This window comes from Stenotrophomonas sp. 24(2023), assembly GCF_030913365.1.
Lineage (GTDB): Bacteria > Pseudomonadota > Gammaproteobacteria > Xanthomonadales > Xanthomonadaceae > Stenotrophomonas.
The window spans coordinates 3,393,227-3,449,211 of sequence record NZ_CP133160.1 but is presented as its reverse complement, the minus strand read 5'-3'; the positions used below and the strand labels follow the sequence as shown (position 1 = coordinate 3,449,211).

54 protein-coding genes and 1 tRNA gene (2 of these 55 running past the window's edge) are annotated in these 55,985 nt (G+C 67.0%); 20 read left to right on the top strand and 35 right to left on the bottom strand.

What is annotated here, in order from left to right; genetic code table 11:
- A protein-coding gene (gene uvrB / locus Q9R17_RS15630; protein WP_308155513.1) for an excinuclease ABC subunit UvrB crosses the window boundary here: on the bottom strand, positions 1-387 show its 5' portion. It extends 1,638 nt beyond the left edge of the window; only the first 387 of its 2,025 coding nucleotides appear in the window; it begins with the start codon at positions 385-387; its stop codon lies off the left edge, out of view.
- Between the two features lie 129 nt (positions 388-516).
- Here uvrB and Q9R17_RS15625 point away from each other — a divergent pair, with 129 nt between their 5' ends.
- A complete protein-coding gene (locus Q9R17_RS15625) occupies positions 517-1,074 on the top strand; it encodes a GspH/FimT family protein (RefSeq protein WP_308155512.1) in 558 nt (185 codons plus the stop codon).
- A gap of 68 nt (positions 1,075-1,142) precedes the next feature.
- Here the strand turns inward: Q9R17_RS15625 and Q9R17_RS15620 are convergent.
- The 11 genes from Q9R17_RS15620 to grxD form a co-directional block, all read right to left on the bottom strand.
- Positions 1,143-1,219 (bottom strand) — tRNA-Asn (locus tag Q9R17_RS15620).
- 69 nt (positions 1,220-1,288) lie between these two features.
- Positions 1,289-1,699, bottom strand: coding sequence for a type IV pilin protein (locus tag Q9R17_RS15615; RefSeq protein WP_308155511.1), 411 nt, complete (start codon positions 1,697-1,699; stop codon positions 1,289-1,291).
- 23 nt (positions 1,700-1,722) lie between these two features.
- On the bottom strand, positions 1,723-5,487 hold the full coding sequence (locus Q9R17_RS15610; RefSeq protein ID WP_308155510.1) for a PilC/PilY family type IV pilus protein: 3,765 nt from the start codon (positions 5,485-5,487) through the stop codon (positions 1,723-1,725).
- Positions 5,488-5,501: 14 nt separating this feature from the next.
- On the bottom strand, positions 5,502-6,014 hold the full coding sequence (locus Q9R17_RS15605; protein WP_308155509.1) for a PilX N-terminal domain-containing pilus assembly protein: 513 nt from the start codon (positions 6,012-6,014) through the stop codon (positions 5,502-5,504).
- A gap of 5 nt (positions 6,015-6,019) precedes the next feature.
- Complete coding sequence (locus Q9R17_RS15600) at positions 6,020-7,177, bottom strand: PilW family protein (protein ID WP_308155508.1); 1,158 nt, start codon at positions 7,175-7,177, stop codon at positions 6,020-6,022.
- 7 nt (positions 7,178-7,184) lie between these two features.
- Positions 7,185-7,682, bottom strand: a complete 498-nt coding sequence (pilV, locus tag Q9R17_RS15595) for a type IV pilus modification protein PilV (RefSeq protein ID WP_308155507.1) — start codon at positions 7,680-7,682, stop codon at positions 7,185-7,187.
- Positions 7,679-8,194: a Tfp pilus assembly protein FimT/FimU gene (locus Q9R17_RS15590; protein WP_308155506.1), complete on the bottom strand. Its 516-nt coding sequence runs from the start codon at positions 8,192-8,194 to the stop codon at positions 7,679-7,681. The genes pilV and Q9R17_RS15590 overlap by 4 nt, the downstream gene beginning before the upstream one ends.
- 160 nt (positions 8,195-8,354) lie before the next feature.
- Positions 8,355-9,743 carry a nucleotide 5'-monophosphate nucleosidase PpnN gene (gene ppnN, locus Q9R17_RS15585; RefSeq protein WP_308155505.1) on the bottom strand — a complete coding sequence of 463 codons (1,389 nt, stop codon included), beginning with the start codon at positions 9,741-9,743 and terminating at the stop codon, positions 8,355-8,357.
- Positions 9,744-9,997: 254 nt separating this feature from the next.
- Positions 9,998-13,267 (bottom strand): carboxypeptidase regulatory-like domain-containing protein, encoded by a 3,270-nt coding sequence (locus Q9R17_RS15580; protein ID WP_308155504.1) that lies wholly within the window; start codon positions 13,265-13,267, stop codon positions 9,998-10,000.
- A 231-nt stretch (positions 13,268-13,498) separates the two neighbouring features.
- Complete coding sequence (locus Q9R17_RS15575; protein ID WP_308155503.1) at positions 13,499-14,260, bottom strand: SDR family NAD(P)-dependent oxidoreductase; 762 nt, start codon at positions 14,258-14,260, stop codon at positions 13,499-13,501.
- Entirely contained in the window at positions 14,257-14,577 is a 321-nt protein-coding gene (gene grxD, locus Q9R17_RS15570; protein WP_308155502.1) for a Grx4 family monothiol glutaredoxin, read from the bottom strand. The genes Q9R17_RS15575 and grxD overlap by 4 nt, the downstream gene beginning before the upstream one ends.
- Before the next feature lie 120 nt (positions 14,578-14,697).
- Here grxD and Q9R17_RS15565 point away from each other — a divergent pair, with 120 nt between their 5' ends.
- Positions 14,698-15,276 carry a superoxide dismutase gene (locus Q9R17_RS15565; protein ID WP_308155501.1) on the top strand — a complete coding sequence of 193 codons (579 nt, stop codon included), beginning with the start codon at positions 14,698-14,700 and terminating at the stop codon, positions 15,274-15,276.
- A 130-nt stretch (positions 15,277-15,406) separates the two neighbouring features.
- Here Q9R17_RS15565 and Q9R17_RS15560 read toward each other — a convergent pair whose 3' ends face one another.
- The 3 genes from Q9R17_RS15560 to purE all read right to left on the bottom strand — a co-directional run bounded on the left by Q9R17_RS15560 (position 15,407) and on the right by purE (position 17,510).
- Positions 15,407-15,748: a carboxymuconolactone decarboxylase family protein gene (locus Q9R17_RS15560; protein ID WP_308155500.1), complete on the bottom strand. Its 342-nt coding sequence runs from the start codon at positions 15,746-15,748 to the stop codon at positions 15,407-15,409.
- Positions 15,749-15,864: 116 nt separating this feature from the next.
- Positions 15,865-17,010 (bottom strand): 5-(carboxyamino)imidazole ribonucleotide synthase, encoded by a 1,146-nt coding sequence (locus tag Q9R17_RS15555; protein ID WP_308155499.1) that lies wholly within the window; start codon positions 17,008-17,010, stop codon positions 15,865-15,867.
- The gene (gene purE / locus Q9R17_RS15550) at positions 17,007-17,510 is read right to left on the bottom strand and encodes a 5-(carboxyamino)imidazole ribonucleotide mutase (protein ID WP_308155498.1); all 504 of its coding nucleotides are present in this window, start codon (positions 17,508-17,510) and stop codon (positions 17,007-17,009) included. The genes Q9R17_RS15555 and purE overlap by 4 nt, the downstream gene beginning before the upstream one ends.
- A 58-nt stretch (positions 17,511-17,568) precedes the next feature.
- On the opposite strand from purE, the gene Q9R17_RS15545 reads away from it, so the two are divergent.
- The 4 genes from Q9R17_RS15545 (at position 17,569) to Q9R17_RS15530 (ending at position 20,140) form a co-directional block, all read left to right on the top strand.
- Positions 17,569-17,838, top strand: a complete 270-nt coding sequence (locus Q9R17_RS15545) for a Trm112 family protein (protein ID WP_308155497.1) — start codon at positions 17,569-17,571, stop codon at positions 17,836-17,838.
- Positions 17,835-18,686 carry a carboxylating nicotinate-nucleotide diphosphorylase gene (nadC, locus tag Q9R17_RS15540; RefSeq protein ID WP_308155496.1) on the top strand — a complete coding sequence of 284 codons (852 nt, stop codon included), beginning with the start codon at positions 17,835-17,837 and terminating at the stop codon, positions 18,684-18,686. Before Q9R17_RS15545 ends, nadC begins: the two co-directional genes overlap by 4 nt.
- 81 nt (positions 18,687-18,767) lie before the next feature.
- Positions 18,768-19,721, top strand: a complete 954-nt coding sequence (locus Q9R17_RS15535; protein WP_308155495.1) for a DUF2272 domain-containing protein — start codon at positions 18,768-18,770, stop codon at positions 19,719-19,721.
- Positions 19,722-19,789: 68 nt separating this feature from the next.
- Positions 19,790-20,140, top strand: coding sequence for a DUF3301 domain-containing protein (locus Q9R17_RS15530; RefSeq protein ID WP_308155494.1), 351 nt, complete (start codon positions 19,790-19,792; stop codon positions 20,138-20,140).
- A 501-nt stretch (positions 20,141-20,641) separates the two neighbouring features.
- On the opposite strand, the gene Q9R17_RS15525 is transcribed toward Q9R17_RS15530, so the two are convergent.
- The 7 genes from Q9R17_RS15525 to Q9R17_RS15495 all read right to left on the bottom strand — a co-directional run bounded on the left by Q9R17_RS15525 (position 20,642) and on the right by Q9R17_RS15495 (position 26,702).
- Entirely contained in the window at positions 20,642-21,109 is a 468-nt protein-coding gene (locus Q9R17_RS15525; protein WP_308155493.1) for a ClpXP protease specificity-enhancing factor, read from the bottom strand.
- An 88-nt stretch (positions 21,110-21,197) separates the two neighbouring features.
- Entirely contained in the window at positions 21,198-21,833 is a 636-nt protein-coding gene (locus Q9R17_RS15520) for a glutathione S-transferase N-terminal domain-containing protein (protein WP_308155492.1), read from the bottom strand.
- A gap of 135 nt (positions 21,834-21,968) precedes the next feature.
- On the bottom strand, positions 21,969-22,718 hold the full coding sequence (locus Q9R17_RS15515) for a cytochrome c1 (protein ID WP_308155491.1): 750 nt from the start codon (positions 22,716-22,718) through the stop codon (positions 21,969-21,971).
- Positions 22,711-23,970 carry a cytochrome bc complex cytochrome b subunit gene (locus Q9R17_RS15510; protein ID WP_308155490.1) on the bottom strand — a complete coding sequence of 420 codons (1,260 nt, stop codon included), beginning with the start codon at positions 23,968-23,970 and terminating at the stop codon, positions 22,711-22,713. Before Q9R17_RS15510 ends, Q9R17_RS15515 begins: the two co-directional genes overlap by 8 nt.
- A complete protein-coding gene (gene petA, locus Q9R17_RS15505; RefSeq protein ID WP_308155489.1) occupies positions 23,970-24,590 on the bottom strand; it encodes a ubiquinol-cytochrome c reductase iron-sulfur subunit in 621 nt (206 codons plus the stop codon). Before petA ends, Q9R17_RS15510 begins: the two co-directional genes overlap by 1 nt.
- A gap of 164 nt (positions 24,591-24,754) precedes the next feature.
- Positions 24,755-25,690 (bottom strand): lytic transglycosylase domain-containing protein, encoded by a 936-nt coding sequence (locus Q9R17_RS15500; protein ID WP_308155488.1) that lies wholly within the window; start codon positions 25,688-25,690, stop codon positions 24,755-24,757.
- A gap of 46 nt (positions 25,691-25,736) precedes the next feature.
- Positions 25,737-26,702 (bottom strand): WYL domain-containing protein, encoded by a 966-nt coding sequence (locus Q9R17_RS15495; protein WP_308155487.1) that lies wholly within the window; start codon positions 26,700-26,702, stop codon positions 25,737-25,739.
- Between the two features lie 70 nt (positions 26,703-26,772).
- On the opposite strand from Q9R17_RS15495, the gene Q9R17_RS15490 reads away from it, so the two are divergent.
- Together Q9R17_RS15490 and miaB are read left to right on the top strand one after the other, a co-directional pair.
- Positions 26,773-27,393: a glutathione S-transferase family protein gene (locus Q9R17_RS15490; RefSeq protein WP_308155486.1), complete on the top strand. Its 621-nt coding sequence runs from the start codon at positions 26,773-26,775 to the stop codon at positions 27,391-27,393.
- A 127-nt stretch (positions 27,394-27,520) separates the two neighbouring features.
- On the top strand, positions 27,521-28,942 hold the full coding sequence (gene miaB, locus Q9R17_RS15485; RefSeq protein WP_308155485.1) for a tRNA (N6-isopentenyl adenosine(37)-C2)-methylthiotransferase MiaB: 1,422 nt from the start codon (positions 27,521-27,523) through the stop codon (positions 28,940-28,942).
- Positions 28,943-28,998: 56 nt separating this feature from the next.
- Here the strand turns inward: miaB and Q9R17_RS15480 are convergent, their stop codons facing one another.
- The 3 genes from Q9R17_RS15480 to Q9R17_RS15470 form a co-directional block, all read right to left on the bottom strand.
- The gene (locus Q9R17_RS15480) at positions 28,999-30,111 is read right to left on the bottom strand and encodes an ABC transporter permease (protein ID WP_308155484.1); all 1,113 of its coding nucleotides are present in this window, start codon (positions 30,109-30,111) and stop codon (positions 28,999-29,001) included.
- Complete coding sequence (locus Q9R17_RS15475; RefSeq protein WP_308155483.1) at positions 30,108-30,986, bottom strand: ABC transporter ATP-binding protein; 879 nt, start codon at positions 30,984-30,986, stop codon at positions 30,108-30,110. The genes Q9R17_RS15480 and Q9R17_RS15475 overlap by 4 nt, the downstream gene beginning before the upstream one ends.
- Before the next feature lie 65 nt (positions 30,987-31,051).
- On the bottom strand, positions 31,052-32,008 hold the full coding sequence (locus Q9R17_RS15470) for an HlyD family secretion protein (RefSeq protein ID WP_308155482.1): 957 nt from the start codon (positions 32,006-32,008) through the stop codon (positions 31,052-31,054).
- A 375-nt stretch (positions 32,009-32,383) separates the two neighbouring features.
- On the opposite strand from Q9R17_RS15470, the gene Q9R17_RS15465 reads away from it, so the two are divergent.
- The 6 genes from Q9R17_RS15465 (at position 32,384) to Q9R17_RS15440 (ending at position 37,708) form a co-directional block, all read left to right on the top strand.
- Positions 32,384-33,370, top strand: coding sequence for a PhoH family protein (locus Q9R17_RS15465; RefSeq protein ID WP_308155481.1), 987 nt, complete (start codon positions 32,384-32,386; stop codon positions 33,368-33,370).
- Complete coding sequence (gene ybeY, locus Q9R17_RS15460) at positions 33,367-33,852, top strand: rRNA maturation RNase YbeY (RefSeq protein ID WP_308155480.1); 486 nt, start codon at positions 33,367-33,369, stop codon at positions 33,850-33,852. The genes Q9R17_RS15465 and ybeY overlap by 4 nt, the downstream gene beginning before the upstream one ends.
- Positions 33,853-33,934: 82 nt before the next feature.
- Positions 33,935-34,498 (top strand): hypothetical protein, encoded by a 564-nt coding sequence (locus Q9R17_RS15455; RefSeq protein ID WP_308158359.1) that lies wholly within the window; start codon positions 33,935-33,937, stop codon positions 34,496-34,498.
- A 64-nt stretch (positions 34,499-34,562) separates the two neighbouring features.
- Positions 34,563-35,444, top strand: a complete 882-nt coding sequence (locus Q9R17_RS15450; RefSeq protein ID WP_308155479.1) for a transporter associated domain-containing protein — start codon at positions 34,563-34,565, stop codon at positions 35,442-35,444.
- Complete coding sequence (locus Q9R17_RS15445; RefSeq protein WP_308155478.1) at positions 35,441-36,688, top strand: DUF4105 domain-containing protein; 1,248 nt, start codon at positions 35,441-35,443, stop codon at positions 36,686-36,688. Before Q9R17_RS15450 ends, Q9R17_RS15445 begins: the two co-directional genes overlap by 4 nt.
- A gap of 6 nt (positions 36,689-36,694) precedes the next feature.
- On the top strand, positions 36,695-37,708 hold the full coding sequence (locus tag Q9R17_RS15440) for a magnesium and cobalt transport protein CorA (protein ID WP_308155477.1): 1,014 nt from the start codon (positions 36,695-36,697) through the stop codon (positions 37,706-37,708).
- 167 nt (positions 37,709-37,875) lie between these two features.
- Here the strand turns inward: Q9R17_RS15440 and Q9R17_RS15435 are convergent, their stop codons facing one another.
- The 5 genes from Q9R17_RS15435 to Q9R17_RS15415 form a co-directional block, all read right to left on the bottom strand.
- The gene (locus Q9R17_RS15435; protein WP_308155476.1) at positions 37,876-39,240 is read right to left on the bottom strand and encodes an NAD-dependent succinate-semialdehyde dehydrogenase; all 1,365 of its coding nucleotides are present in this window, start codon (positions 39,238-39,240) and stop codon (positions 37,876-37,878) included.
- 124 nt (positions 39,241-39,364) lie between these two features.
- Positions 39,365-40,210, bottom strand: a complete 846-nt coding sequence (locus tag Q9R17_RS15430; RefSeq protein WP_308155475.1) for an ABC transporter permease subunit — start codon at positions 40,208-40,210, stop codon at positions 39,365-39,367.
- Entirely contained in the window at positions 40,207-41,118 is a 912-nt protein-coding gene (locus Q9R17_RS15425; RefSeq protein ID WP_308155474.1) for an ABC transporter permease subunit, read from the bottom strand. The genes Q9R17_RS15430 and Q9R17_RS15425 overlap by 4 nt, the downstream gene beginning before the upstream one ends.
- Positions 41,115-42,251 carry a polyamine ABC transporter ATP-binding protein gene (gene potA / locus Q9R17_RS15420; protein ID WP_308155473.1) on the bottom strand — a complete coding sequence of 379 codons (1,137 nt, stop codon included), beginning with the start codon at positions 42,249-42,251 and terminating at the stop codon, positions 41,115-41,117. Before potA ends, Q9R17_RS15425 begins: the two co-directional genes overlap by 4 nt.
- A gap of 101 nt (positions 42,252-42,352) precedes the next feature.
- Positions 42,353-43,234 (bottom strand): LysR family transcriptional regulator, encoded by an 882-nt coding sequence (locus Q9R17_RS15415; RefSeq protein ID WP_308155472.1) that lies wholly within the window; start codon positions 43,232-43,234, stop codon positions 42,353-42,355.
- Positions 43,235-43,418: 184 nt separating this feature from the next.
- On the opposite strand from Q9R17_RS15415, the gene Q9R17_RS15410 reads away from it, so the two are divergent.
- On the top strand, positions 43,419-44,348 hold the full coding sequence (locus Q9R17_RS15410) for an alpha/beta hydrolase (protein ID WP_308155471.1): 930 nt from the start codon (positions 43,419-43,421) through the stop codon (positions 44,346-44,348).
- Positions 44,349-44,406: 58 nt separating this feature from the next.
- Here Q9R17_RS15410 and Q9R17_RS15405 read toward each other — a convergent pair whose 3' ends face one another.
- The 3 genes from Q9R17_RS15405 to Q9R17_RS15395 form a co-directional block, all read right to left on the bottom strand.
- Positions 44,407-45,522 (bottom strand): polyamine ABC transporter substrate-binding protein, encoded by a 1,116-nt coding sequence (locus tag Q9R17_RS15405; protein WP_308155470.1) that lies wholly within the window; start codon positions 45,520-45,522, stop codon positions 44,407-44,409.
- Positions 45,523-45,641: 119 nt separating this feature from the next.
- Entirely contained in the window at positions 45,642-47,039 is a 1,398-nt protein-coding gene (locus Q9R17_RS15400; protein ID WP_308155469.1) for a glutamine synthetase family protein, read from the bottom strand.
- On the bottom strand, positions 47,036-47,797 hold the full coding sequence (locus Q9R17_RS15395; protein ID WP_308155468.1) for a gamma-glutamyl-gamma-aminobutyrate hydrolase family protein: 762 nt from the start codon (positions 47,795-47,797) through the stop codon (positions 47,036-47,038). Before Q9R17_RS15395 ends, Q9R17_RS15400 begins: the two co-directional genes overlap by 4 nt.
- 103 nt (positions 47,798-47,900) lie before the next feature.
- Between Q9R17_RS15395 and Q9R17_RS15390 the strand changes: the two genes are divergently transcribed.
- From Q9R17_RS15390 to Q9R17_RS15380, 3 genes are all read left to right on the top strand, one after another.
- Complete coding sequence (locus Q9R17_RS15390; RefSeq protein WP_308155467.1) at positions 47,901-49,202, top strand: FAD-binding oxidoreductase; 1,302 nt, start codon at positions 47,901-47,903, stop codon at positions 49,200-49,202.
- A gap of 70 nt (positions 49,203-49,272) precedes the next feature.
- Positions 49,273-50,889, top strand: coding sequence for an MASE1 domain-containing protein (locus tag Q9R17_RS15385; protein WP_308158358.1), 1,617 nt, complete (start codon positions 49,273-49,275; stop codon positions 50,887-50,889).
- A 188-nt stretch (positions 50,890-51,077) separates the two neighbouring features.
- Positions 51,078-52,658 (top strand): MASE1 domain-containing protein, encoded by a 1,581-nt coding sequence (locus Q9R17_RS15380; RefSeq protein ID WP_308155466.1) that lies wholly within the window; start codon positions 51,078-51,080, stop codon positions 52,656-52,658.
- 82 nt (positions 52,659-52,740) lie between these two features.
- Here the strand turns inward: Q9R17_RS15380 and Q9R17_RS15375 are convergent, their stop codons facing one another.
- Positions 52,741-53,166, bottom strand: a complete 426-nt coding sequence (locus Q9R17_RS15375; protein ID WP_308155465.1) for a hypothetical protein — start codon at positions 53,164-53,166, stop codon at positions 52,741-52,743.
- A gap of 337 nt (positions 53,167-53,503) precedes the next feature.
- Here Q9R17_RS15375 and Q9R17_RS15370 point away from each other — a divergent pair, with 337 nt between their 5' ends.
- Both Q9R17_RS15370 and Q9R17_RS15365 read left to right on the top strand, forming a co-directional pair.
- On the top strand, positions 53,504-54,841 hold the full coding sequence (locus Q9R17_RS15370; RefSeq protein WP_308155464.1) for a diguanylate cyclase: 1,338 nt from the start codon (positions 53,504-53,506) through the stop codon (positions 54,839-54,841).
- A 92-nt stretch (positions 54,842-54,933) separates the two neighbouring features.
- The gene (locus Q9R17_RS15365; protein WP_308155463.1) at positions 54,934-55,395 is read left to right on the top strand and encodes a bacteriohemerythrin; all 462 of its coding nucleotides are present in this window, start codon (positions 54,934-54,936) and stop codon (positions 55,393-55,395) included.
- On the opposite strand, the gene Q9R17_RS15360 is transcribed toward Q9R17_RS15365, so the two are convergent.
- Positions 55,396-55,985: the final stretch of an MFS transporter gene (locus Q9R17_RS15360; protein ID WP_308155462.1), read on the bottom strand. 691 nt of this gene lie beyond the right edge of the window; only the last 590 of its 1,281 coding nucleotides appear in the window; its start codon lies off the right edge, out of view; it ends in the stop codon at positions 55,396-55,398. It abuts the gene before it with no gap.

Sequence of the window (55,985 nt, the reverse complement as noted above, 5' to 3'; positions counted from 1 at the left end):
CGTCTTGGTCGCCGCCAGGCGCATCTGCTCGATGTGCTCGTTGATCGAACTGTCCTTCTCGATGAAGGTGTCCGACGATGGCACGTAGGCCTCGGGCTGGTAGTAGTCGTAATAGCTGACGAAATACTCCACCGCGTTGTGCGGGAAGAAGGCCTTGAATTCCCCGTACAGCTGCGCGGCCAGCGTCTTGTTCGGCGCCATGATGAGCGTCGGCTTCTGCACCTGCTGGATGACGTTGGCGATGGTGTAGGTCTTGCCCGAGCCGGTCACGCCGAGCAGGGTCTGCTTGGCGATGCCGGACTCGAAGTTGCTGGTCAGCTTCGCGATGGCGTTGGGCTGGTCGCCTGCCGGTGCGTACGGCGAGACGAGTTGAAAACTGTCGCTCATGGTGTTGCCAGGTCCCGGGAACCGCCAGTATAGCGGCCGGTCCGGTGACGACCGGTTCATGGATGGGCCTACCCTTCAGCCAGTCCTGCGCCGATAGGCGGCCCGTGCATGCCGGCGCACGCTGCCGCCATGCCCCTCCCTCATCCCTCCCGCCATGCCTCCCTCCGCTGTCGGCGGCACCGCCCCGCCGGCTTCCATCTGCCGGAACTGCTGGTGGTGGTGGCGGTGCTGTCCCTGCTGGCCGCCTTGGCCTGGCCGGCATGGCAATCGCTGCTGCTGCGGCAGCGCGCCAGCGCCTTGCAGCTGAACCTGCATGCCAGCCTGTCCAGCGCACGCATGCAGGCCCTGGCACGACGCCAGCTGATCGGCCTATGCGCCAGCGACGACGGGGCCACCTGTTCATCGGACTGGAGCCAGGGCTGGATGGTGTTTGCCAGCGGCGACCACCGGGCTCCCCCGGCGTCGGCCGATGCGGTGCTGGCGTACCACCGCGGTGACCGCCACATCGCCGTCCATGCCCGGGCCAGCAGCGGCAGGCCACAGGTGTTCTTCCAGCCCGATGGCCGCAGCCCCGGAGCCAACCTCACGCTGACAATCTGCGTCGGCCCCCGCCTGCACGGGCGGCTGGTGGTGAACAACGGTGGGCGTACCCGCAGCGAACGCCACCACGGTGACATGACGTGCTGACCAGGTGCTGCGGAAATGCGGGCATGGAAAAAGCAAAAGCCGCGATTTCTCGCGGCTTTTGCAGTATCTGGCGCCCGAAGTTGGACTCGAACCAACGACCCCCTGATTAACAGTCAAGTGCTCTAACCGGCTGAGCTATTCGGGCGGGGAGGCGCATTGTAATCACCTTGCCCACGGAGAGCAACACCTGCGTGAGGCACCCCGCCGCGCGGCATCACCAGCAACTGGATACGGTGTCTTCGGCGGTCTTGCGATTGGCCTGGTCCAGGGTCAGCTTGCCGCAGGCATCCTTTTCCTGCCCGTTCTGTGGCTGGGCCACCAGCGTGAACGCCGAGGCCGACACCTTTTCCAGGGACAGCGCGTAGAAGCTGGTCCCGCCTTCACGGGGCGACACGCTGGTCGGCAGCGTGTACCCGGAATAGCTGTTGTTGCTGGAGTGGAAACGCTCGGCCCGCTGCGCGTACTCGGCCATGTCGGCCTGCACCACCGCACGGCGGACCTTCCGTACGTGGGACTGGTAGCTGGGCAGCGCGATGGCTGCCAGCACGCCGATGACGGCGAGTACCAGCATCAGCTCGATCAGGTTGAAGCCAGCGGCGCGACGGCGCGGGGAAAAGGTAGGCATGTCGGAACGTCCAGTCGGCAGGATCATTGCAGTTGTCGCCACGATTGACGGCCACACGGGTAAGGCAGGTACATCGGCGTGCTGCCGGAGGCACCCACGCTCATCCAGCAGCCACTGCCCCCCGGCGGGCCACTGCCGTCGGAACCGCTGCCCAGGCGTGGCAGCACCGACAGCGACAGGTCACGCACCGGTGCGGTGCCTTGCGTGTTCAGGGCCACGCCTGCTGTCCCCTTGGCCGGTGAAGTGCCCTTGGCCGACCCGTAACGCACCTGGTCCAGTGCCGGCGCTCCAGTCAGCGAGGACAGGCCGAACAGCCAGTTCGAGCCACTGGTCGAGCAGCCTTCGGTCTGCAGGTTGGGAACATAGGTCGGCATGAAGAGGATGCCGCTCACCAGCAACGGATTGCCCACGAAACGCTCGCCGTTGGCGGTGGGCAGGCGGATGACCCAGCCCCGCGCGTTGGCCGGTGCAGTGCCCAGCGTGATGGCGCGCTCGGTGGCACCGGCCGCAGGCGCGCTGCTGGTATAGGGCACAAGGTTGTCGGGGGTCAGCGTCGAGGTCACGCTCTTGCCCGACAGGTCATTGACCGCATACAGCGCCTGCTGGGTCGAATCCTGCTTGTCGTTCATGAACGAGAAGCTGCCCGTACCGAAGTACAGCATCACGCCGCCGCCCGGCCCGGTGGCGGCGGTCATGCCCCCGGTGATCGGCTGGCGGAACACACGGCGGTCGGTCTCCTGGTGGGTCTGCGTGGTGAACAGCGGCGCGGCCAGTTCGGCGTCGGTGCTGCTGGTCAGGTCGAACTTCCACACCGCGCCCCGCTGGTCGGCTGCGTACACGGTATCGGCCAGGCCGTCACGGCCACGCACGTCCTGCTGGTCGCCACGCCAGCGGTCGACGACCACCACGTTGCCCAGGCCATTGCTGCCGGAAATGCCGGTGCCGGAGGTGGTCTCGGCGGCGGAAATCATCCGCACCGCGCCCGATGCCATGTCCACCACGAACAGCACCGCCTTGCCGCTGGTGCTGTTGTAGCCGTTGCCGAAAATCGCCTTCCAGGCCACGCCCTTGCCTTCCTTGACGGGCACGACCACCGGCTTGCCGAGGACGAAGCCGATGTTGTCACGCACCGCCTGCGACAGCGACGTGTTGATATCGTTGATCTCCCACAGCACCTGGCCGGTACCGAAGCTGCCGGGCGCACTGACGTTCAGCGCGAACACCGACCGGCCGCCCGCGCCGGCCGTGCCCACCAGGCTGGTCTGCCAGGTATCGCCATTGAGCGTGTCCGACACGGTCACCGGGCCATCGACGTAGTAGCGGTGGCGGAAGGTCTGGTCGTTGGTGTTGGCCTTGTACGGGAACAGCAGGTTGGCCATGTGGCCCAGCGCGGTGCCTGGAATGTAGGCGAAGCTCTCGCGGCCGCCGTTGGCGTCCTGCCTGCCATCGGCGCCCATGCCGCCGTCGAACGCATGCAGCATGCCGTCGTTGGCGCCGACATAGACCATGTAGCGCCGGTCCTTGGCCTTGGCCTCCAGGTACTTGGCGTAGCTGACGGCATAGTCGCCCCCCAGCTGCCGGTAGCCATAATCATCCAGCGGGGAACTCACCACCGGGGCCGAGTTGACGATATCGCCCAGCGTGGTGGTGCGATCACGGTACTTGCCGCCGCGCCGCACTTCCATCGCCGCGTCCGCGCTGAGGTAACGGATCGCGGTGTCGATGTCGGCCTTGATCGAGGTCAGCTTGTCGGTCGAACAGACCAGCATCTCGGCGTACTTGCCGGTCGGCTTGCTGCACAGGTCCTGCAGGCTGATCCGGGCACTGGTGAAATCCACCGGCGTGCCGCCCTTGTTGGCCACGATGCGCCGGTTGCTGGAGGTCAGCAGGGTCGAGGCTTCCCAGGCCTGGGTGAATTCGGCCACCTGATCGGCATTGACCTTCACGCTGGAAGCGACCAGCTTGCTCGACCAGTCCGTGGCGCTGTTGGTGATGTCATAGCTGGGCGTGACCGCCAGCGAACCGGCGCCGATGCGCGCACCGGTCATGCCCACCGTGCCGGACGGCGATGCACCGCCGGTGATCGAGGACAGCACGCGGCGCATCGCCTCGGTCACTTCCGCCGGCGTCTGTGCGTTGATGAACTCGCCACGGCTGTTGATCGCGGCATGCCACAGTTCGTCCACCACCGTGCCGTCATCGACCGAGGTCGGATCGGGGTTGGAATCCCAGTTGGGAGCGTTGGTGTACGGGTCAGCCGTCGCCGCGGCGTTGACGCCATAGATGCGGCCCTGCGCGCCCAGCGTGACACCGTAGAAATTCATGTGCAGGTCGGTCTGGCAGTCCAGGCGCTTCCAGTCCGGGCTGCTCTTGTCCAGCGTCTTGCACTTTTCATCCACCGGCACCTGCCCTGCCGGGAAACCGGTCCCCGTGCGCAGCGGCGTACGGATGCCGGCATAGGATGCGGCGGCGATGTCGGCGATGGTGTTGCTGTAGCCGTCAGCGAACGGCAGCCGCGGGAAATGGGTGGTACCGGCGTTGTCGGCGTTGTTGAACGATGCCGTGGGCTTGTTGCCCGAGTTGGTGTAGCCGTCGGTGAACAGCATGCCACCGTTGCGCTGGCAGGCCAGCTGTACCGGCGCGCCGGTATCCGTCCGCCTGAACTGGTCGGACAGGAATTCCACGGCGCGGCGGTTGGGCGTGCCACCACGCGGCGCCAGCGTGTAGATCTGGTTGTAGAGATCGGCACGGTTGGTGACCATGTCGTACATGGTCACGTTCTGCAGGCTGTTGATGGTGAAGTAGCCCACGCGCATCGTGTCCACGCCGGCCAGGGCGCTGGTGGACGAGCCGACCATGGCCAGGATGCGGTTGCGGTGGTACTGGAACCAGTTGGCGAAGTTCTGGATGGCCGCGTTGTAGGCGGCATCGCTGCTGTAGTTGGCTCGCTTGATCTGGTAGCGCCGCATGTCGCAGTTCGGACCACAGGCCCCGCTGACCACCGGGCGGTTCGTATTGGCCGTCAGGTAGCCGGCCGGTGCCGCCGCCGCCGAAGGCAGGTAGAACGTGGCCGGGAAGTAGCGGATGGGATAGCGGTTGTTGCCCGGGTTGTTCAGGGCATCGGTACGCCACCCGTTGTTGCGGTAGTACGCATTGCCGGTGCCATCCAGGTTCGGGATGTACATGCCGCTGGTGAACTGGAACGACTCGGACGTTTCCGAACGGTCGGCGGTCAGGTCGTAGACCGTCGTGTAGCCGGCCTGGCCGGAACGCGGGTCGGCACGGGTCTGCGTGGTGACGGCATTTGCCCAGCTGGTGCCATCGGCATTGGTCCACGGTGCGTAGGTCACCGCCGGATTGAAGTAGCTGGCGTTGTAGACGTGCGAGCGCGCGAAACCGTAGATGTCCAGCGGCGGAATGGCCTGGCCCGGCGAATAGCTGGTGTTGAAGCCCGAATGCGGGAACAGGTACAGGAAGCAGTCGCTGGAATTGTTCGCGCAGCCATCACCCACGCTGTAGAACACGCCGGCGGAACTGAAGAAGCTGCTGTTGCCGCTGTTCCAGCGCATGCGCCCGTCGCCACCGGGGAACATGCGCTCGAAGGTCATCGAGTTCGAATCGTCCACGGCCATGATGAAGGCCGGCGTGGCACGCGTCTGCACGTTCATCGGTTCCTGCGCCAGCACGCCCTGGGCCTGCGCGGCGGACAGGGTATGCACGAGGTAGCCGGCGCCGGCCAGCAGGAGCAGGCCGGTACCTGCCAGGAGAGTGCGGTTGCGCGTGTTCATGGGGCTCCCCGGCCTCACAGCTTGAAGATGGTGTCGATGGCCGAGCGCGAGGTTGCCTCGCCATTGCTGTCGGCCGCATAGCTGGTGATCTGGTACACCGGCGTGGCAGCCTCCAGCGGCTTGCCCATATCCAGGGCCCCCTCGCCCTGGATGCACCCCTGGATCTGCCGCACCTTGATCGCCGGCTTGGCCCCGAGCGTGGTCTGCTGCACCCAGGCCGAAGGGTCGAAACCGTCATCGCAGCGCTGGTCGATCTCAGAGGCCACCACGACAGGGCTGTCCCCCGGCGCCTGCCGGTTGGCGATCTTCTCCACGGCGTTCTCGGCGCTGCGCGCGGCGCCTTCCGCATTCTGGAACGCCATGCTGCCGGCCCGGTAGTTGGAGGACATGCGTTCCTGCATGCCCGCCACCTGCATGCCGACCACGCCCAGCAGGGCCAGCAGGATGAGCAGCATCAGGGCCAGGTACAGGACCGCGCCGCGCTGCGCGCGCGGGCCGGTGCGGAAGGAGGCGGGACGGAGCTTCATGGTCGTCAGTTCCCGAACAGGCGGTTGCGCAATGCAACGGAGACTTCATAGGTACCGCGGTGACGCTTGTCGTCCTGCGCTCCCGGCGCCACGGTCACGCCCAGCACCCCGAGGTAGTTCTGCGCCTTGTCGGGGGACTGGGCGTTGGCCGGCTGCGGACTGCGGGCAAGCAGCCCCACCTGCACCATGCCGACACGACGCCACTGGCCCACCGCCGTGGCATCGTTGGCGGTGCTGACATCATTGGCCGTGCGCTGCTCGACGATGTTGCCGCTGGGCGGCGTGGTCAGGCTGATGTTGGTGGTCGCATCCAGGCCGTACAGCAGCTGCAGGCTCTCGATGCCCTCCACCAGCTCCTCGCCATCGCCGTAGCCCCCGGCCCCGTTGGCGCGGGCACGGTACAGCGCCGGCTCGTTGCTGCTGTTGCGCGACACGTAATACACCAGGCCATCGGCACGGTAGAGCATGGTCATCGCGTTGTTGATCGAATAGTTGCTCAGGTCCACCTTGTCCACGGTGACCGCGTTGCCGGCAACCGTCGCTGGAAACACATCGGCACGGGTGCAGTCGGCCAGCGCGAACACACCGGGGGTACCGCCCACGCCCGCCTTGAGCCGTGCCATGCCCTCGGCGGCCACGGTGAGGGTGGTCTTGGTACCGGCGACGCTGGTGCCGGTGACCACGGCGCCCTCCGGGCTGAGCAGGCGCAGCACCAGGATGTCACTGCCCGCCAGCGGTGCCGGCTTCAGGCCGGTGATGCTGCCCGGCGCCGCCAGCACCGATTTCCAGGCGCCCCCCAGGGTCAGCGTCGATTTCGGCGCGGTGCCCTCGGCTTCGTAACCCTGCACGGGAATCGAGAAATCCAGAGGATCGCCGCTGCCGGCCGCGATACCCAGGTGGTAGCCGATGTCGTTGGTGTTCTTCACCACATGGGCCTGGTCGTTGACACAACCGAAATGGCCGGCCATGCGCAGGTCGTGCTGCAGGAAATCCAGCGCGAAGCGCGCGTTTTCCTGCGTGCGGGCGGCACCTTCGGACAGCTGCGAGGCGGCCCGCGAGCCGATGAAGATCTGCACGACGCCCAGCATGAGCACCAGGCCGATGACCATGGCGACCATCAGTTCGATCAATGACAGGCCGCGGATGCGTTGAGAAGGCGTCATGGCAGGTTCACAGGGTGGTCGTCAGGCCGAAGGTGGTCAGGCTGTCGGGGTTCTTGGCGTCCCAGCGCTGGTCGCCCCAGCTGATCGACACGCTGACCACGCCGGTGCTCTTGTTGAACTGGATATCCGCCGCCGCCTTGTCGCCCAGTGCCTTCACCACCTGGCACTGCCAGCGCGCAAGGTTCTGGTCGGCGCCGATCTTGGTGCCGGTGGGCCAGGCGCAGGCGCCGCTGACCGCCACCGACCCGGCCTTGAACGAGGCCTTGGTGTAGTCCCCGCCGGCCAGCGTCGCGCCACGCTGCGCCCGCATCAGTTCCACCAGGTCATTGGCCAGGTTGGTGGCCTGCGTGCGGTAGTTGGCGCTCTGCACGAAACGCACGCTCATCGTCTGCAGCAGGGCGAAGCCGAGCAGCCCGAAGGCCAGCACCAGCACGGCGACCATCACCTCGATCAGGCTGAAGCCCCCCTGCCCCCGACGGAGGCGGGCCTGAGTACGCCGCTTCATGAGCATTCATCCCGTTTCACCCGGACCTGGCCGGAAAGGTTGATGGTGAGCGTCCGCCGGGGTTCGCCGGCCTTGCAGCTGCTGGGGGTGAGGATCAGCACCTGGTCCGATGCCGCCCGCCTGCGCCCGCGCCCGTCGAAGGTGATCGACGCGCCGGCCGGGCCATCGACCGCCATCAGCGGGTTGCCCTGCGTCACGCGCAGCACGGTTTCATCGCTGCCGAACGCACCATCGCCGTTGGTATCGGCCCAGGCCAGCAGGCCATCGGACCAGCTGCCGTTGCAGCCCTGCCCGTCCTTGCTGGCGCAGATCCCGCCCCCGCGGTTGTTGCGGATGGCCTCGCTGCGCGCCAGGTTGACCAGCGCGATGATCTCGTTGCTGGAGGTCGTCACGCGGTTGGCGCGGATCATGCCGCGGAAGCTGGGAAACGCCACCGCCGCCAGGATGCCCAGCACCACCAGCGTGACCATCAACTCGACCAGCGTGAAGCCGTATGGACGGCGCAATGACATTGGACGCTCCCCAGCGTTGTGGGCCCCACGATGGCGCACCGGCCCACCGCCGGCAAGCGGCGGCGGGATGAACGGTCAGATCAGGGCGACGGGCGTCAATGGCTTGACGACCCCCGCCACCGGGCCGGCCCGGCGCGGCCCCCTGCCGCGCCGGCCGTGGTCAGGCCAGTACCTGGTAGCAGGGCTGGTATTCACCGGAAATCTTCATCCGGCGCTGTTCCACGAAGGCACGCAGCAGGCCGTCCAGGGCCTGCATCATGTCCGCATCACCATGGATCTGGAACGGCCCGAACTGCTCGATCCGGCGCATGCCGTCTTCCTTCACGTTGCCGGCCACGATGCCGGAGAACGCGCGCCGCAGGTCCGCCGCCAGCGCGTGCGGCGGGCGGCCATGGTGCAGGTCCAGTGCGGCCATCGCCTCGTGGGTGGGCACGAACGGCTGCTGGAAATCCAGCGGGATGTCGATGGACCAGTTGAAGAAGAACGAATCCTTCTGCGCCAGGCGGTGTTCGCGCACCTGCTTGATGCCGCTGGCCATCTTCCTGGCCACCGCCACCGGGTCGCCGATGATGATCTCGTAACGCTCGGCGGCCGCCTCGCCCAGGGTCAGGCGGATGAAGCGGTCGATCTGCTCGAAGTACGGCGCGGCCACGGTCGGGCCGGTCAGGATCAGCGGGAACGGCAGGTGCTGGTTCTCCTCGCGCAGCAGGATGCCCAGCAGGTAGAGGATTTCCTCGGCCGTGCCCACGCCGCCCGCGAACACGATGATGCCGTGGCCGATGCGGACGAACGATTCCAGGCGCTTCTCGATGTCCGGGGTGATCACCAGGTGGTTGACGATCGGGTTGGGCGACTCGGCCGCGATGATGCCCGGTTCGGTCAGGCCGATGTAGCGCGTGACGGTGCGGCGCTGCTTGGCGTGGGCGATGGTGGCGCCCTTCATCGGGCCCTTCATCGCGCCCGGACCGCAGCCGGTGCAGATGTCCAGGCCACGCAGGCCCAGCTCATAGCCCACCTGCTTGGTGTACAGGTATTCGTCGCGGGAGATCGAATGCCCGCCCCAGCACACCACCAGGTTCGGGTCCCCCGGGTTGAGGATGCGCGCGTTGCGCAGCAGCCCGAACACGGCATTGGTGATGCCTTCGGACGATTCCAGCTCGGCCGCATACGCCGGGCCCATCTCGATGGCCATGTAGGCCAGGTCGCGGACCACGGCGAACAGCAGTTCGGCCACGCCGCGGATGATCTCGCCGTCGACGAAGGCCATCGCCGGGGCGTTGACCAGGTCGATGCGCACGCCGCGGTCCTGCTGCGCCACCTGGATGTCGAAATCGGGGTAGAGATCACGCGCGGCGCGCGGATCGTCCGAGGCACTGCCACTGGTCAGCACGGCCAGCGCACAGCGGCGCAGCAGTTCGTGCATGCCACCACCGGATGCATCGCGCAGGCGGGCCACTTCGGCCCGCGACAGCACATCCAGGCCACCGCGCGGGTAGATCCGCGCATCCTGCACCGGCAGCGCCCGCGCTGCCTTTTCGTTCGTCGTCATATCCACTTTTTTCGCTTCCTTCAAGGTTTCCGACTGTAGCGCCGCCCCCTTAAAAAGCAAAACGGCCGGGAAACCCGACCGTTGGATGCGTGCTGCCTGCGTTCACCTTTCCGGGACCGCCAGGCGGCCTGGTGGCCGCGCACGTATAGCGATGCTACGCCCCTGCCGGCGGGGCTGCAAGGGATTTCGGCACAACGGGAAACGGCCGGGTCGCCCCGGCCGTTTCCTTTGTTACTGCATCAAGTTCAAAGGAATCAGAACTTGTACTTCAGGGTCAGCTGCATCGACCAGCGCGACACGCCGGTGTTGCCCTTGTCGTTGTTGTTTTCCTGGACGGTCGGGGTATCGGTGCTGCCGGTGAAGTTGTAGATGTACTTGCCGGTTGCCGGGTCGATACCCGCGTAGCTGGCCACGCGTGCGGTCGAGTTGAAGCCGTAGTCTTCGATGCGGCCCCACTTCTTGTTGAGCAGGTTGCCGACATTCATGATGTCCAGCGCCAGCTCGGTCTTGTGGCCTTCGAACAGGCCCGGCAGTTCCTGGCTGATGCGCACGTCGAAGCTGTTGATCCACTTCGTGCGGAACGCATTGGCCGGGGCGATCTGGCCCTGGTACTTGGCCAGCTGCGGGTTCTTGGCCAGCCAGTCGAAGAAGGCCTTCTCCATCGCGGCGCCACCGGTGAACTTGACGTCACCCGGGCCGTTCGGCACGTAGAACAGGTCGTTGAAGAAGCCGGCGCCACTGGTCGAGGCGGCATCGCCGTTGAGGTCGTTGTAATAGATGTAGCTGAACGGACGACCCGAACGACCTTCGTAGAACAGGCCGATGCTGGTGTTGTAGTTGCCGAAGAACGCCTTCTTCCAGTTGATCGAACCGGTCACGCGGTCCTTGATCGCATAGCGCGAATCATAGGCGACGTTTTCGTTGGCGTTGCCGATCAGCGTGCTGCCCCAGTTCGAGGTGTTCTGCGAGCTGGTCAGCGGGCTGACTTCCTTGGCGGCGGTGTAGGTGTAGGCCAGCGACCAGCCCCAGTTGTTTTCCAGCGCCTTGTTCAGGCCGACGGTGAACTGGCGGCTGCTGCCCTTGTCGGTGTTGCGCATCAGCAGCACGTCGCCGATGTCACCCGGACGGTAGTTCTTGCCACCCACGCGCTGGGTGGTGCCCGGCGCAGTAGCGCCTTCGCGGACCGAGCAGTTGGTCGGGCTTGCAGCCGTGCCGACGCACGGGATGTAACCGGCGGCGTTCCAGAACAGCTGGCGACCGTCCTGGCCGATACGGGTGTAGGACTGGCCGTTGCCGTTGTACAGGTCCAGACGCTCGAAGTAGATGGCGTTGTTGACCTTGGTGTACAGGAACTCGGCCGACGCGACGATGCCATACCACGGCAGCTCGTGATCGAAGGCCAGGTTGGTCTTCCACACCGACGGCAGCTTCAGGTTCGGCGCGGCGATGTCGACGTTCTGGCGGCCCGCACCCGAGGTCGGGATGTACGGCGGGTCGATGTTCGGGGTGAAGAACTTGCCCGACGGGCTGTTCAGGGTGTACTCGGTGTAGTTCAGACCGGTGTTCTGGTAGGTACCGGCCAGCCACACGTTCGGGGCGGCGCCGCCGAACAGGCCCACGCCACCACGCAGCTGGGTCGGGCGGTCGCTGTCGAAGGTGTAGTTGAAGCCGACACGCGGCTGCACCAGCTTCGAATCCACCGTGTTGGTGTTGTCGTAGCCGTACAGTTCCATGATGCGCGGGTTGTACAGGCGCTGGTCACCGAAGTCCGGGATGTCGATGCGCACGCCACCCATCACGGTCAGGTTGCTGTTGACCGCCCAGCTGTCCTGGATGAACAGGCCGGTGTTCTTCAGGTTGTACTTGGCCGGGATGTCATCGTAGCTGCCACCGGCGCGCGGGGCGCGGACGATGTACTGGTTGATGGTGCCGCTGGCAAAGTCATTGAGGTTGTTGAACACGTACGTGCCGTTGACGTTGCGGCCGTAGTAGTTCATCAGATCGTTGTCGGAATAGTCGAAACCGAACTTGATGGTGTGGTCGCCAACGTACCAGGTGGCGGCACCGAAGGCGCTCAGTTCCTTGCTCTCGACAGCGTTCACGTGCGAGTTCTGCTCGGTACCGAAGTACAGCGAGTCATTGCCGCTGGCGCCGAAGCCACGGACCTGGATCTGCGGCAGCGACGAGTACGGGGTACGGATCGCCGTGTATTCCTTGTGCGACAGCTTGAACTCGGTCGAGAAGTTCTCGGACCAGTCGCTGAACAGTTCACCCATCCAGGACTTGTAGTTCTTCGGCTGCTGGTACCAGAACGTGTTCAGCGACACAGCGCTGTTGCTGATCTGCGGGAAGCGGACGACGTTCTGTTCCATCTTGTTGTAGCGCACCGCAGCGCGGTGGTGCTCGCTGATGTTCCAGTCGATCTTCAGCGCGTACTCTTCAACCTCGGTCTTGTTGGCCGGGGCATCGAGCGAGCCGGCGTCGAAGCCGTAACCCTTGGCGATCTGCTGCGCACGGGCGATGTCGGCGTCGGTGACGGTACCCTTGCCGTACGGCGAATCGGACAGGCTGACGCCCGGCGCCGAACGCTCCATCTTTTCGTAGTTGGCGAAGAAGAACAGCTTGTCCTTGACGATCGGGCCGCCGAAGGTCATGCCGTAGGTCTTTTCGTCGTCGAAGCCGTTGAACTTCACGCCGTCCAGCTTGTCACGCACCATGTCCTTGTCGCGGTAGGCGTAGTACACGGTGCCACCGAACTTGTTGGTACCCGACTTGGTCACCGCGTTGATCACCGCACCGGTACCACCGGAGATGGTGGTGTCGTAGTTGGCGACGTCGATGTTGATTTCCTGGATCGCATCCATCGACACCGGCTGACGCTCGGTCGGCAGGTTGTTGGATTCCAGGCCGAACGGATCGCCGGCGCCGATGCCGTCGATGCGGATGGCGTTGTAACGGGTGTTCTGGCCACCCACCGAGATCGCACCGTCGGCCTTGCTGACCTGCGAGATGCGCGGATCGAGGCGGATGTAATCCTGGATGTTGCGGTTGGCCGACGGCAGCGCTTCGATCGACTCGCGGTTGACGTTGGTGCCGGTGCCCATCTTGTAGGCGCTGAACACTTCGCTGCCCACGGCGGCGGCGACGACCTGGACCGCGCCCAGGTTGGTGGCGGCCACATCACCGGTCAGGTTGGCATTGACCGTGTTGACCTGGTTCAGGTTCAGGAAGACGCCTTCCTCGGTCTTGGTGCCTTCACCCGGCTTGGTGATGGTGATGGTGTACGGGCCACCCACGCGCAGGCCGCGGGCGTTGTAGCGGCCCGAGGCGTCGGTGACGGCACGGGAAACGGTGCCCGATTCGACGTGGGTGATGGTGACTTCAGCACCGGCGACAGGCGCGCCTGCTGCGGACACGACCTGGCCGCCGACACCGGCGGAGGTGCTCTGGGCGAAGGCGGGAGCGGCGGCGAGCGCAGCCACGAGACCAAGGGTGAGCTTGGACATCCGGAGTGGGTGGGTCATCTAGGGTAGCCTCGATACATGTTGGCGATGGCGGAAAAAAAACGCGCCCAAGCAGCCTTGCGGGCAGCTGTCTGGACTGAAGATCTGGGTTCCCGACCGCGTGGCTGAAGGTAGCCATAACGGTTAACACTAGATTAACACGCTACGCGATGATTGTGACGGTTACGCGACAAACGGCACCCCATCGCAACGCGATCGTGACGGATTCTTCACATCACCTTGCTGGATCGATTACAACTGTGCAGGCGTTCCAGTCACGTCCAGCACCTGCCCCCGCCACGCCTGTCCTGCAGGGGACAACAGCTGCACCGCCGCCGCCGCGGCCTGTTCAGGCCCTTGTGCCAGCGGGTCCTGGTCCAGCGAATAGGCCCGCGCACGCAGCGCGGTGCGCAATGGCCCGGGGGACAAGCCACTGACCCGCACCGGACTGTTGGCCAGTTCGTCGTGCAGGCTGCCGATCAGCCCGCGCAGCCCATGCTGGGCGGCGCCGTAGCCGCCCCAGTAGGCCCGCCCCACCCGCTCCGGGGCATCCACGCAGAACACCAGCGCCGCATCCTCCGCCTGGCGCAGCAGTGGCAGGCAGGCCTGGGCCAGCCAGGCCGGTGCGGTGAGGGTGACATGCACGGCGCGGGCAAAGCTGGCCGGGTCGGCCAGCTCGAACGGGGTCAGCCCCGGGAAATGGGCCGCGCAGACCAGCACGCCATCCAGCCGCCCCAGTTCGGCCTGCAGTGCGCGGGCAAGTTCGGCGTAGTCATCCGGGCTGGCCCCCTCCAGGTCCAGCGGGTACAGCAGGGGTTCGGGCCCGACGGCCTGCACCTGGGCATAGACACGGTCCAGCCGGCGCGGCTTGCGCCCCAGCAGCACCACGGTGGCCCCGGCGGCGGCGGCGGCCACGGCTGCAGCACTGCCCAGCCCACCGCCCGCCCCGGCGACAAGAATCACCCGGCCATCGAGCGCCCCGGGAGCCGGTGACGGCGATGGCGTGGCACTCATCCCTGGGTGGCCTCTTCGACGATGCGCTTGAGCTCGCCGGATTCAAACAGTTCCATCACGATGTCGCAGCCCCCGATCAGCTCGCCGTTGATGAACAGCTGCGGGAACGTCGGCAGGTTGGAGAAGCGTGGCAGGTTGGCGCGGATTTCCGGCTCCTCCAGCACGTTGACGGTGCGCAGCGACACCGCGCCAGCGGCCATGAGCGCCTGTACCGCGCGGCTGGAGAAGCCGCACGTCGGATATTGCGGGGTGCCCTTCATGAACAACACGAGCGGGTAACGATCGACCTCGGCCTGTATCTGCTGCATTACCGCCACAACCACACTCCTTGCTTCGCCGGACAAACCGACCGCGGCGGTCGGCTAGACTTCCCACGTTAGCCGCCATTGTAAGCCGATGGAACCGGCTGCCGCCGCCCCCTGGCCACGAACCCGTCCATGCCCGTCGAACTGCCTGCCCTGCCCTACGCCCCGTCCGCCCTGCTGCCGCACCTGTCGCCCCAGGTGCTGGAACTGCATCATGGCCGCCACCACCGCGCCTATGTGGATGCGGTCAATGCGGCCATCACCGGTACCGAATGGGACGATGCCCCGCTGGAGGACATCGTCCGCCACGCCCAGGGCGCATTGTTCGATGCGGCCGCGCAGGCCTGGAACCACGCGTTCTACTGGAAGTGCCTGCGCCCGCGCGGTGGCGGCGAACCACAGGGCCGGCTGGCCGAACTGGTCAAGCGCCAGTTCGGTGATGCCGCGCAGCTGCGCGAGGCCTTCAACAAGGCCGCGCTGGGCCTGTTCGGCTCGGGCTGGGCCTGGCTGGTGCAGCACCCCAGCGGGCAACTGGGCATCCAGGTCACCCGCAACGCAGGCACTCCGCTGACCGGGGACAGCACGCCGCTGCTGGTCTGCGACCTGTGGGAGCACGCCTACTACACCGATTACCAGAACGAGCGCGCCCGTTATCTGGACGGCTTCTGGAAGCTGGTCAACTGGGAGTTCGCTGAAAGCCAGCTGCGCTGAGGCGCTGCGGCGAGCGGGGGACATCCCGCCCGGCATGCCCTGGCGCTACCGGGGGCGGCCCGATATGGCCGGATCCCGGGCAACGCGCCCGGACGGTGGTGTACCGGGCGGGGCTCGGCGTCGGCCCCGCTCAGGCGGCCTCGTGCGCGGCCACGGCATCCATCACCCGTGCCGAATACACCAGCGCGGCACCGGCATTGAGGGCCACGGCCACGCCCAGCGCCTCGGCGATCTCCTCGCGGCTGGCGCCCTGCTTGAGCGCGGCATCGACATGCACGGTGATGCAGCCATCGCAGCGGGTGGTCACCGCCACGGCCAGGCTGATCAGTTCGCGGGTCTTGGCATCCAGATGGCCGGTCTGTGCGCCGGCATTGGCCAGGGTTGCATAGCCCTTGACGGTATCGGGCGAGAGCTTGCCGATCTCGCCGATACGGCCCTTCAGTTCCTTGCGGTAGGCATTCCAGTCGAGCATCGTGGTGACTCCAGTGACAGGCGTCCCACGCTACCACTGCAGCGGTCGCGCCGATGCGTGCACCGGCGCATTGCAACGTTGCATCCGTGCGCGGCCCCTGCCCCGCACGCCACCGCTCAACCGCGCAGTGTGCGGACCGCCGGCGCGACCTGGGCCTGGCGGCCCAATGCCTCACCCACCTGCTCCAGCGCAGCGGCCAGCGCAGCGGCATCGTCGTCACGCAGGGTGGCGTGGCCCACCTTGCGGCCGTCGCGCGGCTGCTTGCCGTAGTCGTGCCAGTGGCCGCTGGCCTGGGCCAGTACCGGTGCCGGGTCGGGCATCGCGCCCAGCCAGTTCAGCATGCAGGCATGGCCCAGCATGCGCGTGCTGCCCAGCGGCAGGCCCAGCACGGCACGCAGGTGGTTCTCGAACTGCGAGGTCTCGCTGCCTTCGATGGTCCAGTGCCCGGAGTTGTGCACGCGCGGCGCCATCTCGTTGGCCAGCAGCTGCCCATCACGGCAGAACAGCTCCAGCGCGAACACCCCCACGTACTGCAGGTGTTCGGCCACGCGGCGGGCATAGCCGACCGCAGCGGTGTGTTCCTCATCGGACAGCACGGCCGGGGCCACGCTGGCCGAGAGCACGCCATCGACGTGCCAGTTACCGGTGACCGGCCATGCCTGGAAGCTGCCATCGCGGCCACGCACGGCCACCACGCTGACCTCGCGCTGGAATGCCACGAACCCTTCCAGGATCAGCCCGGTACGCTCTACCTGGCCCCCCAGCGCCTCCCAGGCGGCGTCGATGTCGGCCTCGCTGCGCAGGCGGAACTGGCCCTTGCCGTCATAACCGAGGCGGCGGGTCTTGAGGATGCACGGCAGGCCGAATTCGGCAGCCTTCGCGGCCAGTTCGTCGCGGCTGCGGATGTCGGCGAAGGCCGGCAGCGGGATGCCCAGCTGCTGGAACAAGGTCTTCTCGCTGAGGCGATCCTGGGCCACGGCCAGTGCCGACGGCGGCGGGTAGACCGGCACCTGCCCGGCCAGCCACTGCGCGCTGTCGGCCGGCACGTTCTCGAAATCGAAGGTGACCACATCGACCTTGGCCGCAAAAGCGGCCAGCGCCTGGCGGTCATCGAAGGCCCCGACGGTCAGCGGCGCCAGCGGCCCGCTGCAGGCGTCGGCCGCCGGGTCGTACAGCTCGAAACGCAGCCCCAGCGGCGCACCGGCCAGGACCATCATGCGGGCCAGCTGTCCCCCGCCCAGGATGCCGACGGTCAGGCTCATTGGCGCGGGTCGTCGTGGGCCATCACGTCTTCGGTCTGGCGCGCCCGGAAGCCGTCCAGCGCCTGGCCGATGGCCGGCTGGTCACTGGCCAGCATGGCGGCGGCGAACAGCGCGGCATTGGAGGCACCGGCATTGCCGATGGCGAAGGTGGCCACCGGGATGCCGGCCGGCATCTGCACGATCGACAGCAGCGAATCCATGCCGTTGAGGGCCTTGGACTGCACCGGCACGCCCAGCACCGGCACGGCGGTCTTGGCGGCCAGCATGCCCGGCAGGTGCGCGGCGCCACCGGCACCGGCGATGATCGCGCGCAGGCCGCGCGGGCCGGCCTGTTCGGCATAGCTGAACAACACGTCCGGCGTGCGGTGGGCGGATACCACCTTCACTTCGAACGGAACACCCAGGGCTTCAAGCTTCTGGGCGGCGTGCTGCATGGTTTCCCAGTCGGAGCGGGAACCCATGACGATGCCGACAAGCGGCGCGGTGTGATTGGGGGTCATTGGCCGTCACCTACCTTAAAGACGTATTCTAGCCGTCTTCCACGCAAGACGAAGAACCATGGATCGCAAGCTGCTTGACCTGCTGGTGTCGCCCGACACCCGCCAGCCCCTGTCCCTGCTGGAGGCCGCCGGCCTGGAAGCGCTCAACCGGGCGATCGCCGCCGGTGCGGTCAGCAAGGCCGACGGCAACCCGCTGGCGCAGCCCCTGCGCGAGGTGCTGGTCAGCCGTGACCGCAAGCAGCTGTTCCGGGTCGAGGACGGCATTCCGGTGCTGCTGGCCGAAGAAGCCATCCCGACCGCGCAGATCGACGGTTTCCCCGGCGCATGACCAGGTTGCCGGCGCCGGATGCGGCCCAGGTCGCGGCCGATGTCGCCCGCGCGCTGGCCGAAGACATCGGCAGCGGTGACGTCACCGCAGCGCTGCTGCCCGACCAGCCCGACATCGCCTACCTGCTGTGCAAGCAGGACGGGGTGATCGCGGGCCGGCCCTGGTTCGATGCCACCCACCGGGCGCTGGACCCGCAGGTGCGGATCGACTGGCAGGTCGAGGAAGGCCAGGCCGTACCCGCCGGCACCGTGCTGGCCCTGCTGCAGGGCCGCAGCCGCAGCCTGGTCAGCGCCGAGCGTACCTCGCTCAATTTCCTGCAGACGCTGTCCGGCACCGCCACCACGACCGCCCGTTACGTCGCGGCCGTGGCCGGCACCGGCACGCATATCCTGGACACCCGCAAGACCCTGCCCGGCCTGCGCATGGCGCAGAAGTACGCCGTGCGCTGCGGGGGCGGCGACAACCACCGCTTCGGCCTGTACGACACGGTGATGCTGAAAGAGAACCACATCCGCGCGGCCGGCTCGCTGGCCGCGGCGGTGGCCAGCGCGCGGGCGATGTGGCCGCAGCTGCCGCTGGTGGTGGAGGTGGAAGACCTGGACCAGCTGCAGCAGGCCCTGGCAGCCGGCTGCGAACGCATTCTGCTGGACGACTTCGACGCCGGCATGCGCCGCCAGGCCGTGCGCATCACGGCCGGCCGCATCCCGCTGGAGGTCTCCGGCAGCGTCGGGCTGGACGGCCTGCGCGCCATCGCCGAAGACGGCGTGGACTGCATTTCCATCGGCGCGCTGACCAAGCACGTGCAGGCCATCGACCTGTCGCTGAAGCTCGGCCCGCCGCCGGGCTGAGGCAGGCCCGGCGCCATCGGCTCACACCCGGCGTTCACGAGGGCGCTGCGACGCTGCGGGCATCCCCCACCGGAGCCGCGCATGCGCCGGATGTTGCTGCCTGCTGGCCTGCTGCTGGCCACCCTGCCCGTATCGGCGGCCGCCGCCGAAGCCTGCGATGTGCCCCCACGCTTCGGCCTGAGCCCGCTGGCGGTGGCGATCCGCATCACCGCCTGCAATGAGCACCGGCTCTGGTACCGGCCCTTCATCGACCGCGAGGGCCGCGCGGCCAGCCTCAGCGTGACCGAAGCCGAGAACGAGCACCTGGCCGACAACGGCCTGATCGCCTGGCAGCGCGTGAGCACCTACTGGCGTGAAAGCGGCACGCTCAACGCCCTGGGCAGCCTGCCCGGTGCGGGCAGCTGCCTGGCGCCGCTGGGCACCCGCTACACCGACAGCGACTGCCGCGCGTTCCTCATCGACAACCCGTGGTCGGCGGCCTTCATTTCCTGGGTGATGGTGCGGGCCGGTGTGCCCGGCTTCAACACCTCCCCGCGCCACATCGACTACATCCGCGCGGCCTACCAGGCGGGGCCGCAGGGCGTGCCCTACCGGCTGGTCGATCCGGCCACCGCCAAGCCCGCACCGGGCGATCTGCTGTGCTTCCTGCGCGACCGCAGCACGACCCTGAGCTACAGCGGGCTGGTGCAGGCGCTGGGCAATGGCTCGGTCGGCCACTGGAAATCGCACTGCGAGGTGGTGGTGTCGGCCAATCTGGGCGGCGACCAGACCCTGTACCTGGTGGGAGGCAACGTCATGAACACCGTAGCGATGCGCCTGCTGGCCCTGGACCGTACCGGGCACATCCAGCTGCCGGCTGCGCGTGGGCGCAGCAGCGATGGCATCGACCCCACCTGTACGCCCGGGCGCGAGGACGAATGCAGCTTCAACCGCCAGGACTGGGCCGCCCTGCTGCAGCTGACCGCCACCGCGCCGTTGCAGGCGCCGCCCTTGCCTGCGGTGCCGGTGGCGGAACCCGCACCGGGCACGCCATGAACGCAGGTGCTTGATCGCAGGCCCGTGTGCCGCCATCTTGGTCACCTGCCCTCCTTTCTGCTGCTGCCATGCCTACCCTGCTCGTCCTGATGATCGCCGGCGCCGTGGTGTATTTCTTCTGGAATGCTGCGCGTTCGGCCGCCGAGCGTGCGGTGGAGCTGGGCCGCAACGCCTGCCGCGCGGCCGACGTGCAGTGGCTGGACCAGGCCGTGCATGCCACTGGCCTGCGCCTGAGCCGCGGCGAAGACGGCCGGCTCGGCTTCGAGCGCACCTTCAAGTTCGAGTATTCCTACGATGGCATCGACCGCCATGTCGGCCGCATGGTGCTGCGGGGCAATGAACTGGTGTCGTTCACCGGCCCCGGTGCGGCACGCATCAGCCAGATCCGGCCGGACCTGGATGATGCCGAGGATGTGTGAGAAAAGGCATCCACGCCGGAAGGGCCCCGGTAGAGCCACGCCATGCGTGGATGGATGTGGCGGGAATCATTGGACCGCGCGCAGGTCCGGGCGATGCGCGCATCAGGCAGCCGGGCCGGTGATCTGCAGGGAAAAGCATCCACGCATGGCTTGGATCTACAGGACATCGCCCCGGTAGAGCCACGCCATGCGTGGATGGGCGTGGCAGGAATCATTGGATCGCGCGCGGGTCCGGGCGATGCGCGCACCAGGCAGCCGGGCCGGTGATCTGCAGGGAAAAGCAGCCACGCATGGCGTGGATCTACAGGACATCGCCCCGGTAGAGCCACGCCATGCGTGGATGGATGTGGCAGGAATCATTGGACCGCGCGCAGGTCCGGGCGATGCGCGCATCAGGCAACCGGGCCGGTGATCTGCAGGGATAAGCATCCACGCATGGCGTGGATCTACAGGACATCGCCCCGGTAGAGCCACGCCATGCGTGGATGGATGTGGCGGGAATTACTTGACCACGCGCAGGTTCGGGCGCCCCTTCGGCGGCGGGCTGGTCGGCGGCCTGTCATCCGGCGGCGTCTCGTCCGATGGGGTATCGCCGTCGTGCAGCAGTTCATCGCTGGTCGGCGCCGGCTCGCTGCCGCCGATGTCATCCGGCAGCGCCATGCCCTGCCCGGTCTCGCGGGCATACACGGCCAGCACGGCACTGATCGGCACCTGCACCGGGTAGCTCACGCCGGAGAACCGTGCCGAGAAGCTCACCATCTCGTTGTCGATCATCAGCCGGACCACCGCGCGTTCGGCGATGTTCAACACCACCCGGCCATCCTTGACCGACGACGGCGGCACCTGCACGCCGGGCACGCCGGCATCCACCAGGATATGCGGGGTCAGGTCATTATCGTTGATCCATTCCACCAGCGCCCGCAACAGGTACGGGCGGTGGCTGGTCATGCGGAAAAAGTCTTCGCTCATGGGACAAGTGTACGCGCCCGCCCCGCCTGCCGGGGCACCGGCCGGCCCGGCCAGTCGGCCTGCGGTCGGGAAAGCGGGCGCGTCCGGCTCAGACCGGCAGCTCGCGCAGCTTCTTTTCCTGGTCGGTCAGGCTGCGCACGAAGCCCGGGTGGCGGAAGATGCGGTTGCCGTAATCCTCGATCGCCTTGCCATCCTTGGGCAGGGCGACATCCAGCGCCTGCAGGCGCCAGATGATCGGCGCCATCGCACAGTCGGCCAGGCTCATTTCCGGATTGAGGAAGAACTTGCTGGCCTTGAACAGCGGCACCGAGGCGGTGAGCAGTTCCTTCAGGCGCTTGCGACCGGCTTCGGCCTGGGTCTTGTTGCCCAGCTGGATGGCCTGCACCTGTGGCACCCAGTCGTGCTCGATGCGCAGCATGGCCAGGCGGATGCGCGCACGGGACAGCGGATCGACCGGCATCAACGGCGGGTGCGGATAGCGCTCATCCAGGTATTCGCTGACCACCGAGGCGGCGTACAGCACCAGCTCGCGCTCCACCAGCGTGGGCACGGAATGGTACGGGTTGAGATCGATCAGGTCTTCGGGCGGATTCTGCGGGTCCACCGCCACGTAGTCGTAGGTCACGCCCTTGGCCGCAAGGACCAGACGCACGCGATGGCACAGCACATCGTCGTTCGAGGAAAACAGCGTCAGTGTATTGCGCATGCGTACGCTCGCCGCCATCAAAGGCTCTCCAACGACAGGAAAACCGCCTGCCGCATCGGCGCCGCCAGCCCCTTGCCGGCGGTCGACTCTTCCCCGAGTGTGCAGCCGCACATCACAAAAGCCAATAGGCCGGAGGGATGACGGCTGCGTGGATCAGTGAACGTCCTTCCAGTATTCCTTCTTCAGCAGGAACACGAGGAAGGTCAGCAGGGCCAGGAACAGGATCACCCACACGCCCAGCTGCTGCCGCTTCAACGCGGCCGGCTCACCGGCGTACTCCAGGAAGTTGGTGATGTCCCGCACGGCCTGGTCGTACTGGCCGGCATCCACCGTGCCCGGGCTGGCCAGGCGCAGCCCGGTCACCGGCGGGTCCTGCCCGGGGATTTCCGACTTGCCATGCACCGGCTGCTGCAGGCCCTGCATTTCCCACAGCGGGTTGGGCATGGACGCGTTCGGGAACACGGTATTGTTCCAGCCCAGCGGGCGGCTGCTGTCCAGGTAGAACGACTTGAGGTAGGTGTACACCCAGTCGCTGCCGCGGACACGCGAAATCAGGCTCAGGTCCGGCGGCATCTTGCCGAACCATTTTTCGGCCTGCTCCTTGGGCATGGCCACCGGTACCGGATCGCCAATGGCCGAACCGGTGAAGTTGAGGTTGGCCATGACCTGCTCTTCGGTCAGGCCCAGGTCCTGGCCCATCCGCGAATAACGCAGGTACTTCAGCGCATGGCAACCGGAGCAGTAGTTCATGTACAGCTGCGCGCCGCGCTGCAGGGAAGCGCGGTCACCCAGGTCGTTGCCGGCCTGCAGCAGTTTGGCGCCCCCTTCGGCGGCGCTGGCCAGGGTACTGCCCAGCATCAGGGCGGCCATCAGGGCCAGCCGGACCATCCAGCGCTCAGTCATGCGTGGTCACCCTCTCAGGTACTGGCTTGGTCTTGTCCAGCCGCGTCCATACCGGCATGGTGATGAAGAAGGCGAAGTACAGGAACGTCAGCACCCGCCCGATGTAGGTCTCGTGCACATCCGTGCCCGGGCCGGAACCGATCACGCCCAGCCACACGAAGCACACCGCCAGCACGCCCAGCATCACCTTCGAGATCCAGCCGCGGTAGCGCACCGACTTGACCCTGGCCTTGTCCAGCCACGGCACCAGGAACAGGATGGCGATGGCCGAGAACATCACGATCACGCCGCCCAGCTTGTTCGGCACCACCCGCAGCATCGCGTAGTACGGCGTGTAGTACCACACCGGCTTGATGTGCTCGGGGGTCACCAGGCGGTTGGCCTCGGTGAAGTTGTCGTGTTCCAGGAACAGGCCACCGAAGCCCGGCGCGAAGAAGATGATGAAGGCGGCGATGATCAGCAGGAAGCCGGCACCCACACCATCCTTGAGCGTGTAGTACGGATGGAACGGGATGCCGTCGGCCGGCGCATGCGGCGACCAGCGGTTGCCCTTCGGCCCCTTCTTGATCTCCACGCCGTCGGGGTTGTTGGACCCCACTTCATGCAGCGCGCCCAGGTGCAGCACCACCAGCAGCAGCAGCACCAGCGGCAGCGCGATGACATGCAGGGCGAAGAACCGGTTGAGCGTGGCATCACTGGGCAGGTAGTCGCCCATGATCCATTCGGTGAGGCCGTTGCCGATGACCGGGATGGCACCGAACAGCGAGATGATGACCTTCGCGCCCCAGAACGACATCTGGCCCCAGGGCAGCACGTAGCCCATGAAGGCTTCGGCCATCAGCACCAGATAGATCAGCATGCCCAGGATCCACACCAGTTCGCGCGGTTTCTGGTAGCTGCCGTACAGCAGCCCGCGAAACATGTGCAGGTAGACCACGATGAAGAACAGCGAGGCCCCGGTGGAGTGCATGTAGCGGATCAACCAGCCCCACTCGACATCCCGCATGATGTATTCGATGGAGGCGAACGCTTCGGCGGCGTTCGTCTTGTAGTGCATCGTCAGGAAGATGCCGGTGACGATCTGGTTGACCAGGATCAGCAGCGCCAGCGACCCGAAGTAGTACCAGAGGTTGAAGTTCTTCGGCGCGTAGTACTCGCTGACGTGCTTGCGGTAGATCGGCATCAGGCCCGGCGCGCGGGCATTGACCCAGTCGGCCACGCCGCTGGCGGTACGGCTCAGGATATTGGCCATCAGGCAGCCCCCTCCGGATCCACGCCGATGATGATGGTGTTGTCGTCCTGGTAATGGTGCGGCGGCACCAGCAGGTTGATCGGCGCCGGCACGTCCTTGAACACACGCCCGGACATGTCGAAGCGCGACTTGTGGCAGGGGCAGAAATAACCGCCCTTCCACTGCGGGTCATAGGGTTCGGGCCGGATCTCGGCCACCATTTCCGGCGAGCAGCCCAGGTGCGTGCACAGGCCGACCAGCACCGAGACATCGGCCTTGATCGAGCGCAGCTCGGGGTTCTGCTTGAGCACGTAGGCCGGCTGCTGGTCCTTCTCGCCGGACTCGGGGTCCTTCAGGCGTTCGTCCAGACCATGCAGGGCCTCGAGGATGGCCTTGGACCGCTTGACGATCCAGATCGGCTGCCCGCGCCATTCCAGGATCAGGCGCTGGCCTTCCTGCAACGCGCTGATATCGGCCACTACCGGTGCGCCGGCAAGCTTGGCACGGGCACTGGGATTCCAGGATTTGATGAAAGGAACTGCGGCAAATCCGACGCCGACGGCACCAACCACGGCTGTGGTTGCAGAAAGAAAACGCCGACGTCCGGTGTTGACTGGATCGTATACCCCATCGTTGGCCATCCGGCACTCCGATATTGATTAGGTAGCTTTAAGGCTGCCAGCGGTCCGGTGGGGGCCAGGGCCGCATTGAATCAGGGCCGAGTGTAGCTGAACCGTCGCGCGCCACACAACGCATTGTCACAACATCTTTTGTTGCCGCTTCGCTCGCCGGGCATGGCCCGGCACTACTGCTGGCTCAACGCCGTGCGGTAGCGGTCGGCCAACTGCGCCACGCGCTGCACGTAGTACCGGGTTTCGCTGTAGGGGGGCACGCCACCATGGCGGTCCACGGCGCCTTCGCCGGCGTTGTAGCCGGCGGCGGCCAGGGTCAGGTCGCCGTTGAAGCGCTTCAGCAGCCAGGCCAGGTACTGCACGCCGCCGCGGATGTTCTGCGCTGCATCATAGGAGTCGCTGACGCCGAAGCGCGCCGCGGTCGGCGGCATCAGCTGCATCAGGCCCTGTGCGCCGGCACGGCTGAGCGCGGTCGGGTTGTACGCCGACTCGGCATGGATGATGGCCCGGACCACCGCTTCCTCCACCCCGAACTCGCGCGCCGCCGACGCGATCTCGCCATGGAAAGCGGTGGTGTTCAGGCGCACGGTGCCGAAGTTGACCGGGCTGTTGATGCCGCAGGCGTAGCAGCGCTCGATGAAGCTGTAGTGGATGGTGCGCACCGGGCCCAGGCTGGCGACCTGGGTCGGCTTGCGGCTGGTGTAGTGGCGCACGCCATCCTGCATATAGGAATACACCTGGCCGCTGACCACCCGTCCGCCCCGGCCGGGGCGGGCCACCGGTGCTGCCGTGGCGCCACGGGCCGCAGGGGCAGGTGTGGCGGCGAGTGCCGTGGGCGTGCGCTCGGCCGCAGCGGCCGTGGTGGCAGGGACCGGCGCGGGAGGCGTGGCCGGCGCGGTGACGGCCGGGGCGCGCGTGGCGACGCTGGCACGGGGGCGCTTGGCCTCACGGGTATAGCTGATGGCCTCGCAGCGGGCACCGCTGACACGCTTGCTGACGTAACTGGTGACGCCATCGCCGCCGACGCACTTGTACAGCGTGCCCGCACTGGCCGGCGCAGCGGCCAGCGCAGCGATGATGATCGCCGTTGTCCCCAGTCTCCCCTTCATGGCCGGCAGTGTCCCAGCTTCACCGGGGCTTGCCAAGCCAACCCGATCACCCTTCGCCGTCGTCGCCGAACAGTGTCCCCAGTCCCGCCAGGCGCTGGGCCAGCTGGGCTTTCAGCGCCGGCGGGGTGGTCCACAGCGCCAGCGGCACCTGGTCCAGGCCCAGGATCTGGGCCAGCATCATGCCGGTACTGTCCGCGCCCACGCGCAGCAGGCAGTGGTCCGGGCCATCGGCCTCCAGCACCCCGCACCAGGGCGGCACGGTACGGCTGAGCTCGGCCAGCGGCCCCGCCAGGCGCATCACCGCCTGCAGGCGGAACGGCGACTGGCTCACGGCCTGGCGCACCATCACCGCCGGCGGCGCCGGGGTACGCCGGTGTACGCCCTGTACCCGCAGGGTGCGGGTGGGCCCCATGCGATCCACGCGCAGGGTGCGCCAGTCCTGCCGCCCCAGGTCCCAGGCCAGCAGGTACCAGCGCCGGCCATAGTTGATCAGGTGCTGGGCCTCCACCTCGCGCTGGGTCAGCACGTCCTGCCCGCTGCGGTAGTCGAAGGCCAGCCGGGCCGCCTGGCGGCAGGCTTGGGCCAGTTGCCCCAGCAGCCGCGCATCGGCCTTGGGCAGGTCGGACAGGGTGGCCGTGGCCGCATGCACCTCGCCGGCCTGCTGGCGGCGGCGGCTGGGCACCAGCGGGTCGAGCTTGGACAACAGGCCCCGGGCGGTGTCGTCGATGCCGGCCACCGTGGCCGAGGCCGCGCGCAGGGCGATGGCCAGGGTGGTCGCCTCCTCCTCGTCCAGCAGCATCGGCAGCACCGGCGCGCCCGCGCCGAGCCGGTAACCGCCACCGACCCCGGCCGAGGCCTGGATCGGATACCCCAGTTCGCGCAGCCGCTCGATGTCACGGCGGATGCTGCGCCGGTCCACGCCCATGCGCTCGGCCAGCTCGGCCCCGGACCAGTGGCGGCGGGCCTGCAGCAGGGCGATCAGGCGCAACAGGCGGTGGGCGGTATGGCGCATGAAGGATCGAGGACAGAAGTCGTCCGCAATGGTGCCCGACCATGGCCACTCTTTCCAGCGGATGCCGACCATGAACTCCCGTCAGATCACCCTCTACCACGCCGCCCGTTCGCGCTCGAGCGGCACCGTCGCCCTGCTTGAAGCACTGGGCGCGGACTACGCCCTGCAGGTGCTGGACCTCAAGGCCGGCGCCAACCTGGCCCCCGCGTACCTGGCGATCAACCCGATGGGCAAGGTGCCGGCGATCATCCACGAGGGCGCGTTGGTGACCGAACAGGTGGCCATCTACCTGTACCTGGCCGACCTGTACCCCGAGGCCGGGCTGGCACCGCCGATCGGCGATGCGCTGCGCGGGCCCTACCTGCGCTGGATGGCCTTCTACGGCGCCTGCTTCGAGCCGGCGATGATCGACCGGGCGATGCACCGCGAAGCACCGGCGCAGTCGATGTCGCCGTACAACGACGCCGATACGGTGCTGCAGATCATCGAGGCACAGCTGGCGCAGGGGCCGTACCTGCTGGGCGAGACCATGAGCGCGGCCGACGTGCTGTGGGGCAATGCTCTGATGTGGACCAGCCAGTTCGGCCTGGTCACCCCGGCCCCGGCCACGGCGGCCTACATCGCGCGGATGAACACCCTGCAGGCCTTCGACCGCTCACGGCAGATCGACGCCGACCTGCTGGCGGCGTGACGGCCGTCGGGCGGGATCGGATGCCGGTGGCGCGGGGCCATGCCCCGCGACCGCCCCGGTAGCGCCAGGCACGGCGGGAAGCGCGTAGAATTGCGCGCTTTCCCGCCACCCGAATGGATTAAGCGCCATGACCGGGACGCCAGACGTCTTCCCCCCCGCCGCACAGGACGACACCCGCCTTGTTGCCCTGCCCTCCGGCCCGCGCCGCCCCGACCAGGTGCGCGGCAAGCTGTTCATCAAGACCCACGGCTGCCAGATGAACGAGTACGACTCGGCCAAGATGGCCGATGTGCTCGCCGCCAGCGATGGGCTTGAACTGACCGACGATCCGGCCGAGGCCGATGTCATCCTGGTCAACACCTGCTCCATCCGCGAAAAAGCGCAGGAGAAGGTGTTCAGCCAGCTGGGCAACTGGAAGTCGCTGAAGAACCAGGGCCGCGAGGTCATCATCGGCGTGGGCGGCTGCGTGGCCTCGCAGGAAGGCGAAGCGATCATCAAGCGCGCGCCCTATGTCGATCTGGTGTTCGGCCCGCAGACCCTGCACCGCCTGCCGGAGCTGATCCGCGCACGGCGCGAGCAGAAGCGCCCGCAGGTGGACATCAGCTTCCCGGAGATCGAGAAGTTCGACCGCCTGCCCGAGCCGCGCGCCGACGGTGGCTCGGCCTTTGTGTCTATCATGGAAGGCTGTTCCAAGTACTGCTCGTTCTGCGTGGTGCCCTACACCCGCGGCACCGAGGTCAGCCGCCCGTTCGAGGACGTGGTGGTGGAAGTGGCGCAGCTGGCCGCGCAGGGCGTGCGCGAGATCAACCTGCTCGGCCAGAACGTCAATGCCTACCGTGGCCCCTATGGTGATGGCGAGTTCGCCGACCTGGGCCTGCTGATCCGTACCATCGCCGGCATCGACGGCGTCGGCCGCATCCGCTTCACCACCTCGCACCCGCTGGAGTTCAGCGATTCGCTGATCGATGCGTTCCGCGATGTGCCGCAGCTGGCCAACTTCCTGCACCTGCCGGTGCAGGCCGGCAGCGACCGGGTGCTGTCGGCGATGAAGCGCGGCTACACCGCGCTGGAATTCAAGTCGAAGATCCGCAAGCTGCGTGCGGTGCGCCCGGACATCTCGATCAGTTCGGACTTCATCGTCGGCTTCCCCGGCGAGACCGAGGCCGACTTCGAGAAGACCATGAAGCTGATCGAGGACGTGGGCTTCGACCACAGCTTCTCCTTCATCTATTCGCGCCGCCCGGGCACGCCGGCGGCCGACCTGGAGGACACGATCAGCGATGCGGAGAAGCATGCGCGGCTGTCGCGCCTGCAGGCACGCATCAACGAGCAGGCCGCCGCCATCTCCGAAAAGATGGTCGGCACCGTGCAGACCGTGCTGGTGGACGGTCCTTCGCGCAAGAATCCAAACGAGCTGACCGGCAAGACCGAGAACATGCGTTCGGTGAATTTCCCGGGGCACCCGCGCCTGGTCGGCCAGTTCGTGGACGTGCTGATCACCGAAGCGCTGACCAATTCGCTGCGCGCCCGCGTGGTGACCGAGGACTGAGCGCTGTCTTCTGCAGCGCCGGGCCGTGCCCGGCGCTGCAGAAGAAGGCAGATGCGCTACTCCAGCCGCTTGCGGAACCGCAGGATGGCCAACGCCATCATCACCGTGATGAAGGCCAGCAGCGCCAGCGCGTCCGGCCACAATTCCCACAGCGAGGCGCCGCGCAGCATGATGCCGCGCACCAGGCGCAGGAAATGGGTGAGCGGCAGCACTTCGGCCAGCCACTGCACCGGCCGCGGCATGCCGGCGAACGGGAACATGAAGCCGGACAGCAGGATGGAAGGCAGGAACAGGAACAGGGTCATCTGCATGGCCTGGAACTGCGAGCGCGCACGCGTGGAGATCAGCAGGCCCAGCGCCAGGTTGGCCAGTACCAGCAGCACGGCGGCCAGGTAGACATCCAGCAGGCTGCCGCGCACCGGCACCTGGAACAGCCAGGTGCCCAGCAGCAGCACCAGGGTGGTCTGCAGCAGGCCGATGGCCGCATACGGCAGCACCTTGCCGACCATCAGCTCGGTGCGTGACACCGGGGTGGCGATCAGCAGTTCCATGTTGCCGCGCTCGCGCTCGCGCACCACCGCCACCGCCGTGAACATCACCAGGGTCATGGTCAGGATGACCCCGATCAGCCCCGGCACGATGTTCACCGCCGAACGCCGCTGCGGGTTGTAGAAGCTGACCACGCTGACCTGGCCGGCAGCGATGCTGCCCTCGCGCAGCGGCCGGGTATTGGCGGTCGGTCGCGGGTCCAGCGGCACCTGTGCCAGCTGGATGGCCGCGCTCTGCACCACGGTGTCGCTGCCGTCGACCAGCACCTGCACCGCCTCGCGCCCCTCGAAGCGCCTGCGCTCGAAATCGGCCGGCACCACGATGCCGACGCTGATGCGGCCCTCGCGCAAGGCGTGCATCAGCTGGTCAGGGCTGTAGTCCTGCGCGTGCGGGGCGATCACGCCGGTGGCGATCATGTCCTGCACCAGGGCGCGCGAGGCCGAGGTATTGGCCTGGTCGGCGATACCGGCATCGAGGTTGCGCAGATTGAGGTTGATCGCATAGCCGAACAGCAGCAGCTGCATGACCGGGATGCCCACGATCATCGCCAGCGTGATGCGGTCACGGCGCAGCTGCCGCAGCTCCTTGAGCATGATCGCCCACAGCCGGCGCAGGTTCATGCGGCCGGCTCGCGGCCACGGCCGCGGGTGGCGGCGACGAAGACGTCTTCCAGGTTGGGCGCCACCGCATCGATGTGCGCCTGCGGATCGGCACTGGCCAGCGCGTGCTGCAGCGCCTGCACATCGGCAGCGCCATCGGCACACAGCACCCGCAGCTGGGTACCGATCTGCGCCACGCTGAGCACCCCGGGCAGCGCGGCCAGCGCGCGGCTGGCCTGCCGCGGCTGCGAAGCAGTCACCTGCAGCGTGCGCCCGTCCAGCCGCGCGCACAGGTCGGCCGGCGTGCCATCGGCCACCAGCGCGCCCCGGTCGAGGATGGCCAGGCGATGGCAGCGTTCGGCTTCATCCATGTAGTGGGTGGACACCAGCACGGTGGTGCCTGCATCGGCCAGCTCGAACAGGGCTTCCCAGAAATCACGGCGCGATTCGGGATCGACCGCACTGGTCGGTTCATCCAGGAACAGCAGCTCGGGCCCATGCACCACCGCACCGGCCAGCGCCAGGCGCTGCTTCTGGCCGCCGCTGAGCGTGCCGGCCAGCTGCGGCTGCCGGTCCTGCAGGCGGTACTGCTGCAGCAGTGCATCGACCCGCTGCCGGGCCTGGGCGCGCGGCAGGTCCTGGATGGCCGCCAGGAATGCCAGGTTCTCGCGCACCGACAGGTCTTCGTACAGCGAAAAGCGCTGGGTCATGTAGCCGATGCGCCGGCGCAGCGCCTCGGCCTGTGCCGGTACGGCCAGGCCCAGCACCTCGATCTGCCCTGCGCTCGGTTCCAGCAGGCCGCAGAGCATGCGGATGGTGGTCGACTTGCCCGACCCGTTCGGCCCCAGGAAGCCATAGACCTGCCCGCGTGGCACCACCAGATCGACGTTATCCACGGCCAGCAGGTCACCGAAGCGGCGGGTCAGGCCGCGTGCGCTGACCGCGATATCGCCGGCGGAAGTCAGAATCGCACCTGCACCGGTACGCCTGCGGCCAGGGCCTGCAGGTCGGTGCCCGGGTCGACCTCGATCTCGGCCAGATAGCTCAGCCGCTCCACGTCCTGCCCGGTCAGCGCGTAGTACGGGGTAAAGGTCGGCTCGCTGCGGATCATCCGCACCTTGCCCGGCAGGCTGCCGTCGCGCCCCTGCACGATGATGGTCGCGGCCTGCCCCACTTTCACCTGCAGCCGCAGCGGCTGCGGCAGGTACACGCGCGCATGGGGCCGATCGCCGACCAGCAGCACCGCCAGCGGCGCGCCCACCGGCGCCTGGTCACCCTGCCGGTACGGCAGGGCATCGACCACGCCATCGCGCGGCGCGCGCAGTTCGAGCTTCTGCCGGTTCACCGCCTGCACCTGCTGCTGTGCCTGCGCGGCCTCCACGGCGGACTGGCCCTGGGCGATGTCCTCGGTACGGCTGCCGTGCAGCAGTTCCAGCAGGGCCTGTTCGGCCGCGCGCACGCTGCCGGCGGCATTGCCTGCCGCGGCACGCGCGCGGTCCAGCTCGGCGGCCGCCACCAGTTGCTGGCGTGCCAGCGGCCGCACGCGCCGGTAGTACGCGGCCGCCTCATCGGACTGCGCGCGCAGTGCCTGCAGGTGTGCCCGGGCCTGTGCAATCTGCTCCTGGCGGGGACCGACCTGCAGTTCCTTCAGCTGTGCCTGTGCTTGGCGGGTATCGGCGGCGGCCGCCGCCAGCTGGGCATCGGTGCGCAGGGGATCGAGCTGCATCAGCAGCGTACCGGCGCTGACGGCCTGGCCCTCATGCACCGGCACCGAAGCGATGCTCTCCGCCGCCGGGGCCGGCACGCTGATCCGGTCCCATTCCAGCGTCCCCAGCGCCACCGGCACCTCCTGCCGGCAACCGGCAAGCATGGCCAGGCCCATCAGTGCCAGTGCGTGCATCCGGCTGCCCACAGCCATGCGTCACCTCCTGCGATGGGGCCACGGTGCCATGGCCCCGGTGCGCCCGCAATGTCATCGGCCACCCCTGGCGATTTCCTCGCCACCCTGCGCCGGGGCCTGTGCCACAACGCTCGATGCCGGTTGTCCACAGCTTCGCCGCACCGGCATCCACACCGCGTGTGGAAAAGCCCGGCGCCGCTGGCACAATTTTCACCACGGCATCATGACCCTTGTGGCACAAGCGCTGCGAGGACCTATCCACAACTTCATGCAAGGCCCATCCACACCGGATGTGGAAAACACCGTGCGCTGGTGGCGCCCCACCGCGCGCGCTACCCTTGTTGTTCCCACACTCTATTCCTGGCGGTGGCGGCCGACGGCCCCACCAGAGCAATGAAAAGCATCGAGTACCGAGATTTCACCCTGTCGCCGGAAGACAACGCGCGGCTGGCCAACCTGTCCGGCCCGTTCGACGGGCACCTGCGCCAGATCGAGCTCAAGCTCGGCGTGGAGATCGCCAACCGCGGCTTCGTGTTCCGGCTCAGCGGCCCGGCCGAGGCCATCACCGAGGCGCAGAAGCTGATCGAAGCGCTGTATGCCGAGGCCGGCGAAACCACCTTCGACAACCACGCCATCCACCTGCGCCTGAACCAGGCCAACGTGGAACAGATCGCCGAGCGCTCCTACGACGCCCAGGACGTGGCGATCAAGGTCAAGCGCGGCACCGTGCGCGGCCGCGGTGCCAACCAGGCACGCTACCTGCACCAGATCGCCACCCATGACATCAACTTCGGCATCGGCCCGGCCGGTACCGGCAAGACCTTCCTGGCCGTGGCCAGCGCCGTGGAAGCACTGAACGAGTCACGCGTGCAGCGGCTGATCCTGGTGCGCCCGGCGGTGGAAGCCGGCGAGAAGCTGGGCTTTTTGCCCGGCGACCTGAGCCAGAAGGTCGACCCCTACCTGCGCCCGCTGTACGACGCCCTGTACGAAATGCTGGGCGTGGAAAAAGTGATCAAGCTGCTGGAGAAGAACGTCATCGAGATCGCCCCGCTGGCCTACATGCGCGGGCGCACGCTCAACGATGCGTTCGTCATCCTGGACGAAGCACAGAACACCACCGTCGAGCAGATGAAGATGTTCCTGACCCGCCTGGGTTTCGGCTCCACCGCGGTGGTCACCGGCGACCTCACCCAGACCGACCTGCCCAAGCACCTCAAGTCGGGGCTGCGCGATGCGATCGACGTGCTGCGCGAGGTGGACGGGGTGAGCTTCACCTTCTTCGAATCGCGCGATGTGGTGCGCCACCCGCTGGTGGCCCGCATCGTCAGCGCCTATGACCGCCGCGACCTGCAGCAGGTCCAACCCGGAGCCAACCCATGACCCGTGGTCCCGTGCGACTGGATGTCGCTGTCAGCTATGCCCTGCCCCGTGCCGGCCTGCCCTCGGCGGTGAGCTTCCGCAAATGGGTGGCAGCGGCACTGAAGGGCCGCATCCGCGAAGCCGACCTGGCCATCCGCCTGGTCGATGCCAAGGAAGGGCAGTCGTTGAACCGCCACTACCGCGGCAAGGATTACGCAACCAACGTGCTGAGCTTCCCGGCCGAGGTGCCCGAAGGCCTGCCCAAGGGCGTCAAGTTCCCGCTGCTGGGCGATCTCATCATCTGCGCGCCGGTGGTGGCCCGCGAGGCGGACGAGCAGGCCAAGGCACTCAATGCCCACTACGCGCACCTGACCGTGCACGGCGTGCTGCACCTGCTGGGCTGGGACCACGAGGACGACAAGGAAGCCGAAGCCATGGAACAGCTCGAGCGCGAGATCCTGGCCGAACTGGGCATCGCCGACCCCTACGCTGGCGAACGCTGAGGCGCCCGGCTGCGCCGGGCATGGCCCGGCGCTACCCTCTCCGTACGGGGCATGCCGCCCCTTCCATGGGAACCCACCTGTGCTGCTGCGCCCTGCCCTGCCCCTGCTGGTGCTTGCCACCGCCCTTCCTGCCACTGCGCCGGCCGCGCCGCTGGACCTGCCAGCGCTGATCGAATGCCGCCAGGGCGTGGCCGACTATGCCCAGCTGGACCCGCTGCTGGCCGACCCGCTCAAGGCCGTGGCGCAGGGGCTGCAGCCGCTCCCGCAGACCAATGCCTTCATGCGCGAGTACCGCACCGCGCAGCCGATCACCGTGTTCGGCCAGCGCACCGACCACATCGCCGTGGCCGGCGCCAGCCTGATGGCCGTGCTCGACCAGGCCGACCCGCACCCGCTGGCCACCACCCTCAAGCTGGAAACCGGCTACGACCAGGGGGGCAAGTTCATGGCCGGGCGCGAACTGGTCAGCCGTGATGTCACCGACCCGAAGACCGGCGAGGCACAGGTCGAGTCGGTCATCCTCAGCGTGTCCACCGTCACCTCGCACCCGGGCAAGACACTGGCCGGCTGCACCTACAGCCTGGACCTGCCCCCGGATGAACCGGCGCCGGCAGCGCCCGCACCGGCCGCCACGCCCGGTCACTGACACGCCCTGCCATCCTGCTAGACTTGGGCCATCGCCCGGTCCGCCGGGTGCCCCATGTCCTGAGATGTCCGAAGACGACAGTAGTAGCTCCTCCCTGGAGCCCAGTGAAAAGAAGCGCGGCTGGCTGGAACGGCTGACCGCGGCCTTCTCCGGCGAACCCCATACCCGCGATGAGCTGGTGGCCGTCCTGCATACCGCGCAGGAAGAAGGGCTGATCGCCGCCGATACCCTGAAGATGATGGAAGGCGCCATTGCGGTGGCCGAGCTGACCGTGGGCGACGTGATGATCTCCCGTTCGCAGATGGTCTCGCTGCCCGTGGAAGCGCCCTTCCTGGACCTGATGAAGCAGGTGGTCGAATCCGGCCATTCGCGCTTCCCGGTCCACGGTGACAACAAGGATGACGTGCTCGGCATCCTGCTGGCCAAGGACCTGCTGCGCGGCGTGGTCGCCGACAACGGCCCGGCCAACGTGCGCGAACTGCTGCGCCCGGCGGTGCTGATCCCCGAGGCGAAGAAGCTCAACGTGCTGTTGAAGGAATTCCGCCTGTCGCGCAACCACATGGCCATCGTGGTGGACGAGTACGGCGGTGTCGCCGGCCTGGTCACCATCGAGGACGTGCTGGAACAGATCGTCGGCGAGATCGACGACGAGCACGACGAAGCCGAAGACCCGTCCGCGCAGATCGCCATCCAGGCCGATGGCCGCTACGTGGTCGATGCGCTGACCGCCATCGGTGATTTCAACGAACGCTTCGGCGCCAGCTTCTCCGACGAGGATTACGACACCATCGGTGGCCTGGTCACCGAGGCGGTCGGGCACCTGCCGGAAGTGGGCGATGAGCTGGCGCTGGACCGCTTCATGTTCCGCGTGGCGCGCGCCGATGCCCGCCGCGTGCAGGCCTTCCACGTGACCGTGCTGCCGCCGGACGAGCAGGCCGACGCTTGAAGCGCCCCGGCCTGATCCTGACGTTGTGGCTGGCCCTGTGCGTGCTGGCCACGTTCCTGCCGCAGGCCGCTCTGGCGCAGGCCGCGCCCGTGCAGGCGGTCCCGGCGGCCGACGCCACCGATGCGCCGCCGCGCATCGGCGTGGTCACCATGCAGCCGGGCACGGTGTTCTTCGAACGCTTCGGCCACGATGCGCTGGTGGTGCTGGACCCGCGCAGCGGCCAGGCCATCTCCTACAACTTCGGTTACTTCGACCCCAGCGAACAGGACTTCATCGGCCGCTTCGTGCGCGGCGAGATGATGTACTACCTGGTGGCGTTGCCGCTGCAGCAGGACCTGTCCTACTACGACGAGACCGGCCGTGGTGCCAGCGTGCAATGGCTGGACCTGCGCCCGGAGCAGGCGCGCGAACTGGCCGCCGACCTGGCCGAACGGGCCAGGCCCGAGAACGCGCGCTACCACTACGATTACTACACCGCCAACTGCGCCACGATGGTGCGCGACACGCTGGACAAGGCGCTCGGTGGCAGCCTGCATGCGCAGCTGTCCGGCCGCTCGCGCGGCAACACCTACCGCAGTGAATCGGTACGGCTGGCCTCGCCGGCCCCATGGATGTGGCTGGGCTTCGACCTGGGCCTGGGCCCGTTCGCCGACCAGCCGCTGTCGCGCTGGCAGGAAGCCTTCGTGCCGATGCGCCTGGCCGATGCGCTGCGCCAGGTGAACAACAGCGATGGCCGGCCGCTGGTGCAGTCCGAGCAGGAACTGCTGCCGCACCGCATCGCCCCGGAACCGAAGGACAGCGCGCGCCGCTGGTGGCCGTGGCTGCTGGTCGGCCTGGCCGCGGCCGCCGGCGTGCTGGCCCTGCGCCGCCGCCCGCGCCTGCTGGCCGGCCTAGCCCTGCCGCTGTGGCTGCTGTGCACGGTTGCCGGTGGCCTGCTGGTGTTCCTGTGGGGCTTCAGTGCCCACCAGGCCGCCTGGGCCAACCGCAACCTGCTGCTGCTTTCGCCGCTGTGCGTGCTGCTGCTGCCCGGCGTAGTCACCCTGTTGCGCCGGCGCCTGCCGGGCCGCCTGTTCAGGACCGTGCTGTGGCTGGTGGCCGCGCAGGCGCTGGCCGGGCTGGTACTGCACTGGCTGAGCCTGCAGCCGCAGGTCAACGTGCAGTGGATCGTGCTGCTGCTGCCGATCCATGCCGCCCTGGCCTGGGTGCTCGGCCGGGGCCCTCACCCGGCCGATACGGGCCGCTGACGCACGATGTCCGGCATGTCCCAGCCTGCACCCGATCCGGCGGCCAACCCGGCCTGTGTCATCAACTGCGTCCACTACGATGACGATGGCAAGCGCCACGACATCAACCTGGACGACATCAGCGAGGTCATCGCCAGCAACAACGGCTTTGTCTGGGTCGGCCTGTACGACCCCAACGATGCCGTGCTGCTGAAGCTGCAGGAAGAATTCGGCCTGCATGATCTGGCCATCGACGATGCACGCAACGCGCACCAGCGGCCGAAGGTGGAAACCTACGGCAATTCGCTGTTCGTGGTGGTCACCACCGCGCAGATGGTCGACGAGCGCATCAAGTACGGTGAAACCCACGCCTTCCTGGGCCCGCGCTTCCTGGTGACGGTGCGCCACGGCGCCTCGCTGTCCTACGCGCCGGTGCGCAGCCGGGTGGAGCGCGAACCGCAGCTGCTGAAGATGGGGCCCTCGTACTGCCTGTATGCGGTCACCGATTTCGTGGTCGACAACTACCTGCCGATCATCAACCGCTTCCGCGACACGCTCGACTCGCTGGAAAAGGACATCTTCGCCGACGACTACAAGCGCTCCACGGTGGTGCGCCTGTACGAGCTCAAGCGCGAACTGAACAAGATGCGGATGGCGGTGGCACCGCTGCAGGATGTGCTGGCCCAGCTGCGCCGCTACCAGGGCGACCTGGTGCCGGACGAAGTGAAGCTGTACGTGCGCGATGTGCATGACCATGCCGTGCGCATCAGCGATGTCATCGATACCCTGCGCGAGATGCTCGGTACTGCCTTGAGCGTGAACCTGTCGCTGGTCACCCTAGCGCAGGGCGAGACCGTCAAGCGCCTCGGTGCCTGGGCGGCGCTGCTGGCCGCGCCGACGCTCATCACCAGCTGGTACGGCATGAACTTCGCGCACATGCCGGAACTGAGCGAACCGTGGTCCTACCCGCTGATGATCATCGGCGTGGGCGGTGTGTGCGTGGGCCTGTACCGGTTGTTCAAGCGTTCGGGCTGGCTGTAGCGCCAGGCCGCGCCTGGCGGACGGTTTGCCGATGCCAGGCATGGCCTGGCACTACCCGAGGCATGTGGATCCTGATGCCAGGCATGGCCTGGCACTACCGGTTGAGTGCCGCCGCCCTGTAGTGCCAGGCCATGCCTGGCATTGCCGGTTGCGTGCGGGACCTGGCCTCAGGCCACGAAAACGGTCTTGATGTTCATGAACTCATGGATGCCGTGGTCGGCCAGTTCGCGGCCGAAGCCGGACTGCTTGCTGCCGCCGAACGGCAACCGCGCATCGCTCTTGACGATGGCGTTGACGAAAGCCGCGCCGCATTCCAGCTGCTGGGCGAAGGCTTCGCCACGCACGGGATCGGCCGTCCACACGCTGCCGCCCAGCCCGAAACGGGTGTCGTTGGCCACGTGCAGCGCTTCGGCTTCGTCCTTGACCCGGATCACCGCCGCCACCGGCCCGAACAGTTCTTCGTCATAGGCCGGCATGCCCGGCCCGACGTTGTCGAGCACGGTCGCCGGGTACCCGGCGTGGGTGCCGGCGATGGGTTCGCCGCCCAGCAGCACGCGCGCGCCCTTGGCCACGCTGGCCTGCACCTGCTTGTGCAGTTCATCGCGCAGGTCGGCGCGGGCCATCGGTGCCAGGGTGGTGCCTTCGGCCTCGGGGTCGCCATAACGGCGTTCGGCACTGGCCTGCACGAAGCGCTCGGTGAACGCATCGGCCAGCGCCTCCACCACGATGAAGCGCTTGGCCGCGATGCAGGTCTGCCCGCTGTTGTCGAAGCGTGACTTCACCGCGGCAGCCACGGTCTTGTCCAGGTCGGCATCGTCCAGCACCACGAAGGCGTCACTGCCGCCCAGCTCCATCACCGATTTCTTCAACTGGCTGCCGGCGTTGGCCGCGATCGAGCGCCCTGCCCGCTCGCTGCCGGTCAGGGTCACGGCCTTGATGCGCCGGTCACGCAGCACGTCGGCGGCCTGGTCATTGTCGATGTGCAGCACGTCGAAGACCCCGGCCGGCAGGCCGGCGGCGCGCACCACGTCCAGGATGAGGTCGGCACACTGCGGCACATTGCTGGCGTGCTTGAGCAGGGCCACGTTGCCGGCCATGAACGCCGGCGCGAGGAAACGGAACACCTGCCAGATCGGGAAATTCCACGGCATCACCGCGAACACGCAGCCGATCGGCTCGTAGCGCACGTAGCTGCGCTGGGCGTGGGTGTCGATCAGCTGCGGCTTGAGGTAGTCGGCGGCATGGTCGGCATAGAACTCGCAGGCCGCGGCGCACTTGTCGATCTCGGCCAGCGCTTCGCCCTTGAGCTTGCCCATCTCCTGGGTCATCGCCCGCTGCAGCTCGGCGCTGCGCTCACGCAGCTGCGCCGCGATCAGCCGCAGGATCGCGCCGCGCTCCTGCAGCGAACGCGCGGCCCAGCCGGGGAACGCATCGGCGGCGGCCTGCAGCCGCTGCTCGATGGCCGCGGCATCCATCAGTTCGTGGCGGTAGGTCACCTGGCCGGTGGCCGGGTTGATGATCTCGACGGTCATGCGGGCATCTCCTTCACACAGGCCGTCATTGTGCGCCGATGCCCGTGAGCCGTGCGTTGCCGGATCAGTCCACACTATCGACATGGCCGCGACACACCGTCGCGGCCATGCAGGCCCGGCGGCCTCAGCCGTTGTCCTGGCGGGCCAGCTGCAGGTCGCGCTGGCGACGCTTTTCCGCGCGCGCGGTCAGGTACCAGCCCACCACCGCCGCCACCGACACGGCCATCACCATCAGCGTGGCCAGTGCGTTGATCTTCGGGCTGATGCCCATGCGTACCGAGGCGAACACCTTCATCGGCAACGTGGTGGCGCTGGGGCCGGCAACGAAGCTGGCGATGACCACGTCATCCAGCGACAGGGTGAACGCCAGCAGCCAGCCGGCCACCAGCGCCGGCGCGATGATCGGCAGGGTGATCTTCAGGAACACCGTCAGCCGGCTCGCGCCCAGGTCCATCGCCGCCTCTTCCAGCGAGACATCCAGTTCCTGCAGGCGCGAGGACACCACCACCGTCACGAAGGACAGGGTGAAGGTGACGTGGGCGATCCAGATGGTGGCCACGCCACGCGCCGGGAACCCGGGAATACCGCCCATCGCCACCAGCAGCGTCATCAGCGAGAAGCCCAGGATCACTTCGGGCATCACCAGCGGTGCGGTGATCAATGCGCCGAACAGGGTCTTGCCGCGGAAATGGCGGAAGCGGGTCATCACCATGGCCGCCAGCGTGCCGATGACCGTGGAGGCGCACGCGGTCCAGAACGCCACGCGCAGGCTGACCCACAGCGCATCCATCAGCGCGCGGTCGTTGATCAGCTCGCCATACCAGCGGGTGGAGAACCCGGCCCACACCGTGGCCAGCCGCGAGCTGTTGAACGAGAACAGCATCAGCAGCAGGATCGGCAGGTACAGGAAGGCGAAGCCCAGGGCCAACGTGCCCCAGCCCAGCCAGCGGTAGCCACGCATCGTGCTCATGCCTGCTTCCCTTCCAGCACGCGCTGCTGGGACCGGTTGAACAGCAGGATGGGCGCCAGCAGCAGGAGCAGCATCACCACCGCCACTGCCGACGCCACCGGCCAGTTGCGGTTGTTGAAGAACTCGCCCCACAGCACGCGGCCGATCATCAGCGTGTCCGGCCCGCCGAGCATTTCCGGGATCACGAATTCACCCACGGCCGGGATCAGCACCAGCATGCAGCCGGCGATGATGCCTGCGCGCGACAGCGGCAGGGTGATGCGCAGGAACGCCTGCCACGGCCGTGCGCCCAGGTCGTAGGCCGCTTCCAGCAGGCGGTGGTCATGCTTGACCAGGTTGGCGTACAGCGGCAGCACCATGAACGGCAGATAGCAGTAGACGATGCCGATGTAGGCAGCGGTGGGGGTGTACAGCAGCTGCAGCGGCTCGCTGATCAGCCCGCTCTTGAGCAGCAGCTGGTTGAGCAGGCCGTTGCGGTCGAGGATGCCGATCCAGGCATACACGCGGATCAGGAACGAGGTCCACGACGGCAGCACCACCAGCATCATCGCCACGTTGCGTGCGGACGGTGACATGCGCGCGATGGCATAGGCCATCGGGTAGCCGATCAGCAGGGTGAACGCGGTGGAGATGACCGCGATCTTGAACGAGCTCAGGTAGGCCACCAGGTACTGCGAATCGCGTACCAGCTGCAGGTAGTTTTCCAGGTTGAGCTTGAGCGAGAACGCGCCGTCGATGTACTGCAGCAGCCAGGTGTACGGCGGCGAGCCGACCTGGGTGTGCGCGAAGGAGATCATCAGGATGATCGCGAACGGCACCGCGAAGAACAGCATCAGCCACAGGTACGGCACGCCGATGACGGTGCCGCGCAGGCCCGGAACCCAGCGCTTGAGGCCGGCCATGCTCATGAGGTCAGCACCACGCCATCGTTGTCGCGCCAGTGCACCCACACGCTGTCGCCCCAGGTCAGGCCATCGCTGGCCCAGCGCTGGGAATTGGCGAAGTTGGCCAGCACCTTGGCGCCACTGGGCAGGCGCACGTGGTAGACCGAGTGGCTGCCGAAATAGGCGATCTCCTCGATCACCCCGTGGGCCTTGTTGGTGTGCCCTTCCGGCTCGTCCTTGCCGATCATCACCTTTTCCGGGCGCAGCGCGAACGCCACCGGCTGGCCTTCGTAGCCGGTGATGCCGTGGGCGATGTAGATCGGTGCCGGGAACAGCGGCGAGCGCACGGTCACGTACTCGGGCAGGTCCTCGTCGATCACGCCGTCGAACAGGTTCACCGAGCCGATGAACTCGGCCACGAAGCGGTTGGCCGGCTGTTCGTAGACTTCATCGGGCTTGCCGACCTGCTGGATCCAGCCGGCGTCCATCACCGCGATGCGGGTGGCCATGGTCATCGCCTCCTCCTGGTCGTGGGTGACCATCACGCAGGTCACGCCGGAGGTTTCGATGATGTTGACCAGCTCCAGCTGCATCTGCGAGCGCAGCTTCTTGTCCAGCGCGCCCATCGGCTCGTCCAGCAGCAGCAGCTTGGGGCCCTTGGCCAGCGAGCGGGCCAGCGCCACGCGCTGCTGCTGGCCGCCGGAGAGCTGGTGTGGCTTGCGCTTGCCCAGGTGGCCCATCTGCACCAGTTCCAGCATCTCGCCGACGCGGCGGGTGATGGCATCACGGGCCAGGCCGTCCTGCTTCAGGCCGAAGGCGATGTTCTGCTCCACGGTCATGTGCGGGAACAGCGCGTAGGACTGGAACATCATGTTCACCGGCCGCTGGTAGGGCGGCAGGGCGTCCAGGCGCTGGCCATCGAGGGTGATGGTGCCCTTGGTGGGAGTCTCGAAGCCGCCCAGGCAGCGCAGCAGGGTCGATTTGCCACTGCCGGAACCGCCCAGCAGGGCGAAGATCTCGCCTTTGCGGACATCCAGCTGGACATCGTCGACGGCGACGAAGCCATCGAATTCCTTGCGCAGGTCACGAATGGACAGGTAGCCGGGCGCGCCGGTCGCGGTAACGACGGCGGCTTCCGGCTGGGCTTCTACGGGCATGCGGGGGGCTCCGGGAGCAGGCGGTGGGCAGCGGGCGCCATTCTACCGGCCGGGGGCGGATGGGGATATGACGGGGGTTGGCGGGCGGGGCCGGGGGCCTCTCAGGCCAGGTGTGGCTGCGCACGCAGGTGGTCGACCAGCAGGTCGATGAAGCTGCGCACCTTGCTGGAGCCGTAGCGGGTTTCACGGTGCACTACATGGATCGGCCAGGGCGCCTGTTCGAAGTCGGGCAGCAGCACTTCCAGGCGTCCGGCAGCCAGGTCGTCAGCGATCTGGTAGTAGGGCTGGCGCGCGATGCCCAGCCCGGCACATGCGGCAGCCACGGCACCGTCGTTGCTGCTGACCGTCAGCCGCGGACGGATGCGCTGGACGATGGGCGCCACGGTATCGCCGAAGCGCCATTCCAGGCGTGGCAGGATGTTGTCGCGGGCGATCACGGTGTGGTCCTGCAGATCACGCGGATGCTGCGGGCGCCCCACCCTGTCCAGGTAGTCCGGCGAAGCGCACAGCATGCGCCGCACCTGGCCGACGCGCAGCGCCTTCAGCCCCGAATCGGGTAGATGTCCGATGCGCACTGCCACATCCATGCCCTCCTCGACCAGGTTCACCACGCGATCAAGGAAACTGGCCGACACGTCCACCTCCGGGTAAGCCTGCAGGTAGCGCACCACGCAGGGCATCACGAAGTAGCGGCCGAACAGCACCGGTGCGGTAACCGACAGCTCCCCGCGCGGGGTGGCATTGATGCCGGCGGCGGCCGCGTTGGCTTCGCGCAGGCTGGCCAGAATGTTGCGGCTGTCCACCAGGTAGCGGCTGCCGGCCTCGGTAAGGCGCACGCTGCGGGTGGTGCGCATGAGCAGTTTCACCCCCAGTTGGTGTTCCAGGGCCGCAATGGCCCGTGTCACCGCAGCCGGCGACAGGTCGAGCCAGCGCGACGCGGCAGCGAAGTTCTCACGTTCGCCCACCGCGACAAACACATTCATGAGGTGGATCTGGTCCATGCTGCCCCCGGGGTCGCCCGGACGGAATTATTCCACGCAACACCATCATTCCGCACGCATCCTCCAGATAATTTCGCCAGAAGAAATAGTGTCTTGCGCACTCCCCGCTGCCCGGCGCTGCGACCGCTCACTACTGTGTGCCCCTCTTCCCCCCTGGAGCACCCTGATGAACCGTCTTGCCGCCGCCTCTCTCGCCCTGGGCCTGGGCCTGCCCGCCCTCGCTGCCGCAGCACCCGTCACCTACCGAAGCATCACCGTCGATGGGGTGCAGATCGCCTATCGCGAGGCGGGCGATGCCAGCAAGCCAACGCTGCTGCTGCTGCATGGCGTGCCCAGTTCCTCGCGCATGTACGACGCCCTGATGCGGCGGCTGGGCAGCCGCTACCACCTGGTGGCACCGGACTACCCCGGCTTCGGCAACAGCGAGGCCCCGGACCCGTCGCGCTATGCCTACACCTTCGATCACCTGGCACTGACCATGCAGCAGTTCACCGATGCCCTCGGTCTGCACCACTACACGCTTTTCATGCAGGACTTCGGTGCCCCGGTCGGCATGCGCCTGGCCATCGCACGCCCGCAGGCGGTGCAGGCCCTCGTGTTCCAGAACGGCAACGTGTATGAGGAGGGCCTGGGAGTGATGTGGGAGAAGCGCCGCCCGTTCTGGGCCAACCGCGCCGCCCATGAGCAGGAGATCATCACCGCCCACCAGTCGGTGGCGGTGACGCGCGCACGTCACGTCGGCACCGACCCGGACGTGGAGGCCTACGATCCGGACCTGTGGATGGATGAGCATGCCTACCTGAACCGCCCCGGCCAGGCCCGCATCCAGGCCGATCTGCTGTTCGACTACCAGCACAACCTGGCTGCCTACCCGCGCTGGCAGGCCTGGCTGCGGCAGAAGCAATTGCCGACGCTGGTGCTGTGGGGCCGCTATGACCCCTCGTTCCTGGTGCCTGGAGCCGAAGCCTTCCGCCGCGACAATGGCAAGGCCGACGTGCACATCCTGGACGGCGGCCACTTCGTGATGGACACGAAGCTGGACGACGTGGTGGCCCTGACCGACACGTTCATGCAGTCAATGGCCAGCGCGCGCTGAGGCCATGAAAAAAGGGCGCCGGTTCTGCACCGGCGCCCTTGCATGCCATGCGCTCGACTCAACGACCGGTCTTGATCTCGGTCCACAGACGGGTATAGAGCTTGTCCGTTTCCGGGGTGTTGATCGAGTAGGTGAACATCTTCTCGGCCACGTCGGCCGGCGGGTAGATGGTCGGGTCGTTGCGGATCGCCTCGTCCACCAGCGGCGTGGCCGTCGGCACCGGGTTGGCGTAGTGGATGAAGTTGGTGTTGGCCGCGGCGACCTTCGGTTCCAGCAGGTAGTTGATGAAGCTGTAGGCCGCTTCCGGGTGCTTGGCATCCTTGGGGATGGCCAGCATGTCGAACCACTGCGGCGCACCTTCCTTCGGGATCGAATAGGCCACGTGGATGCCGTTGTCGGCCTCGTTGGCGCGGTCGCGGGCCTGGATGATGTCACCGGACCAGCCGACCACCAGACAGGTACCGCCGCTGGCCAGCGAGCTGACGTACTGCGAGGAGTGGAAGTTCTGCACGTACGGGCGGATCGACTTCAGCAGCGTGGCGGCCTTCTGCAGGTCGGCCTCGTTGTTGCTGTGCGGGTCCAGGCCCAGGTAGTGCAGCGCGATCGGGATCATGTCGGCCGGCGTGTCCAGGATGGTCACGCCGCAATCCTTCATCTTGGCGATGTTTTCCGGCTTGAACACCAGGTCCCAGCTGTTGGCGATATCGGCGCTGCCGCCGAAACGCTGCTTGAGCATGTCCACGTTGTAGCCGATGCCGGTGGTGCCGATCATGTACGGCACGCCGTACTTGTTGTCCGGGTCCTGGGTGGCGATGCGCTTCATCACCGCCGGGTCCAGGTTGGCCAGATTCGGAATCTTGCTCTTGTCCAGCGGCAGGAACACGCCGGCCTGGATCTGGCGGCCGAAGAAGTTCAGCGTCGGCACGACCACGTCGTAACCGCTGTTGCCCGCCAGCAGCTTGGTCTCGACCATCTCATCGCTGTCGAACACATCGTAGGTGACCTTGATCCCGCTGGTCTTCTCGAAGTTCGGGATGGTGTCTTCGGCGATGTAGTCGCTGTAGTTGTAGATGTTCAGCGACTGGCTGTCCTGCGCGGCACCGCCGCTACCACCGCCGCCACAGGCGGCAAGCAGGACGGTGGACAGGCCAAGCGTGAGGGTACGCAGCTTCATCGGGCGCTCCGGGAAAATCAGGGACGGGAAACAGGTTCGGTGGGGGTCGGCGGTGGCCGGGATGGGCCGGCGACGGGGCCAGCCTACCCCCGGGGGGCGTATTTTGCCATTGACGGCGCCTACACGTTGAGCAGCAGGAACTCGCGCTCCCACGAGCTGATGACCCGGAAGAAGGTCTCGTATTCCTTGCGCTTGACCGAAATGTAGGCGCGGCAGAAACGCTCGCCCAGCAGGGCCTGCAGCGCCTCGCACCGCTCCAGCCCGTCCAGCGCCTCGCCCAGCGAGCGCGGCAGGTTGTAGCCCAGCTCCTTGGCGCTGCCGGTTACCGGCGCATCCGGTGCCAACCGTTCGCGGATGCCGAGCAGGCCGCAGGCCAGGGTGGCGGCCATGGCCAGGTAGGGGTTGGCGTCGGAACCGGCGAAGCGGCTTTCCACGCGCATGTTGGCCGGGGTATCCAGCGGCACGCGCAGGCCGCAGGTGCGGTTGTCGAAGCCCCAATGCACATTGCTGGGCGAGACCTCGCCAAACACCAGCCGCCGGTAGGAATTGACGTTCGGCGCGAAGAACGCCATCGCCAGCGGTGCATACTTCTGCAGCCCGCCCAGGTAGTGGCCGAACACCGGGCTGAACTCGCCTTCGCCCTGCCCTTCACCGGCGAACACGTTGCTGCCATCGCTCACCTTCACCAGGCTCTGGTGGATGTGCATGGCACTGCCCGGCTCGTTCTCCATCGGCTTGGCCAGGAAGGTGGCATACACCCCGTGGCGCATGGCCGCCTCGCGCATGGTGCGCTTGAACAGGAACACCTGGTCGGCCAGGTCCATGGCATCGGCATGGGTGAAGTTCACTTCCAGCTGCGCCGCGCCGGATTCGTGGATGAGCGTATCCACGTCCAGCTTCATCGCATCGGCATAGTCGTACATCAGGTCCAGGATGGGGTCGAATTCGTTGACCGCATCGATGGAATACGACTGCCGCGCCGTTTCCGGGCGGCCGGAGCGGCCGGCCGGGGGCAGCAGCGGGAAATCCGGGTCGGTGTTCTTCTGCACCAGGAAGAACTCCAGTTCCGGCGCCACCACCGGGCGCAGGCCCAGCTCGGCATAGGCATCGAGCACACGGCGCAGCACGTTGCGCGGCGCCAGCTCGTGCGGCTGGCCGGTCTTGGTATAGCAGTCATGGATGATCTGGGCGGTCGGGTCGGCCGCCCACGGCACCATGCGCACGGTGTCCGGGTCCGGGCGCAGCATCATGTCCGAGTCCGACGGCGAGGTCAGCTCGTAGTAGTCGTCGGGGAAGTCGCCGGTGACCGTAGTGGCGAAGATGCCTTCGGGCAGCCGCGTGCCGTAATCATGCGAGAACTTGTCGGCGGGAATGATCTTGCCACGCGCGTTGCCGGTGATGTCCGGCACCAGGCATTCGACCTCGGTGATGCGCCGCTCCTTCAGCCAGCGCAGCAGGCTGCTTTCCTGCGGTGGCGGGGGCGTGGCCGTCTTGCGCGGGCGCGTTCGGGAGGTCATGGGAAATCCAGTGGGACGGGGGTGTGGCCACGGCAAGCTTGGCCGAAGGCATGGAAAATAGCGTGATAGAACGGGTTCTGCATGACACGCCACTCCGGGTGCCACTGTACGCCCAGCACGAAGCGGTGGCGCGTGCTGCGTGCGGCCTCGACCAGTCCATCGGGGGCGCGTGCCTCCACCTGCAGGCCGCGACCGAGCCGGTCGATGCCCTGCCCGTGCACCGAATTGACCGGGACGCTGTCCGTGCCGGCCCAGCGCCGCAGCCAGCCACCAGGCGCCAGCGCCACCGCGTGCGCCGGCCCGTACTGCACCTCCACCGTGGCCCGGATGTCCTCGCGGTGGTCGGCCCGTCCCGGCACCGCGTGCACCTCCGGGTGCAGCGTGCCGCCCAGGGCCACGTTGAGTTCCTGGAACCCACGGCAGATCGCCAGCACCGGCAGGTCCATGGCCAGTGCCTCGTGCAGCAACGCCAATGCCGTGGCATCCCGGGCCGGGTCCTGCGGGTTGCCGGGCCAGGTACGGCCACCGTCGTAGTGTTCCGGCGCGATGTTGCTGACCGCACCGGTCAACAGCAGACCATCAAGCCCCTGCAGCCAGTCCCGCGCGGGCAACGCCGGCTGCAGGCTGGGCAGCAGCACCGGCGTGGCAGCGGCCGCTTCGACCAGCGCACGGACGTACTTTTCCCCCGCCACCGCGAAGCGGTGGTGGCCGATCACCGCGCGGTCTGTGGGCAGACCGACCCAGGGCAGGCGTGGCATGGCAGGCTCCGTGGCGCGCCCAGCCACGTTACCGCCGCCGGCGGCGCATCGGCAACCACGCTGCGGTCACACCGCCGCCGTGCAACTGCGCCACACTATTGCCATGCGACGCGACCTTTTCCGCCACGAGCACCGTGCGCTGCCGCCCAGCTGGTATGCCGCCAGCGTGCCCCCCCGTGTACCGCTGCCCCCGCTGCAGGGCGCGCGCCAGGCCGACGTGGCCATCCTCGGCGCGGGTTACACCGGGCTGTCGGCGGCGCTGGCACTGGCCGAGCGCGGCTTCAAGGTCGAAGTGCTGGAAGCCCGGCGGATCGGCTGGGGCGCCTCCGGCCGCAACGGCGGCCAGGTGCTGGTGGGCTACGGCTGCGAAGTGGATACGCTGGAAGCCATGGTCGGGGCCGCCGATGCGCGTACCCTGTTCGACTTCTCGCGCCAGGGCGTGCAGCAGGTGCGCGAACGCATCACCCGTCATGGCATCGACTGTCATTGGATCGATGGCCACGCCAGCGTGCCGATCACCGCGCGCCAGGAACGCAGCCTGCGCGGGCACCTGGACACGCTGGTCGAGCGCTACGACTACCCCCTGCAATGGTGGGACGCCGCCACCCTGCACGCACAGCTGGACAGCCCACGCTATCGCGGCGCCCTGTTCGACCCGCTCAGTGGCCACCTGCACCCGCTCGCCTTCGTCCAGGGCCTGGCCGATGCCGCACGTGCCGCCGGCGTGGTGATCCACGAGGACAGCCCGGTGCTGGCACTGCAGCGCGGCCCCCACCCGCAGCTGCGCACCGCCACCGGCAGCATCAGCGCCGACCATGTGGTGCTGGCGGGCAACGCCCTGCTGGAAGGCATCGCACCAGAGCTGGAACGGCGCATGATGCCGGTCGGCACCTATGTCGGCGCAACGCCGGTGCTGGGTGAAGCACGCGCACGGGCCCTGATCCGCAATGCGATGGCGGTGGCCGACACCGGCTGGGTGCTGGACTACTTCCGCCTCAGCCATGACCATCGCCTGCTGTTCGGGGGGGGCGCCAGCTATTCCGCATTGCCGCCGCCGGGATTGGGCCAGACCCTGCAGCAGCGCATGTGGAAGGTGTTCCCGCAGCTGCAGGGAACCGGGTTCGAGTACCTGTGGGGCGGCTATGTGGACATCACACCTTCACGCGCACCGCACTGGGGCCGGCTGACGCCGGACATCTATTTCGCGCAGGGCTTTTCCGGCCATGGCGTGGCGGCAGCGCACCTGGCCGGGGAGGTCATCGCCGAGGCCATCGCCGGCCAGGCACAGCGGCTGGATGTGTTCGAACGCCTGCGCCACAAGCCTTTCCCGGGTGGGCGCTGGCTGCGCATGCCCCTGCTGGTAGCCACCATGGCCATGGTGAAGCTGCGGGATGCGCTGGGGTAAGCCCCCGCCCCGATGTGCCCCCGAAGCGGATTGTTTGCATAATCCGGGCTGGAGCATCGGGGGCATGCGAATGGACTGGTGGAAGGAAGGGATACAGGTCAGGCTGCGTATCCGCCCGGAAGGGTGGTTGCTGGCGCTGGCCTATGCCGTGGCCTGCTGGGGGGCCCGGCAGCTTTCACTGGACCAGTTCTTCCTGCCTGCCGGCGTCCGTGTGGCCGCCCTGCTGCTGTGTCCCCCCCGGCTGTGGCCCTATCTGCTGATCGGTGAATACGCCTACTTCGCGCACCTGCGGATTCCGCTGCTGGACAAGTACGGCCTGATCTGGGTGATCTGCGCTTCGGTGTTCCTGATGCCGGCGGTGATGCTGATCGTGCGGCTGCACCGTCAGCTGCTGTCACGCACCACGATCGTCGGGGTGATTTCCATCGCGTTTTTCACCGCCGTGGTCGTCAGCCTGCTGAACATCGGCATCTCCAGCCTGCTCTGGCCCCCGTTGCGTGAAGAATCGTTCACTACCTATGTGCTGCGTTACGCACTCGGGGATTTCATCGGCATCCTGGTGGCCGCCCCACTTGCACTGCTCTGGATCCGGCGCAAGGAGGAACGCTGGACGCGCAGAGCAATTGCAACAACAGCCGCAGCACTGGCGTTGATACTCCTGATCGGCCTGCAGGTGACACCGGTGCTTCCTGCGGCTGTCGCGCCCCGGGGATCGCTGCAACTGCTCCTGCTGCTGCCGGTACCCGCCATTGTGCTGACCTGCCTGTTGGGATGGCGTGGTGCCGCTGTGGGTGTTACTGCGCTGAACATGGTCCTCGGCCTGGGCCCACCGGCGTTGGAGCCAGATGCCTTTGATGCAGCCACTTTCGCCACCCAGCAGGCCATGGCCATTACCAGTGTCGCCCTGCTGTTGCTGGGGGCGCGCATCAGCCATTTCCAGAGTCAGCATCGGCAGCGCGAGGAAGATGGCAGGGCCGCGCTGCAACTGGCCCGCAATTCGCACCTTGCCAGCGAAATGGACCTGCGGGAACGGGCAGCGCACCTGCGCCGGCTCGGCGATGGCATGGACCTATCGCTCAACGAAATGGTGAACTGGCTGCATTCGCAGGGCCATCACGCGGTGGCAGACAGCCTTCGCCATACCACCGAAGTGCATTCGCGCCTGTTCCGCGCACAGGCCAGCATGATCTACCCGTCCACGCTGGAACGCTTGGGGCTGTTCGTGGCACTGCAAGCGGGCGGGGTCCGCGAAGCCTGGAACCATTCGCACCGGATCGGCCAGCCCTGGTTGATGGGAGACCCGTGCAAGCTGGAAGTAGGCACACAACTTGTCGCTTATCGTCTGGTGGTCGAAGCCGTGTCACTGCTGCTCAAATGCGAAAATGGGCAGATCGCGGTGCGTATCCGCTGTGGACGCTTCAGGCAGCGGCAGGGGCTGATCATTTCCATTGCCCTTGTCGATATCCGCCAACCGCTTGCAGAGCAGACCCAGCAGCTTGCCACCGAACAGCTGTTGGGACGCATCCTTGCCCATGGGGGCCGCATGGACATGCCCGGCAACAGGATCCGGATCATGCTGCTGGAAGCACAGGGGACTTCCGCCCGGACCTATTCAGCCACGGAACTCCCCCCGACCCTGCGTCCTGTGAATCCACATGATCCACCGGACCCGCAGACCATCAACTGACGATGGAAGAAAAACGAGATATCGGTCACTTCTTGAAAGTGATTTCCGTTGCCCGCCCTTCCATTCCCAACAACGCCTGCAGATACGGTGCGATTGCGCAGCCGTGAATCTGCCGATACTGTCGCCCCATTGGGGCTCCTGGGTATCGATGGGGTTGCCGCCATGCAACGAGCAAGGGAGGCTTGGGATTGAATTGGTGGAAGAAGGGATTTGAACTGAATTTCCGCATACGGCCGGTTGGGCTGGCCATTGCAGCGATGTACGCCATCGCCTGCTGGGGTGCCTGGCGGATCTCTCTGGACCAGTTCTACCTGCCAGCCGGCATACGCGTGGCGGCCCTGCTGGTATGCCCTCCCCGGCTCTGGCCCTACCTGCTGCTGGGCGAGTATGCCTACTTCGCCCAGTTGCGGTACCCACTGATAGATCAATATGGCTTGGCCTGGGTGATCCTGGGGTCAGCCTTCCTGTTGCCGGCCGTTGCGCTGGTCATTCATGCGCACCGCAGAGTCATGACCGCCACAACGGATGGGTGGTTGCTTTCGGTTGCTGTATCGGCAGCCCTGGTCGCTACTGCACTGAAACTGGGGCTCTCCCACCTGCTGTCGGACAGCCCCTCCAGCGTGCCGTTTGCTACAAGGGCCGTACGATTCGTCCTCGGCGACTACATTGCCATCCTGACCGTGGCTCCGCTCGCCGTGCTCTGGAGCAGGCGGCACTCCATGTATGAATGGAGGTTCTGGCGCTCCTCGCCGACCATCGCCGCGCTCTCCCTGATGCTGGGCCTGGGCCTCTTCACGGCACTGGCCCCGGGATTGTCGGATAGCGCCAAGACAAGCCTGCAACTGGCAATGGCGCTTCCCGTCATCATCCTGACCTGCGTCCACGGCTGGCAGGGCGCCGCGATCGGGGTACCACTGCTGAACATCCTCATCGCGCTGATGACCCCGACGTCAGGGCAACTGGGTTCGTTTGATGCCCGGACCTTCATGACGCAGCAACTCGTGGCCATCGCGGGAACGGGACTACTGGCGCTGGGGGCACGCATTACCCAGCGTTACCACCAGCACGCCGATCGGGATCTGGATGGGCACCAGGCTGCCCGGCTCTCGAGGTCCGCGCATATGGCCGGCGAGATGGACCTTCGGGAGCGCGCCTTGGACCTGAGGAGAATCGCGGACGGAATCGAGGCATCCCTCAACAGAACTGCCGACCTGTTGAAGATGCATGGACACCACTCACCGGCCATGGACCTTCTGCTTACCTCCACCGCCCATTCGCGCCAGTTCCGTGAACTGACGAGCATGGTGTACCCGACGGAAGTCGAACAGGTGGGGCTCTATCTGGCCTTGCAGGTCAGCGGCATCCGCGAGAGCTGGGACCAGACCCACCGGGTAGTCCCCCCGCACCTGGCCGGAGACCCGTGCCAATTGAGCATTGCGCTGCAGCTGGCTGCATACCGTACGCTGTGCGAAGCCGTTGCGTTGCTGCTCAAGCATGAGCATGGCCAGGTCCAGATACGTGCACGCTGTGGCAGATGGCAGGGACAACAGGGAATTCTCGTCAGCGTTTCCCTGCTGGACCGCAATCGCCCGTTGCTGCTCGATACAACACGGCTGGCCGTCGAGCGGCTCAGCTCGCGTGCACTGGCTTATGGCGGAAGCGTGCAATGCCGTGGCAACCGTGTCCGGGTGCTGCTGCTGGAACCTACCACCGGCGCCACGAGCGGCAGCACGCATGCTGCCTGGATCGCCCGCGCGGACATTGCCTGAGTGCCCGCATGCGGGCGATACGCAGGCTCAAGCCTCACCTGAAAATCCTCCAGTCGCCTTGACGGCTGGAGGACCTCATCCTTCAACCGGCCGGCGGGGCAGGTTCGATGGCCCAGATCGCGCTGGCCCCTTCCCCATGCACGACCAGCGAGAATTCCGTGTTCTGGAACACCACCCGACGCACCGCCTTTTCAGGCAGCGACAGCCGGCGGGACGGCAACGACACCCTGGCAGGATTCCGGCCTGCGGGCAGCGTCCAGAATGTCGCATCGACATTGCCAACAATCAGGACGACCTGACCCGAGAGATCATTGACCTGATAGTAATTGATGCCCTCACGCTCGAAGCCGTAAACCAGCCAGTTCGGATTCACGCTCAGATTCACCGCCGCCGGCAGGGATTCCCCCAGACCGCTCTTGGCCATGTAAATCCCGTTGTCTCCGCTCGGGCAGCATGCCGCCACACTGAAAACCGACGCAGAGAACAGGGCAGCGGCAGAAACCAGCACTTGCACACCCGAAAATCTCACATTCACCCCCCATGGTAGGTTGGACAGAAAACGCCACGAAACTCCGTTTTGCCACCCCATGACCGGATGATTATCGATCCTGCTCGAAGGTTTGCCCCTCGCTCGACGCAATCGTGCCTTGGATACCCTGCAACGGTGGCAGGACCAGCATAACCATCGCTTGTGCTGAACGCCATGAAGCAGGCCCAGGACGGTTCCCGGCTGCCGCCGGTTGCCCCGGCATCATGAAAACCGCCACACCCATGATTCCCGGCTAAAGTTGCATCCGAAACCGCCGATATCCGTCCCAAGACCTCCGCAACCGAGCCATCGCCCCATGCCTGCCTTGCTGCAGGGCGCTGTCGACAGCGACCACGGTGACACCCTGCCACAGCGCATCCTGCTGGTGGAAAATTCGCGTGCGTTCACCAGCATGCTGCGCGAGGCCATCGAGCAGCGCCTGGAACTGCCGGTCGTGGTGGCCACCACCCTGGCCGAGGCCGACCGCCTGCTGTCCGAGCGCGGCGGCTGGTTCCTGGTGCTGACCGGGCTGGTCCTGGCCGATGGCGATCGCGACACCGTGGTGGACTTCTTCGTGCAGCGCAACCTGCCCACGGTGGTGGTCAGCGGGGTGTACGACGAAGACCTGCGTAAACGCGTGCTGCAGCAGCAGATCATCGATTACGTACTGAAGAACACGCCTGGCAGCGTCGATTACCTGGTGTGGCTGGTGCAGCGGCTGGAACGCAACCGGCGCATTGCCGCGCTGGTGGTCGATGATTCGCCCTCCGCACGCGGCTATGCCGCTGCATTGCTGCGCATGTATGGCCACGACGTGCATGAAGCCGCCGATGGCGTGGAAGGGCTGGCGGCGATCGAAGCCTACCCGGCCATCCGCCTGGCGGTGGTGGACCAGGAAATGCCGGGCATGCAGGGCGTGGAATTCACCCGCCGCCTGCGCACGCTGCGCTCGCGCGACAAGGTGGCGGTGATCGGCATTTCCGGCAACACCGACGCCTCGCTGATTCCACGCTTCCTGAAGAACGGCGCCAATGACTTCCTGCGCAAGCCCTATTCGCGCGAGGAATTCTTCTGCCGTGTATCGCAGAACGTGGACCAGCTGGAGCTGATCGGCACCCTGCAGGACCTGGCCACCCGCGACTTCCTCACCGGGTTGCCCAACCGCCGCTGCTTCCTGGAACAGAGCCAGCGGCAGCTGCCGCAGCTGCACGGCCAGTGCGTGGCGGTGGCGATGATCGACATCGACCACTTCAAGCACATCAACGACAGCCACGGCCACGAAGCCGGCGACGACGCGCTGCGCGCGGTGGCTGCGGCAGTGGCTGCCCATGCCCGGCCGCAGGACCTGATCGCCCGCTTTGGCGGCGAGGAATTCTGCCTGCTGGTGCCGGACATGGAGCAGGACGAGGCCCTGGCCTACTTCGATGCGCTGCGCCAACGCATCGCCGCGCTGGAAGTGGATGTCGGAACTGCCACCCTGCGCATGACCGTCAGCATCGGCCTGTGCTGCCTGCGCCCGCAGCGCGATGCCCTGCATCGGCTGATTTCCGAGGCCGACCGCCAGCTGTACCTGGCCAAGGCCGGCGGCCGCAACCGGGTCAGCTGCACGACCGTGGCCACCCCGCTGCGCCTGCGCGAACCTGCACTGGGCTGAGCCCCCGCACACCGCGCCTTGATCGAGATCAACGCCGACCATCGGACCTGTTCCTACAGTCATCCCTGACAATGCATCACAGGGAGTCGGAAATGGCACTATTGGTCTGGCAGGACGATCTGAACATCGGCATCGAGGTGATCGACCAGCAACACCGCCGCATCGTGGAAATGCTCAATCACCTGCATGTGGCGCAGGCAAGCCTGCAGCGGCTGGCGGTCGCCGAGGTGATCGACGAGGTGGTGGACTACACGATGTCCCACTTCGCCTTCGAAGAGGAACTGATGGAGGAAGCGGGCTACGCCTTCTGCGCCGCGCACAAGCGCGTGCATGAAGTCTTCATCAAGCGGGTGGCCGAGTACCGCCTGCGTTTCCATGCCGGTGAGGACATCAGCGATGAACTGCGCACCATGCTGTCGCGCTGGCTGTTCAACCACATCCGTGGCGATGACCGCGCCTATGCCGACCAGGTCAAGCAGCACCTGAGCCAGTTCGCGCGCGAGCACCAGGGCGGCACCTGGCTGGGCCGCACGCTCAAGCGCGTCTTCGGCTGATCAGCGCAGGCGCTGGCGCAGGGCAAGCAGCGCGCACAGGGTCAGCACCACGGTCAGCGACAGGTACAGGCCGACGGCCACCAGGCCGAAGCGCTCGGCCAGCCAGGTGGCCAGGTACGGGGCCGGTGCCGCGCCCAGGATGCCGGCCAGGTTGAACGACAGCGATGCACCGGTGTAACGCACTTCCACCGGGTAGATCTCGGCAAGGAAGGTGCCGCAGGGGCCGTAGGTCAGGCCCATCAGGAACAGCCCCAGCGACAGGAAGCCCAGCACCAGCCACGGCTGTCCGGCCTGGAACAACGGGGCGAACAGCACGCCGAACCCGAGGATCAGCACACTGGCCAGTATCATCGTGCGGCGCGTGCCCCAGCGGTCACCGTAGCGTGCGGCGATGGGAATGCCGGCCGCGAAGAACAGGATGCCGACCATCTGCAGCAGCAGGAACTGGTCGCGCGGGTAGCCCAGCGCCGCCGTGCCATAGCCCAGCGCGAACACCGTCATCAGGTAGAACAGCACGAAGGTGGCGAACGCCCCCAGCGTGCCCAGCAGCAGCGGCAGCGGGTGGTCGCGGATGACGGTAAGCATCGGCA

Bases quoted from the DNA above. Each gene is read 5' to 3' on its own strand.
- Q9R17_RS15615 (WP_308155511.1), bottom strand. From the start codon at position 1,699: ATGCCTACCTTTTCCCCGCGCCGTCGCGCCGCTGGCTTCAACCTGATC.
- Q9R17_RS15470 (WP_308155482.1), bottom strand. From the start codon at position 32,008: ATGGCTGTGGGCAGCCGGATGCACGCACTGGCACTGATGGGCCTGGCC.
- purE (WP_308155498.1), bottom strand. From the start codon at position 17,510: ATGACCCCCAATCACACCGCGCCGCTTGTCGGCATCGTCATGGGTTCC.
- ybeY (WP_308155480.1), top strand. From the start codon at position 33,367: ATGACCCGTGGTCCCGTGCGACTGGATGTCGCTGTCAGCTATGCCCTG.
- Q9R17_RS15600 (WP_308155508.1), bottom strand. From the start codon at position 7,177: ATGACGCCTTCTCAACGCATCCGCGGCCTGTCATTGATCGAACTGATG.
- Q9R17_RS15415 (WP_308155472.1), bottom strand. From the start codon at position 43,234: ATGAATGTGTTTGTCGCGGTGGGCGAACGTGAGAACTTCGCTGCCGCG.
- Q9R17_RS15385 (WP_308158358.1), top strand. From the start codon at position 49,273: ATGGACTGGTGGAAGGAAGGGATACAGGTCAGGCTGCGTATCCGCCCG.
- Q9R17_RS15430 (WP_308155475.1), bottom strand. From the start codon at position 40,210: ATGAGCACGATGCGTGGCTACCGCTGGCTGGGCTGGGGCACGTTGGCC.
- Q9R17_RS15495 (WP_308155487.1), bottom strand. From the start codon at position 26,702: ATGCGCCATACCGCCCACCGCCTGTTGCGCCTGATCGCCCTGCTGCAG.
- Q9R17_RS15580 (WP_308155504.1), bottom strand. From the start codon at position 13,267: ATGACCCACCCACTCCGGATGTCCAAGCTCACCCTTGGTCTCGTGGCT.
- Q9R17_RS15480 (WP_308155484.1), bottom strand. From the start codon at position 30,111: ATGAACCTGCGCCGGCTGTGGGCGATCATGCTCAAGGAGCTGCGGCAG.
- Q9R17_RS15370 (WP_308155464.1), top strand. From the start codon at position 53,504: ATGCCTGCCTTGCTGCAGGGCGCTGTCGACAGCGACCACGGTGACACC.
- Q9R17_RS15525 (WP_308155493.1), bottom strand. From the start codon at position 21,109: ATGAGCGAAGACTTTTTCCGCATGACCAGCCACCGCCCGTACCTGTTG.
- ppnN (WP_308155505.1), bottom strand. From the start codon at position 9,743: ATGACGACGAACGAAAAGGCAGCGCGGGCGCTGCCGGTGCAGGATGCG.
- Q9R17_RS15535 (WP_308155495.1), top strand. From the start codon at position 18,768: ATGCGCCGGATGTTGCTGCCTGCTGGCCTGCTGCTGGCCACCCTGCCC.
- Q9R17_RS15450 (WP_308155479.1), top strand. From the start codon at position 34,563: ATGTCCGAAGACGACAGTAGTAGCTCCTCCCTGGAGCCCAGTGAAAAG.
- Q9R17_RS15610 (WP_308155510.1), bottom strand. From the start codon at position 5,487: ATGAACACGCGCAACCGCACTCTCCTGGCAGGTACCGGCCTGCTCCTG.
- Q9R17_RS15425 (WP_308155474.1), bottom strand. From the start codon at position 41,118: ATGAGCATGGCCGGCCTCAAGCGCTGGGTTCCGGGCCTGCGCGGCACC.
- Q9R17_RS15365 (WP_308155463.1), top strand. From the start codon at position 54,934: ATGGCACTATTGGTCTGGCAGGACGATCTGAACATCGGCATCGAGGTG.
- Q9R17_RS15575 (WP_308155503.1), bottom strand. From the start codon at position 14,260: ATGAGTGCCACGCCATCGCCGTCACCGGCTCCCGGGGCGCTCGATGGC.
- Q9R17_RS15560 (WP_308155500.1), bottom strand. From the start codon at position 15,748: ATGCTCGACTGGAATGCCTACCGCAAGGAACTGAAGGGCCGTATCGGC.
- Q9R17_RS15500 (WP_308155488.1), bottom strand. From the start codon at position 25,690: ATGAAGGGGAGACTGGGGACAACGGCGATCATCATCGCTGCGCTGGCC.
- Q9R17_RS15405 (WP_308155470.1), bottom strand. From the start codon at position 45,522: ATGAAGCTGCGTACCCTCACGCTTGGCCTGTCCACCGTCCTGCTTGCC.
- Q9R17_RS15545 (WP_308155497.1), top strand. From the start codon at position 17,569: ATGGATCGCAAGCTGCTTGACCTGCTGGTGTCGCCCGACACCCGCCAG.
- Q9R17_RS15605 (WP_308155509.1), bottom strand. From the start codon at position 6,014: ATGAAGCTCCGTCCCGCCTCCTTCCGCACCGGCCCGCGCGCGCAGCGC.
- Q9R17_RS15465 (WP_308155481.1), top strand. From the start codon at position 32,384: ATGAAAAGCATCGAGTACCGAGATTTCACCCTGTCGCCGGAAGACAAC.
- Q9R17_RS15530 (WP_308155494.1), top strand. From the start codon at position 19,790: ATGCCTACCCTGCTCGTCCTGATGATCGCCGGCGCCGTGGTGTATTTC.
- Q9R17_RS15590 (WP_308155506.1), bottom strand. From the start codon at position 8,194: ATGTCATTGCGCCGTCCATACGGCTTCACGCTGGTCGAGTTGATGGTC.
- Q9R17_RS15520 (WP_308155492.1), bottom strand. From the start codon at position 21,833: ATGGCGGCGAGCGTACGCATGCGCAATACACTGACGCTGTTTTCCTCG.
- Q9R17_RS15400 (WP_308155469.1), bottom strand. From the start codon at position 47,039: ATGACCTCCCGAACGCGCCCGCGCAAGACGGCCACGCCCCCGCCACCG.
- Q9R17_RS15490 (WP_308155486.1), top strand. From the start codon at position 26,773: ATGAACTCCCGTCAGATCACCCTCTACCACGCCGCCCGTTCGCGCTCG.
- pilV (WP_308155507.1), bottom strand. From the start codon at position 7,682: ATGAAGCGGCGTACTCAGGCCCGCCTCCGTCGGGGGCAGGGGGGCTTC.
- petA (WP_308155489.1), bottom strand. From the start codon at position 24,590: ATGGCCAACGATGGGGTATACGATCCAGTCAACACCGGACGTCGGCGT.
- Q9R17_RS15565 (WP_308155501.1), top strand. From the start codon at position 14,698: ATGCCCGTCGAACTGCCTGCCCTGCCCTACGCCCCGTCCGCCCTGCTG.
- potA (WP_308155473.1), bottom strand. From the start codon at position 42,251: ATGCCCGTAGAAGCCCAGCCGGAAGCCGCCGTCGTTACCGCGACCGGC.
- Q9R17_RS15410 (WP_308155471.1), top strand. From the start codon at position 43,419: ATGAACCGTCTTGCCGCCGCCTCTCTCGCCCTGGGCCTGGGCCTGCCC.
- Q9R17_RS15395 (WP_308155468.1), bottom strand. From the start codon at position 47,797: ATGCCACGCCTGCCCTGGGTCGGTCTGCCCACAGACCGCGCGGTGATC.
- Q9R17_RS15435 (WP_308155476.1), bottom strand. From the start codon at position 39,240: ATGACCGTCGAGATCATCAACCCGGCCACCGGCCAGGTGACCTACCGC.
- Q9R17_RS15625 (WP_308155512.1), top strand. From the start codon at position 517: ATGCCCCTCCCTCATCCCTCCCGCCATGCCTCCCTCCGCTGTCGGCGG.
- Q9R17_RS15510 (WP_308155490.1), bottom strand. From the start codon at position 23,970: ATGGCCAATATCCTGAGCCGTACCGCCAGCGGCGTGGCCGACTGGGTC.
- Q9R17_RS15515 (WP_308155491.1), bottom strand. From the start codon at position 22,718: ATGACTGAGCGCTGGATGGTCCGGCTGGCCCTGATGGCCGCCCTGATG.
- Q9R17_RS15440 (WP_308155477.1), top strand. From the start codon at position 36,695: ATGTCCGGCATGTCCCAGCCTGCACCCGATCCGGCGGCCAACCCGGCC.
- Q9R17_RS15555 (WP_308155499.1), bottom strand. From the start codon at position 17,010: ATGAGCCTGACCGTCGGCATCCTGGGCGGGGGACAGCTGGCCCGCATG.
- Q9R17_RS15390 (WP_308155467.1), top strand. From the start codon at position 47,901: ATGCGACGCGACCTTTTCCGCCACGAGCACCGTGCGCTGCCGCCCAGC.
- nadC (WP_308155496.1), top strand. From the start codon at position 17,835: ATGACCAGGTTGCCGGCGCCGGATGCGGCCCAGGTCGCGGCCGATGTC.
- miaB (WP_308155485.1), top strand. From the start codon at position 27,521: ATGACCGGGACGCCAGACGTCTTCCCCCCCGCCGCACAGGACGACACC.